Annotated in this window: 42 protein-coding genes (1 of these 42 running past the window's edge); 27 read left to right on the top strand and 15 right to left on the bottom strand. The window is 67.8% G+C overall.

The window, feature by feature from the left end; translation table 11 throughout:
• The 4 genes from ACF8LI_RS17030 to ACF8LI_RS17015 form a co-directional block, all read right to left on the bottom strand.
• Positions 1-542 carry the 5' portion of a PhoX family phosphatase gene (locus ACF8LI_RS17030; protein ID WP_047326594.1) on the bottom strand. It extends 1411 nt beyond the left edge of the window, so 542 of the gene's 1953 nt are visible here — the first part of the coding sequence; the start codon lies at positions 540-542; its stop codon lies beyond the left edge, outside the window.
• Positions 543-788: 246 nt separating this feature from the next.
• The gene (locus ACF8LI_RS17025) at positions 789-1622 is read right to left on the bottom strand and encodes a BPSS1780 family membrane protein (protein WP_016445799.1); all 834 of its coding nucleotides are present in this window, start codon (positions 1620-1622) and stop codon (positions 789-791) included.
• Positions 1623-1768: 146 nt separating this feature from the next.
• Positions 1769-2725: a homoserine kinase gene (locus ACF8LI_RS17020; RefSeq protein WP_016445800.1), complete on the bottom strand. Its 957-nt coding sequence runs from the start codon at positions 2723-2725 to the stop codon at positions 1769-1771.
• Between the two features lie 126 nt (positions 2726-2851).
• The gene (locus tag ACF8LI_RS17015) at positions 2852-3226 is read right to left on the bottom strand and encodes a hypothetical protein (protein WP_016451118.1); all 375 of its coding nucleotides are present in this window, start codon (positions 3224-3226) and stop codon (positions 2852-2854) included.
• 72 nt (positions 3227-3298) lie between these two features.
• Here ACF8LI_RS17015 and polA point away from each other — a divergent pair, with 72 nt between their 5' ends.
• The 3 genes from polA (at position 3299) to ACF8LI_RS17000 (ending at position 8233) form a co-directional block, all read left to right on the top strand.
• Positions 3299-6142 carry a DNA polymerase I gene (gene polA / locus ACF8LI_RS17010; protein WP_016445802.1) on the top strand — a complete coding sequence of 948 codons (2844 nt, stop codon included), beginning with the start codon at positions 3299-3301 and terminating at the stop codon, positions 6140-6142.
• Between the two features lie 57 nt (positions 6143-6199).
• Positions 6200-7096 carry a dienelactone hydrolase family protein gene (locus ACF8LI_RS17005; RefSeq protein ID WP_016451120.1) on the top strand — a complete coding sequence of 299 codons (897 nt, stop codon included), beginning with the start codon at positions 6200-6202 and terminating at the stop codon, positions 7094-7096.
• 303 nt (positions 7097-7399) lie between these two features.
• The gene (locus ACF8LI_RS17000) at positions 7400-8233 is read left to right on the top strand and encodes a ZIP family metal transporter (RefSeq protein ID WP_016445804.1); all 834 of its coding nucleotides are present in this window, start codon (positions 7400-7402) and stop codon (positions 8231-8233) included.
• A 17-nt stretch (positions 8234-8250) separates the two neighbouring features.
• On the opposite strand, the gene ACF8LI_RS16995 is transcribed toward ACF8LI_RS17000, so the two are convergent.
• Positions 8251-8913 carry a response regulator transcription factor gene (locus ACF8LI_RS16995; protein ID WP_017405417.1) on the bottom strand — a complete coding sequence of 221 codons (663 nt, stop codon included), beginning with the start codon at positions 8911-8913 and terminating at the stop codon, positions 8251-8253.
• Positions 8910-10322, bottom strand: a complete 1413-nt coding sequence (locus ACF8LI_RS16990) for a cache domain-containing protein (protein ID WP_392413429.1) — start codon at positions 10320-10322, stop codon at positions 8910-8912. Before ACF8LI_RS16990 ends, ACF8LI_RS16995 begins: the two co-directional genes overlap by 4 nt.
• Before the next feature lie 638 nt (positions 10323-10960).
• Here ACF8LI_RS16990 and ACF8LI_RS16985 point away from each other — a divergent pair.
• Both ACF8LI_RS16985 and ACF8LI_RS16980 read left to right on the top strand, forming a co-directional pair.
• Entirely contained in the window at positions 10961-11431 is a 471-nt protein-coding gene (locus ACF8LI_RS16985; protein ID WP_016445807.1) for a Rid family detoxifying hydrolase, read from the top strand.
• Between the two features lie 27 nt (positions 11432-11458).
• Positions 11459-12943 carry an aminotransferase class V-fold PLP-dependent enzyme gene (locus ACF8LI_RS16980; protein ID WP_016445808.1) on the top strand — a complete coding sequence of 495 codons (1485 nt, stop codon included), beginning with the start codon at positions 11459-11461 and terminating at the stop codon, positions 12941-12943.
• 172 nt (positions 12944-13115) lie between these two features.
• Here ACF8LI_RS16980 and ACF8LI_RS16975 read toward each other — a convergent pair whose 3' ends face one another.
• Together ACF8LI_RS16975 and ACF8LI_RS16970 are read right to left on the bottom strand one after the other, a co-directional pair.
• On the bottom strand, positions 13116-13877 hold the full coding sequence (locus tag ACF8LI_RS16975) for a LytTR family DNA-binding domain-containing protein (RefSeq protein WP_047217424.1): 762 nt from the start codon (positions 13875-13877) through the stop codon (positions 13116-13118).
• Positions 13858-15012, bottom strand: a complete 1155-nt coding sequence (locus ACF8LI_RS16970; protein WP_392413428.1) for a sensor histidine kinase — start codon at positions 15010-15012, stop codon at positions 13858-13860. Before ACF8LI_RS16970 ends, ACF8LI_RS16975 begins: the two co-directional genes overlap by 20 nt.
• A gap of 191 nt (positions 15013-15203) precedes the next feature.
• Here ACF8LI_RS16970 and argH point away from each other — a divergent pair, with 191 nt between their 5' ends.
• The 15 genes from argH (at position 15204) to pbpC (ending at position 38315) form a co-directional block, all read left to right on the top strand.
• A complete protein-coding gene (argH, locus tag ACF8LI_RS16965; RefSeq protein ID WP_016445811.1) occupies positions 15204-16685 on the top strand; it encodes an argininosuccinate lyase in 1482 nt (493 codons plus the stop codon).
• Between the two features lie 25 nt (positions 16686-16710).
• Positions 16711-17709, top strand: a complete 999-nt coding sequence (locus ACF8LI_RS16960) for a Bug family tripartite tricarboxylate transporter substrate binding protein (RefSeq protein ID WP_016451125.1) — start codon at positions 16711-16713, stop codon at positions 17707-17709.
• A gap of 440 nt (positions 17710-18149) precedes the next feature.
• A complete protein-coding gene (locus tag ACF8LI_RS16955) occupies positions 18150-24212 on the top strand; it encodes an alpha-2-macroglobulin (RefSeq protein ID WP_392413426.1) in 6063 nt (2020 codons plus the stop codon).
• Positions 24213-24301: 89 nt separating this feature from the next.
• A complete protein-coding gene (locus ACF8LI_RS16950; RefSeq protein ID WP_016445816.1) occupies positions 24302-24829 on the top strand; it encodes a DUF2867 domain-containing protein in 528 nt (175 codons plus the stop codon).
• Positions 24830-25035: 206 nt separating this feature from the next.
• The gene (locus ACF8LI_RS16945; RefSeq protein ID WP_392413424.1) at positions 25036-27123 is read left to right on the top strand and encodes a BCCT family transporter; all 2088 of its coding nucleotides are present in this window, start codon (positions 25036-25038) and stop codon (positions 27121-27123) included.
• A 95-nt stretch (positions 27124-27218) separates the two neighbouring features.
• Positions 27219-28163 carry a helix-turn-helix domain-containing protein gene (locus tag ACF8LI_RS16940; RefSeq protein ID WP_016445818.1) on the top strand — a complete coding sequence of 315 codons (945 nt, stop codon included), beginning with the start codon at positions 27219-27221 and terminating at the stop codon, positions 28161-28163.
• A gap of 131 nt (positions 28164-28294) precedes the next feature.
• Entirely contained in the window at positions 28295-29695 is a 1401-nt protein-coding gene (locus tag ACF8LI_RS16935) for an amidase (RefSeq protein ID WP_034396725.1), read from the top strand.
• 85 nt (positions 29696-29780) lie between these two features.
• Positions 29781-30848, top strand: a complete 1068-nt coding sequence (locus tag ACF8LI_RS16930; RefSeq protein WP_046985879.1) for an ABC transporter ATP-binding protein — start codon at positions 29781-29783, stop codon at positions 30846-30848.
• A gap of 91 nt (positions 30849-30939) precedes the next feature.
• Positions 30940-32235, top strand: coding sequence for an ABC transporter substrate-binding protein (locus ACF8LI_RS16925; RefSeq protein ID WP_160855509.1), 1296 nt, complete (start codon positions 30940-30942; stop codon positions 32233-32235).
• 21 nt (positions 32236-32256) lie between these two features.
• Positions 32257-33153, top strand: coding sequence for a carbohydrate ABC transporter permease (locus ACF8LI_RS16920; protein ID WP_034366340.1), 897 nt, complete (start codon positions 32257-32259; stop codon positions 33151-33153).
• Entirely contained in the window at positions 33150-33998 is an 849-nt protein-coding gene (locus ACF8LI_RS16915) for a carbohydrate ABC transporter permease (protein ID WP_267177886.1), read from the top strand. Before ACF8LI_RS16920 ends, ACF8LI_RS16915 begins: the two co-directional genes overlap by 4 nt.
• 48 nt (positions 33999-34046) lie before the next feature.
• The gene (locus ACF8LI_RS16910) at positions 34047-34436 is read left to right on the top strand and encodes a glyoxalase/bleomycin resistance/dioxygenase family protein (RefSeq protein ID WP_016447842.1); all 390 of its coding nucleotides are present in this window, start codon (positions 34047-34049) and stop codon (positions 34434-34436) included.
• Entirely contained in the window at positions 34433-35302 is an 870-nt protein-coding gene (locus tag ACF8LI_RS16905; protein ID WP_212644961.1) for an endonuclease/exonuclease/phosphatase family protein, read from the top strand. Before ACF8LI_RS16910 ends, ACF8LI_RS16905 begins: the two co-directional genes overlap by 4 nt.
• Positions 35303-35396: 94 nt before the next feature.
• A complete protein-coding gene (locus tag ACF8LI_RS16900; RefSeq protein ID WP_012207099.1) occupies positions 35397-35957 on the top strand; it encodes an HdeD family acid-resistance protein in 561 nt (186 codons plus the stop codon).
• A gap of 33 nt (positions 35958-35990) precedes the next feature.
• Positions 35991-38315: a penicillin-binding protein 1C gene (gene pbpC / locus ACF8LI_RS16895; protein WP_392413422.1), complete on the top strand. Its 2325-nt coding sequence runs from the start codon at positions 35991-35993 to the stop codon at positions 38313-38315.
• A gap of 38 nt (positions 38316-38353) precedes the next feature.
• Here pbpC and ACF8LI_RS16890 read toward each other — a convergent pair whose 3' ends face one another.
• Both ACF8LI_RS16890 and ACF8LI_RS16885 read right to left on the bottom strand, forming a co-directional pair.
• Entirely contained in the window at positions 38354-39325 is a 972-nt protein-coding gene (locus ACF8LI_RS16890; protein ID WP_392413420.1) for a GNAT family N-acetyltransferase, read from the bottom strand.
• A gap of 155 nt (positions 39326-39480) precedes the next feature.
• Positions 39481-41139, bottom strand: a complete 1659-nt coding sequence (locus ACF8LI_RS16885; protein ID WP_046985630.1) for an L-lactate permease — start codon at positions 41137-41139, stop codon at positions 39481-39483.
• A gap of 219 nt (positions 41140-41358) precedes the next feature.
• Between ACF8LI_RS16885 and ACF8LI_RS16880 the strand changes: the two genes are divergently transcribed.
• Positions 41359-42534 (top strand): alpha-hydroxy acid oxidase, encoded by a 1176-nt coding sequence (locus ACF8LI_RS16880; RefSeq protein WP_016447837.1) that lies wholly within the window; start codon positions 41359-41361, stop codon positions 42532-42534.
• Between the two features lie 64 nt (positions 42535-42598).
• On the opposite strand, the gene ACF8LI_RS16875 is transcribed toward ACF8LI_RS16880, so the two are convergent.
• A complete protein-coding gene (locus ACF8LI_RS16875) occupies positions 42599-44299 on the bottom strand; it encodes a 2-isopropylmalate synthase (protein WP_392413417.1) in 1701 nt (566 codons plus the stop codon).
• A 296-nt stretch (positions 44300-44595) separates the two neighbouring features.
• On the opposite strand from ACF8LI_RS16875, the gene ACF8LI_RS16870 reads away from it, so the two are divergent.
• Complete coding sequence (locus ACF8LI_RS16870; RefSeq protein ID WP_017404188.1) at positions 44596-45453, top strand: helix-turn-helix transcriptional regulator; 858 nt, start codon at positions 44596-44598, stop codon at positions 45451-45453.
• 19 nt (positions 45454-45472) lie between these two features.
• On the opposite strand, the gene ACF8LI_RS16865 is transcribed toward ACF8LI_RS16870, so the two are convergent.
• Complete coding sequence (locus ACF8LI_RS16865; protein ID WP_016447834.1) at positions 45473-46021, bottom strand: DUF3455 domain-containing protein; 549 nt, start codon at positions 46019-46021, stop codon at positions 45473-45475.
• A 304-nt stretch (positions 46022-46325) separates the two neighbouring features.
• Here ACF8LI_RS16865 and ACF8LI_RS16860 point away from each other — a divergent pair, with 304 nt between their 5' ends.
• The 5 genes from ACF8LI_RS16860 to ACF8LI_RS16840 all read left to right on the top strand — a co-directional run bounded on the left by ACF8LI_RS16860 (position 46326) and on the right by ACF8LI_RS16840 (position 52053).
• Positions 46326-46910 (top strand): RNA polymerase sigma factor, encoded by a 585-nt coding sequence (locus ACF8LI_RS16860; RefSeq protein WP_016447833.1) that lies wholly within the window; start codon positions 46326-46328, stop codon positions 46908-46910.
• A 37-nt stretch (positions 46911-46947) separates the two neighbouring features.
• The gene (locus ACF8LI_RS16855; protein ID WP_016451141.1) at positions 46948-47775 is read left to right on the top strand and encodes an anti-sigma factor domain-containing protein; all 828 of its coding nucleotides are present in this window, start codon (positions 46948-46950) and stop codon (positions 47773-47775) included.
• Between the two features lie 232 nt (positions 47776-48007).
• Positions 48008-48946: an EamA family transporter gene (locus tag ACF8LI_RS16850; RefSeq protein ID WP_392413415.1), complete on the top strand. Its 939-nt coding sequence runs from the start codon at positions 48008-48010 to the stop codon at positions 48944-48946.
• 42 nt (positions 48947-48988) lie between these two features.
• Positions 48989-50302 (top strand): DNA polymerase IV, encoded by a 1314-nt coding sequence (locus ACF8LI_RS16845; protein WP_016447830.1) that lies wholly within the window; start codon positions 48989-48991, stop codon positions 50300-50302.
• Between the two features lie 191 nt (positions 50303-50493).
• Complete coding sequence (locus ACF8LI_RS16840) at positions 50494-52053, top strand: PAS domain-containing methyl-accepting chemotaxis protein (RefSeq protein ID WP_017404185.1); 1560 nt, start codon at positions 50494-50496, stop codon at positions 52051-52053.
• Between the two features lie 85 nt (positions 52054-52138).
• On the opposite strand, the gene ACF8LI_RS16835 is transcribed toward ACF8LI_RS16840, so the two are convergent.
• From ACF8LI_RS16835 to ACF8LI_RS16825, 3 genes are all read right to left on the bottom strand, one after another.
• Entirely contained in the window at positions 52139-53236 is a 1098-nt protein-coding gene (locus ACF8LI_RS16835; protein ID WP_392413413.1) for a hypothetical protein, read from the bottom strand.
• Positions 53237-53438: 202 nt separating this feature from the next.
• On the bottom strand, positions 53439-53984 hold the full coding sequence (locus ACF8LI_RS16830) for a hypothetical protein (RefSeq protein ID WP_392413411.1): 546 nt from the start codon (positions 53982-53984) through the stop codon (positions 53439-53441).
• Positions 53942-57671, bottom strand: a 3730-nt coding sequence (locus ACF8LI_RS16825; RefSeq protein WP_392413409.1) for an RHS repeat-associated core domain-containing protein, incomplete at its 5' end; no start/stop codon positions are given. The genes ACF8LI_RS16830 and ACF8LI_RS16825, both read right to left, overlap by 43 nt.

The raw sequence follows: 57671 nt of genomic DNA, 5'->3' as shown, positions 1-57671 counted from the left end.
TACATGTCGGTCTTGCCATCCTGCGCCCAGGTCGTGTATTCGAACTGCACCACGGCGAACACGGGCTTGCCCTTGACGCCATCCACCTTGGCATTGGGCACGGTCAGCAGCGAGGTGCCGTCGGGCGCATCGGAGAAGAAGTGGCGCTCGCTGCCGGCCACGGTGCGGTCGATGATCTTGTTGTTGTTGATGTCGTAGTAGCCGCCGGCCAGGATCTTGCCGCCCTTGCCGTCCGGCACTTCGTCGCCGGTCACGAAGAAGGGCTGGTAGCCCAGGTCGAAGCTCTGCTCGCTGTTGTCGCTGTACTGCACCTTGAGCTGCGAGGCCACGGTCATCCGGGCCATGGCCTGGGGGTTGGCCAGCGTGGGCGCGGCCATGGAGGTGAAGCTGGCCGCCACATAGTTCTTCGCGGGACCGTCATCGCCACCGCCGCAGGCGGTCAGCAGGCCGGCGGCGGACACGGCGGAGCCGAGCGGCAGCAGGGGGGCGCCGGTCAGGAATTGCAGCGCCTTGCGGCGGGAGAGCATCGTGGATTGGGACATGGGGCTTCCGTTGTGGGGTTGTCTGCATCAGCCCATCGGGGGCGGGATGGGCCGGGATGCCGCTGCGCACTCGCTGGCTATGCATCCGCACGGCATGCTAGGCAGGCACTGTGACAAAGCGATGGCATCCGTATGACACAACAGTGACTGCGTCATGTGGACGCCCGGGTGGCCGCTGGCACGACAGAGAAACGGCAAAGAAAAAGCCCCTCGAAAGGGGCCTGGTGATCTGGTGCCGTGCAGGCGTCAGCCGGACAGTCCGGGCGGCTGCGGCGGTTCGGTGCCGATGGCGTCGCTGCCATCGCTTTCATCGGGCGCCGCAAAGCAGTCACGGAAGGTGAAGACGATGGAGGTGAAGAACATGGCGGCCAGCAGCATGGCCGTGGCAATCATCAGGCCGTTGGCAATGCCGCCCAGCACCTGGGCCAGCACGGCCGAGATCAGTGCCATCACGATGCCGGCCACGATGAACACGCCCATCCAGCTCAGGCCGAAGACCACCAGTGCGCCGATGTTGCGCACGCACGCCACCAGGCTGAAGAACACGGCCTTGACCGGCGGCACGTTGTGCCAGTGCACCAGGCCCGGCGCATGCCAGAACAGCAGCGAAAGCGGCAGGTACAGGCCCATGCTCAGCCACATGGCGGCCTGGAAGTCGGGCGATTCGGCGATCTCGCGCGTCAGCGGCTCGCCGCCCAGGTAGACGTTGGCGAACTGGCCATCGTCCACCAGCATGGACAGGCCCATGATCAGCAAAAAGCCTGCCGCATACATGGCGCCCAGCGTGAGCATGGAATTCAGGCGCTGGCGCCCGGTGCGAAAGGCCACCAGCAGCAGGGCCGGCGTGGGCGCGCGCCCGTGCGAGGCTTCGGCCGCCGCCACCATCATGGCCAGCGATGTGGCCGGCAGCAGGCCCAGCGCGATCACGGGGCCGATCAGCGGCAGCACCGTGACCAGCGACATGGCCGCCATCGACAGAAAGAACAGTGCCGCCAGCGCCAGCGGCTGCTGGCGGAAGGTGCGGATGCCCTGCTGCACCCATTGCAGGCCGGTACGGGCGGGAACGATGAGAAGTTTCATGGGGTGAGGAAGTCGGGGCGCCTGGATGGGGCATGGCCTCTGGCATGGGCCGCGCCGCTGGCGCCCGAACGGGGACTGTACCCGAGGAAGCGCGGCCCGTGGACCGCAAAGCCCTCCGGCAGCCGCGTCGTGGCCGGCCTGGGACGTCAGTCCAGCGCCACGGGGCGGGCCAGGCGCTGGCGCAGCACGCGCTCGAAATGCGTGGGATCGTGGGGAACGAGCATGGAGGCCTCGCGCGGCAGGTGGAAATCCCACAGGCGGGAGATCCAAAAGCGCAGCGCGCCCGCGCGCAGCATGGGGTTGAACAGTTCTCGCTCGGCGGCGGTCAGGGGGCGCACGGACTGGTAGGCATCGATCATGGCCTTGGCCTTGGCCGCGTCATGGGCGCCTGTGGCGTGTTCGATGCACCAGTCGTTGAGGCACACCGCCAGGTCGAACAGCCAGCTGTCCACGCCTGCGAAGTAGAAATCGAAGAAGCCGGTCAGGCGCTCGCCATCGAACATCACGTTGTCGCGGAACAGGTCGGCATGCACGGGGCCGCGCGGCAGCGCCGCATAGGCGGGCGAGGCGGCCACATGGTTCTGGAAGGCCAGTTCGGAGCGCAGCAGGTCGGCGGTGGGTGCGTCGATGTGCGGGATCACCGTGGGCACGGTCTCGTTCCACCAGGGCAGGCCGCGCAGATTGGGCTGCTGGCGATCGTAGTCTCGGCCGGCCAGGTGCATGCGCGCCAGCATCTCGCCCACGGCGGCGCAGTGTGCGGGCTGGGGGGTCAGCTCGCTCCTGCCGGGAAGGCGGTTGACGATGGAGGCGGGCTTGCCGCACACGCGCAGCAGGATGTCGCCGCTGCGCGTCTCGGCCTGCGGGTCGGGCACGGGAATGCCGGCCTGCGCCAGATGCTTCATCAGGTACAGGTAGAAGGGCAGTTGCTCGGCCGTCAGGCGCTCGAACAGCGTCAGCACCCACTCGCCCTGCTCGGTGGTGAGAAAGTAGTTGGTGTTCTCTATGCCGCCCTGGATGCCGCGCAGCTCCTTGAAGGAACCCAGGGACATGCGGCGCAGCAGCTCGCGCGCATCTTTGTCGGAGACTTCGGTGAAAACGGCCATGTTTGCATTGCCGGCCAGCGCGGCTCGGCGGAAATCGTTGTCGTCAGATATGGAAAGAGGGCAGCGCCGTCAGGTGCTGCCCCCTGGGATGCCGCCGGGCCCGGGGCCCGGACAGTCCGGTGAGGATCAGAACTTCTTGAGGTTCCAGACGCGCGTGCCGTTGGTGCCGTCGCCATCGCCGCGGTTGCGGGAGGAGCGGGCGCCGTCGTTGGACTGCACCTCATAGGAGGGCATGTCGCCGACCTTGGGCTGCACGGTGATGCTTCGGGTCTGGCCGCCCACGCGCAGTTCGTCAACGCGGCTGCCTTCGTCTTCCACATGGATGCGTTCCACGCGCTGGTTGCTTCGGTCGCGGGCCTCGGGCCTGGCCGTGTCCGGCGCGGTCTGCCCGGCGGTCGCCGCCGCGGGGGCGGTGGAGGCAGCCGGGGCAGGCGTGGGGTTCTGGGCCAGCACGGGGCTGGCGGCCAGGCTCAGGAGGATGAGAAGTGGAGCGGCGCGCATGGGCTCCATTGTAGGTCTTGCGGCGGGCCCTGTCCCGCCCTGTCCCCCTGCCGGCGCGTGCACAATCGGCGCATGAGCAATTCCAAGACCCTGGTGCTGATCGACGGCTCCAGCTACCTCTACCGCGCCTACCACGCCATGCCGGATCTGCGCGCCGAGCCCGGCAACCCGGAAAGCCCCGCCACAGGCGCCATCCGCGGCATGATCAACATGCTCCAGGCGATCCGCAAGGAAGTGGCGGCCGACTACGCGGTCTGCGTGTTCGACGCCAGCGGCCCCACCTTCCGCGATGCGCTCTATCCCGAATACAAGGCGCACCGCTCGCCCATGCCCGACGATCTGCGCTCGCAGATCGAGCCCATCCACGAAGTGGTCCGCCTGATGGGCTGGCCCGTGCTGGCCATCCAGGGCGTGGAGGCCGACGACGTGATCGGCACCCTGGCCAAGACGGCCGCCGCCCAGGGCGTGAACGTGGTCATCTCCAGTGGAGACAAGGACCTGTCCCAGCTGGTGGATCCCCACATCATGGTGATGGACACCATGAGCGGCAAGCGCCGCGACGTGGCCGGCGTGACGGCCGAGTTCGGCGTGCCGCCTGCGCAGATGATCGACTACCAGGCGCTGGTCGGCGATGCCGTGGACAACGTGCCTGGCGTTGCCAAGGTCGGCCCCAAGACGGCCGTCAAGTGGCTGGCCGAGCACGGCTCGCTCGACGGCCTGATCGCTGCGGCCGACGGCATCAAGGGCGTGGCTGGCCAGAACCTGCGCGATGCCATCGCCTCGGGCCAGCTGGCACTGAGCCGCCAGCTGGTCACCATGAAGACCGACTGCGACCTGAGCGCCGAAGTGCCCACCCTGCCCGTGCTCGACGCGCTGGCGCCGCGCGAGCCCGACACCGCGCCGCTGCGCGAGTTCTATGAGCGCTACGGCTTCAAGGGGCTGGCACGCATGCTCGGCGGTGCCGCGCCCGAGCCCGATGCGCTGCAAGCCGTCAAGGCCGGCCGCAAGCCAGCGGCCAAGCCGCGTGCCGACCAGTCCACGGGCGACATGTTTGCCCAGGAGCAGGCCGAATCCGACGACGCCACCGCCGAGGCCGAGACCGCCCAGCAGCGTGCGCTGGACTACGACGTGGTGCTGACCTGGGAAGCGTTCGACCAGTGGCTGGCCAAGATCAACGCCGCCGAACTCACGGCCCTGGATACCGAAACCACCTCGCTGGACGAGATGCGTGCCGAGATCGTCGGCATCTCGCTGAGCGTGGAGCCCGGCGCCGCTGCCTACATCCCCCTGCGCCATGCCGGCCCCGACGCGCCCGAGCAACTGCCGGCCGACGAAGTGCTGCAGCGCCTCAAGCCCTGGCTGGAGGATGCGGCCCGGCCCAAGCTGGGCCAGCATGTCAAGTACGACCGCCATGTCTTCGCCAATGCCGGCATCGAGGTGCACGGCTATGTGCACGACACCATGCTGCAAAGCTATGTGCTGGAAGTGCACCGCCCGCACGGCCTGGCCAGCCTGGCGCTGCGCCACACCAACCGCACGGGCATCAGCTACGAAGACCTGTGCGGCAAGGGCGCCCACCAGATCCCCTTTGCCCAGGTGCCCGTGGACAAGGCTGCCGCCTACGCCTGCGAGGATGCGGACCAGACCCTGGACGTGCACCGCGTGCTGTGGCCGCAGCTGCAGGCGCACGACGGCCTGCGCGGCATCTACGAGCTGGAGATCGCCACCAGCGAGGCCCTGTTCCGCATAGAGCGCAACGGCGTGCTCATCGACGCCGCCACGCTGGCCAGGCAGAGCAACGATCTGGGCCAGCGCATCGTGCAGCTGGAGCAGGAGGCCTACGACATCGCGGGCCAGCCCTTCAACCTGGCCAGCCCCAAGCAGCTGGGCGAGATCTTCTTCGACAAGCTGGGCATGCCCGTGGTCAAGAAGACGGCCACCGGCGCACGCAGCACCGATGAAGAGGTGCTGGAGAAGCTGGCCGAGGACTATCCGCTGCCCGCCAAGCTGCTGGAGCACCGCAGCCTGTCCAAGCTCAAGGGCACCTATACCGACAAGCTGGCCCAGCTGGCGCTGCCGCGCACGGGCCGGGTGCACACGCACTACGCCCAGGCCGTGGCCGTGACGGGGCGCCTGTCCAGCAACGACCCCAACCTGCAGAACATCCCTATCCGCACGCCCGAAGGCCGGCGCGTGCGCGAGGCCTTCATTGCCGCGCCCGGCCATGTGATCGCCAGCGCCGACTACTCGCAGATCGAGCTGCGCATCATGGCCCACCTGTCGGGCGACGAGTCGCTGCTGCGCGCCTTCCACGAAGGCCGCGACGTGCACCGGGCCACGGCATCGGAAGTCTTCAACGTGGAGCTGGAGCAGGTCAGCAGCGAGCAGCGCCGCTATGCCAAGGTCATCAACTTCGGGCTGATCTACGGCATGAGCAGCTTTGGCCTGGCCAAGAACCTGGGCATAGAGACCAAGGCTGCCGCCGCCTACATCGACCGCTATTTCCAGCGCTATCCAGGCGTCAAGCGCTACATGGACGAGACGGTGGAATTCGCGCGCGACCACGGCTACGTGGAAACCGTCTTCGGCCGCCGCCTGTACCTGGTGGACATCAACGGCGGCAGCGGCCCGCGCAAGAAGGCGGCCGAACGGCAGGCCATCAACGCGCCCATGCAGGGCACGGCGGCCGACCTGATCAAGAAGGCCATGGTGGCGGTGCAGGCCGAGCTCGATGCCAGGCAGTCCGAGGTCCGCGTCATCATGCAGGTGCACGACGAACTGGTGTTCGAGCTGCCCGAAGGCGAGTCGGACTGGGTGCGCACCGAGATCCCGCGCCTGATGGCCGGCGTGGCCGACCTGAAGGTGCCGCTGCTCGCCGAGGTGGGCCTGGGACCCAACTGGGACAAGGCACATTGAGCTTCACGCAGGCATCGTAGACTTGGCCGGTTCTCAACCACCACCAAGGAGAGATGCATGCGTGACGATCAGCAGCAAGACCTGAAGGCCCTGGTTCCGGGGCGCAGCAGCGAAGAGGGGCCCACGCGGCGCCTGGCATTGCAGACGGCCCTGGGCCTGGGCTATGCCGCCGCGGCCACGCCGCTCATGGCGCAGACCGCCATCTCCACGCCGGCCGACGGCCTGACGGCCGGCGAGGTGCATTTCACCGTGAACGGCTTCAAGGTGCCGGCCTACCGCGCCGCACCCGCCGGCAAGAAGAATGTGCCCGTGGTGCTGGTGATCTCCGAGATCTTCGGCGTGCACGAATACATTGCCGACACCTGCCGCCGCCTGGCGCGTGCCGGCTACCTGGCCATCGCCCCCGATCTGTATGCGCGCCAGGGCGATCCCAAGACCTATACCGAGATCGCCAAGCTCATGAGCGAGCTGGTCTCCAAGGTGCCCGACGAACAGGTCATGGCCGACCTGGACGGCGCCGTGCAATGGGCGGGCACGCAGGGCGGCGATACGGCGCGCGTGGCCATCACGGGCTTTTGCTGGGGCGGGCGCATCACCTGGCTGTATGCGGCCCATGGCCCGGTCAAGGCCGGCGTGGCCTGGTACGGCCGGCTGGAAGGCGCCAAGACCGCGCTGCAGCCACGCCATCCGCTGGAGCTGGTCTCCAGCCTCAAGGCGCCGGTGCTGGGCCTGTATGGCGGGCAGGACACGGGCATTCCGCTGGAATCCGTGGAGCGCATGCGCGAGGCGCTCAAGCAGGGCTCGGCAGCGGCCAAGGCCTCGGAGTTTGTGATCTACCCGGAGGCGCCACACGCCTTCCATGCCGACTACCGGCCCAGCTACCGCGAGCAGGCTGCGCGCGACGGTTGGCAAAAAATGCTGGCCTGGTTCAATAAGCATGGGGTGACCCCCTGAGCGGCTGCGCCGCTTCCCCCTCTCTCGCTTCGCGGGAGGGGGACGACACCCTCGGTGCGGGGCGGCCCTTCCTCGGTGTCCCTGGTGTGAGGACGCGCCAGTTTTTAAGGTATTGCTGACTAGCTTTCAACTTTATTCGCGCAGGGGGGGCTTGACAGCTTCTGTAGGCTGAAACCGAGGGCACCCGACACCGTGGCCTGCTTCCTTCATGGGATCGCAGGCCACGGCTGCGATGGGGCCGGTCTTTCTGCGAGAATTCGCGGGTTTCGCCTGCAAGGGCATACGGTTGAAGCACAAATCGCTATGACATTGGTAGCAATCATTCTGGCCACCCTGGCCGCCGGTATTGGCAGCGTCTGGGTGGCCGCGTTGTTGATGGGGCTGGGAGGCAACCGCTCGCCGGGCATGATGCCGCAGCGGCTGTTGAGCCTGGCGGCGGGCGCGCTGCTGGCCACGGCCTTCATGCACCTCTTGCCCGAAGCCTTCGAGAGCGAGGCCGGCGCGCACGACCTGTTCGTCACGCTGCTGGTGGGCCTGGTGTTCTTTTTCCTGCTGTCCAAGGCCGAGCTGTGGCACCACGGGCATGAGCACGGCGCGCCGCCGGCCCATGAGCACGATCACCACGAGCATCACGATCACCAGGGCCACGCCCATGACCATTCCCATGGCCACCATCATGGCCACCGCCACGGCGGCTGGGCGGTGCTGACCGGCGACAGCGTGCACTGCTTCGGCGATGGCGTGCTGATCGCCTCCGCCTTCATGGCCGACATGCGCCTGGGGCTGATCGCGGCGGTGTCGGTGCTGGCCCACGAGGTGCCGCACCACATGGGCGACATCGTGGTGCTGCGCCAGTCCAGCTCCAACCGGCGCGTGGCCCTGATCAAGGTGTCCATGGCCGGGGCCGTGACCACGCTGGGCGGCATTGGCGGCTATTTCCTGGTCGGCCAGCTGCAGGAGCTGCTGCCGTACTTCCTGGCCGTGGCCTCCAGCAGCTTCATCTACGTGGCGCTGGCCGACCTGATTCCCCAGCTGCAAAAGCGCCTGAGCGCGCGCGAGACCGTGGCCCAGGTGGGCTGGCTGATGCTGGGCATCGTGCTGGTCACCGTGGTCAGCCGCGCGGCGCACGCGCACTGAGGGGGCGGCGTTTCAGGCTATCCCGCACCGGCCTGCACGGGCGTGCTGCCCAGCAGGTCGGCATAGTCCACGGCGTACTTGATGAAGGCCGCATGGCCGTCGATGCGCAGCTTGCGGCGCAGGTGCAGCCGGTGGGTTTCCACGGTACGCACCGAGGTGCCCATCAGCGCTGCAATCTCCTTGTTGGAGCGGCCCTCCGAGATCCACTGCAGCACGCTGGCCTCGCGCGGCGTGAGGGCGCGCCGGGGGCCGGCACCGGCGCCGTCGTCCTCGACCACGGGCTGCAGGCCGGGGCTGAAATACAGGCCGCCCGCGTAGACCCGGTCTATGGCCTCGATGAGCTGCTGCGCCGGTGCATCCTTGAGCACATAGCCGCGTGCGCCCAGTGCCACGGCGCGCCGCACGTATTCGGGGTCCTCGTGCATGGACAGCACCAGCACGCGCACCAGGGGGAACTGATCGCGGAACAGCGCGGCCAGGTCGATGCCGCTGGCGCCCGGCATGCGGATGTCGGTCACCACCAGGTCGGGCGACAGCTCGCGCGCCAGCGGCAGGGCCTGGTCCATGCTGGCGGCCTCGCCCACGACACGGATATGGTCGGTGGCCTGCAGGCGCATGGACACGCCGTCGCGCACAAGAGGGTGGTCGTCCACCAGGAGGATGCGGATCATGGGGTTCATGCAGCGGCCTGTGGGAGTTCGAATTCCGGTGAGGGAGACAGCGGCATGCCGCCGCTGCGGTAGAGCACGGCGACCAGCCGGGTGCCCCGGGCGCCCGAGCTGATGCTCAGATGGCCGCCCAGGCCCTCGATGCGCTCGCGCATGTTGCGCAGGCCGATGCCGCCCTGGCGGTCGCGCTGCACGCGGCGCATGTCGAAGCCCTGGCCGTCGTCGCTGACCTGCAGCACCACGCGGCGGCGCTGAAAGTGCAGGCTGACGTCGATGCGCGTGGCCTGCGCATGGTTTTGCGCATTCGTCACGGCCTCCTGGGCCACGCGGAACAGGGCCGTGGCGTGGCTGGGCGGCAGAAAGCGGGTCTCGCCCCGGCAGCCGAACTGCATGCGCAGGCCGTCCTCGGCCTGCATCTGCTGGCTCATCAGTGCCAGGGCCGGGGCCAGGCCCAGGTCGTCCAGCAGGGCGGGGCGCAGGCCGTGGGAGACGCGCCGTATCTCCACCAGCGCGTGGTTGAGCTGCTCCAGTCCCTGGTCCACCATGCGCTGGGCCGTGGCCGGGTCCTGTGCGGCCAGGCGCCTGAGCTGGGCCTGGGCCGTCTCCAGCAGGAACTTGGACGAGACCAGCACCTGGACCACGCCGTCATGCAGGTCGCGCGCCACGCGCGTGCGTTCTTCCTCCTGCGAATGCACCACGCGCTGGGCCAGGCGCTGCAGCTTGGTGCTGGACACGCGGTGGTCGCTGAGATTGAACGCCAGCCCCGCCACGCCGATGAGCACGATGCACAGCGCCGCAATGCCGAAGATGCGCCAGCGCGTGGCCGCGATATTGGCCTGGGCGCTTTCGTCGATCTGGCGCAGCGCCTGCTCCACATCGTCCAGGTACAGGCCCGTGCCCAGCGACCAGCCCCATTCGGGGATCGTGGCCACGTAGGCGAGCTTGGCCTCGGTACGCAGCGAGGACGGCTTTTGCCACTGGTAGCGCACCAGGCCGCCGCCGCTGCGCGCGGCATCCAGGATGATCCTGGCGGGCCCTGCGCCGCCCGGGCTGTTGGGATCGCACAGGTCCACGCCCGACAGGCCCATCTGCCGCGCATCCAGCAGCACGTTGCCGTGTTCGTCGTAGACAAAGAAGTAGCCGTCCTCGCCGAACTGCATGCGCGCCAGCGTATCCAGCGCCTGGCGCCGCTGCACGGATGGCTCCTCGCCGCTGGACTGGATGCGCGCCAGCGCCGTGGTCGCCAGCTGCACGTAGTGCCGCAGCTCGGTCTCCTTGCTGTGCAGGTAGGCGGTCTCGACCAGCTCTCGTTCCTGGCGGGCCAGCTCCAGTGTCTGGTGTTGCACGGTCACCGCGACCAGGCCCAGGGCCAGCGCGATGGCGGCAATCGACAGAAGCGCAAGTTTCAGCGGAAGTTGCATGGGAGCCTGTGTGGGGTGCACCGACGATCTTTTCCGCCCAGTGCACGGACCTTGTCAACAGGGCTTGCGCGCATGGCGCCGGGGCCCGGCAGCGGACCTTGAATGGCGGGCGTCGTATCTGCCAATGGCCTGTGCGCGCTGCATATCCACGCGCGCAGGAAAAGGAATTTGAATATCCCAAGGAAAATGCCATGGATAATATATTTCGCGCACGAAAGAATATCCCATTGACATAGGGAATCCGATATGCATTTTCTTGGTGCGTTGTCCCCTTTTTGGGGTCTTGAATAATGGTTTTGCCGTATTGTGGTGCGCCGTCCCTCATCTGTCTGACATGCCTGGCTACGGTTGAGCAGGTTCCGTGCCAAGCCGTTGTTTCAGAAGAGAGTTATCCTGCTGCGTAGCACTGCGCAAGCGGTCCTGCGTAGTGGTGCGTAGGGGAAAATTCATTATCGAATGCTCCAGATCCCTGCCTAGAATTTCTCCGTGAAATCACTGATTCGAATCATTTTGTGTCAATGATTCATGTCGCCTTCGATGACCCAATTAAATGGTGACGAAGTGTTTCCGGGGCGCCGTTGCAGTAATGCGCGGCACGGCAGTGGCAGTTTGTATTCTTGTTTCAGAAAGGCAATACCATGGATATTCGATCGAACCTGCGGCGCGTGGCGCTGGCATGCGGTGTGGCGGCGGCGGTAGCGACGCTGGCGGGCTGCGCCGCGCCCCACAAGCGCGAGGTGCTGTCCACCACGCAGATCTATCCGGCCATCGGCCCGTATTCGCAGATGGTGGCGCATGGCAACACGATCTACTTCTCGGGCGTGCTGCCGCTGAACGCGCAGGGCACGGCCATCCAGGGCACGACCATCGAGGAGCAGACGCGCGCCGTGCTGGACCACATCGGCGCCAAGCTCAAGTCCCAGGGACTGGGCTATGAGGATGTGCTGTCCACCTCGGTCTTCATGAAGGACCTCAACGAGTTCGCCGCCATGAACAAGGTCTATGGCGAGTACTTCAAGACCGGCGCCCCCGCTCGGGCCACGGTGGAGGTGGCGCGCCTGCCGCGCGATGTGAAGATCGAAATCTCGGCCATCGTCGGCCGCCGCTGACCGCTTGCGCAACGACAGGAGGACCGCATGAACGCACGACACCCCCAGATCGCGGCCGAGCAGGCCACATCCCTGACCGCCACTGCGGCCGCCGGCGAATCCGGCTATCCCGCGCGCTGGACTTCCAAGCGCCGCGACTTCCTGCGCATGCTGGGCTACGGCACCGGCGCAGCCACGCTGGGCCCGCTGCTGGCTGCCTGCGGCAGCGGCAATGCCCAGACCTCGGCCGCTGCGCTGCGCGAGCAGCTCATGCGTGACGAGGCCTTCTGGACCGACGTGCAGAGCATGTTCATCCTCAAGCCCGAGAAGACCTACATGAACATCGGCACGGCGGGCTCTATGCCCAAGCTGGTGCTCGATGTGTTCGATACCGAAAACCGCAAGAAGGCCGCCGACTCGGGCAACGGCTACAGCAACCTGCTGGACCTGCGCAAGCAGGTGGCGCCGGGCTTTGGCGTGGATGCCGACGAGCTGGCCTTCTCGGCCAACACCTCCTCGGGCATGTGCCACGCCATCCTGGGCATCGACTGGCAGCGTGGCGACGTGGTGGTGACCACCAACCACGAGCACGGCGGCGGCGACACGCCGCTGAAGATCGCCCAGGACCGCTACGGCATCGAGGTCTCGCGCATTGCGCTGCCCGTGGGCAACAACCAGACGGCCGCCACCTACGTGAACCTGTTCGACGAGCGCATCCGCGCGCTCAAGGCCCAGGGCAAGCGCGTGCGCGCCATGATGTGGTCCTCTCCCACCTACAAGACCGGCACCATGCTGCCCATTGCCGACCTGATGGGCGTGGTCAAGGCGCACGGCCTGATCAGCATCGTGGACGGCGCCCACCTGCCGGGCATGATGGCCTACAACTATGCGGAGCTGGGCATGGACTTCATGTCGGGCGCGGGCCACAAGTGGCAGTGCGGCCCGGGCTCCACGGGCATCCTCATCATCCGCAACAAGATCCGCGCCTCCAACCCGCTGCCCCTGCCCAAGTGGTACCCGGTGCACACCAGCGCCTACCCGGCGCTGGAGCGCACGACCACGGCCAAGGAGACCTACGACATCGCCGCCTCGGTCACCTCCTGCGGCAGCGTGCACACGCCCATGTTCATGGCGCTGGCCCAGGCCTGCGCGCAGTGGGACAGCATCGGCCGCAAGAAGATCGAGACCTATGACCTGACGCTGTCGTCCTACCTCAAGGAAAAGATCGTCGAGCGCTGGGGCGTGGACTCGCTGTACTCGCCCAAGGACGATCCCAAGCTGCTGTCGGCGCTGACCTGCTTCAACCCGTTCCAGAACAAGGACGACGTGATGAACGGGACCAAGTCCTCGACCTTCGTGGCGCGCATGCTCAGCGACTATCCGCAGGGCTTCGTGATCCGCAACTCCAACTTCCCCGTGATCGGCGCGGCGGCAGACCACTACGGCGTGCGCGTGTCCACGCACCTGTGGCATGACGCGCGGGACATCGATCTGCTGGTGGATGCGATGTGGGATCTGTCTAGAAAAATGTAGCCCCCTGAGGCGCTGCGCGCCTTCCCCCCGAGGGGGACGACACCCTCGCTGCGGGGCGGCGCGGCCGGCATAGGCCCTTGCTCGGTGTCCCTCGCGTTGGGCCATGCTTGTGTTGCGGGCGTGCTTTCTGACGCGGGGGGGGTCTTGGGCCGGGCTCCTTGAGCCCTGCGCCTCAGCCGGGCTGTCCTTCGTCGCGGATGGCGGCGCGGACCTGGGGGAGCTGGCGGCGCGAGACCATGAGCAGTTCGGGGATGCCGTGCAGGCGCAGGGCCCAGCCTTCGCCTTCGGTGGGGTCGTCGTGGCGTTCCAGGGCGCGCAGGGCGCTGCGGGCCACCAGCGCGTTGCGGTGCACGCGCAGCAGGTGATCGGCGTGGCGGGCCTCCAGGTCGGCCAGTGCACCGTCGAGGATGTAGCTGCGGCCCACGGTGCGCACGGTCACGTATTTCTGTTCGGCCTTGAGGTAGAGCACCTCCGACAGGGGCAGGCGCACGGTGGCGCCCCGGTCCTGTATCAGCAGCACGGGGCCGCCGTCGCGTTCGGCCGTCTGGTGCGCGGCCGTGCGCGCGGCCTTGGCCAGGGCCTGCTGCAGGCGTTCGCGGCGCACGGGCTTGGTCAGGTAGTCGGCAGCATCCAGGTCGAAGGCCTCGACCGCGTGGCCGGCATGGGCGGTGACGAAGACCACGGCAGGCGGCAGCGGCAGGCGGCGCAGCATATGGGCCAGGGCCAGGCCGTCCTGGCCGGGCATGTGGATGTCCAGCAGTGCCAGCTCCACGGGGCGCGGGCCCGGCGCCTGCAGCACGGCCATGGCCTGGCGGGCGTCCGCCGCCTCGCTGACCTGGTGCGGGCCGCTGCCCGTGCATGCCTGCACGTCGGCCAGCAGGGTGCGCAGCCGCGCGCGGGCCAGGGCTTCGTCGTCAACGATCAGGATGTGCATGGTGCTTCTTCTTCGATAAAGCCTTCGTGGGTTGGCTGGCAGGCGGTGCCAGCGGCAGGCTGATGCGCACCACGAAATGCCCGTTGAGCGTGCGCGCCGTGAGGTGGGCCTGCAGGTCGTGCAGCAGCGACAGCCGGGCGCGCACATTGGCCAGCGCAATGCCGTTGCCGCGCGTGCCGGCTGCGCTGGCGGAATCGATCTCGGAGGGCAGGGTGTTGGTGATGCGCACCTCCACCAGATCGCCACGGCGCTCGGTGCGCACCTGCAGCTTGCCGCCGCGTGCGCTGGGCTCCACGCCATGGCGTATGGCGTTTTCCACCAGCGGCTGCAGCAGCAGCGGCGGCAGAAGGGCGCCGTGGGCGGCAGGGTCCAGTTGCCAGCGCACCTGCAGCCGTTCGCCAAAGCGCACCTGCTCGATGGCCAGGTAGCGCTGGGCCAGCTCGATCTCCTCGGCCAGCGTGGTCGTGCTGTGCGGCTCGGCCAGCGCATAGCGGAACAGGTCGCTGAGGTCCTCCAGCAGGGCCTCGGCCTTGGCGGGCTCGGCGCGCACCAGGGCGATGGCGCTGTTGAGCGTGTTGAACAGGAAATGCGGGCGTATGCGCGACTGCAGCTCGGCCAGCCGCGCCTGCGTGTCGGCGGGTGCGTGGCCGCGTGCGCGCAGCACCAGGGCTGCGACCAGCAGGGCTGCCAGCAGTCCGCCGGACACGGCGCTGGCCAGCCAGGGGGCGCTGGTGCCGCCGGCCAGGTGCAGCATGGCGCAGGCATACAGCCCGGCCGCCATGCCCAGCAGCACACCGGCCGCGTACTGGCCGTAGGCGGGCAGCCGCTGCAGCGGGTGCTTGAGCAGGCAGGCGGCCACCAGCCAGACCAGCGTGCCGGGCAGGCAGGCGCCGGTCAGCAGGGCCATGCCCTGCAGCCACTGCAGGGGCGAGTCGGCGCCGAACATCGAAGCCGTTGCCACCACGGCCTGCACAAACAGCACGGCGCGCAGCACCACGCCTACGTTGCAGGCGTCAAAGACCAGCGCCGCGGGCAGGGGCGGGGGGGCAGTGGTGGGGGTCGACTGGGTCGGCAAGGGGCGGCAGGTAGTGTTTCGGCGGGTGGGGTTCGCGCCGCATGCCCGGATTATGGTCATGCCGGGCGGGCCTGCACAGCGGTCACACCGCCCATGCACACCCATGCACGCCCATGCAGGCCCGTGTAGGCCCCTGCACGGGCGTGGCGCCGCCCAGGTCGATAGAATCTTCGCTTCCTGCCTGCGCCGGGGGGCGATGCCGCCCGCCGCCTGCGCTGCCTGCACAGCCCCATCGAAGATCGCGTCCTCACATGTCTGCCAATCAACCAACGTCCGCCTCGCACAACCAGCTCGATACCAAGGCCCAGGCCTGGTCCGCTCTCTTCGAAGAGCCGATGAGCGATCTGGTCAAGCGCTATACCTCCAGCGTGTTCTTCGACAAGCGCCTGTGGCAGGCCGACATCACGGGCAGCTTGGCGCATGCCGAGATGCTGGCGGCCCAGGGCATCATCGCCGCCGCCGACCATGAAGCCATCCGCAAGGGCATGGCGCAGATCACGCAGGAAATCGAATCCGGCCAGTTCGAGTGGAAGCTCGACCTGGAAGACGTGCACCTGAACATCGAGGCCCGCCTGACCCAGCTGGTCGGCGACGCCGGCAAGCGCCTGCACACGGGCCGCAGCCGCAATGACCAGGTGGCCACCGACGTGCGCCTGTGGCTGCGCGGCGAGATCGACCTGATCGAAGGACTGCTGGGCGAGCTGCAGCTGTCCCTGGTCGAAGTGGCCGAGAAGAACGTGGACGTGATCCTGCCCGGCTTCACCCACCTGCAGGTGGCCCAGCCCGTGAGCTTTGCCCACCACCTGCTGGCCTATGTGGAAATGTTCAAGCGCGATGCCGAGCGCATGCTGGACCTGCGCCGCCGCGTCAACGTGCTGCCGCTGGGCAGTGCCGCCCTGGCCGGCACCACCTACCCGCTGGACCGCGAGCGCGTGGCCCGCACGCTGGGCATGGAAGGCGTCTGCCAGAACTCGCTGGACGGCGTCAGCGACCGCGACTTCGCCATCGAATTCACCTCGGCCGCCAGCCTGTGCATGGTGCACGTGAGCCGCCTGTCCGAAGAGCTGATCATCTGGATGAGCCAGAACTTCGGCTTCATCCGCATCGCCGACCGCTTCACCACCGGCTCGTCGATCATGCCGCAGAAGAAGAACCCCGACGTGCCCGAGCTGGCACGCGGCAAGACCGGCCGCGTGGTCGGCCACCTGATGGGCCTGATCACCCTGATGAAGGGCCAGCCCCTGGCCTACAACAAGGACAACCAGGAAGACAAGGAGCCGCTGTTCGACACGGTGGACACCCTGAAGGACACGCTGCGCATCTTCGCCGAGATGATCGGCGGCCAGGCCGACCCGGCCACGGGCGGCAAGAAGGGCGGCATCACCGTCAACGCCGAAGCCATGCGCGCCGCCGCGCTCAAGGGCTACGCCACGGCCACCGACCTGGCCGACTACCTGGTCAAGAAGGGCCTGCCCTTCCGCGACGCGCACGAGACCGTGGCCCATGCCGTCAAGCTGGCCTCGCAAAAGGGCGTGGACCTGACCGAGCTGCCGCTGGCCGAACTGCAGGCCTTCAATCCCGGCATCGAGGCCGATGTCTTCGAGGCACTCAGCCTGGAAGGCTCGCTCAATGCGCGCAACACCCTGGGCGGCACGGCGCCGGCCCAGGTGCGCAAGCAGCTGGCAGGCCACCAGGCGCGCTTGAACGCACGCCTGAACGCGCGCCTGGGCTGATCCCCCCGTTCGCCGGAGCCACGCCATGACATCCTCCCGCCGCCAACTGCTGACGGGGGCGCTGCGCGCCGCCGGCGCAGTGACCGCCGTTGCCGCCTCGTCCGCCCTGGCCCCGCTGGCCTGGGCCCAGCCGGGGCAGGCCATTCGCATCCTCGTGGGCTTTCCGCCGGGCGGCGGCACGGATGCCATCGCACGCCTGCTGGCCGACCGGCTCAAGGACGTGCTGGGCACCACGGTGCTGGTGGACAACCGCCCCGGCGCGGGCGGGCAGATCGCGGCGCAGCAGCTCAAGGCGGCTGCGGCCGATGGCCACACGCTGTTCCTCACGCATGACCACACCATCTCCATCCTGCCCCAGGTGGTGAAGAAGCCGGGCTTCGACCCGGCCCATGACTTCGTTCCCGTGGCCGGCTTTGCCACCTTCGTGAACGCGCTGGCGGTCTCCGCCAGCACGCCGGCGCGCAACCTCGCCGAGTATGTGGAGTGGGTGCGCCAGGGCGCAAAGCGCGGCAGCATCGGCATACCCGCGCCCGCGTCCACGCCGGAATTCCTGGTCAGGCTGCTGGGCGAGCACTACAGGCTGGACCTGGTGGCCGCGCCCTACCGGGGCAGCGCGCCCATGCTGGCCGACATGCTGGGCAACCAGATCCCGGCCGGCATCGCCTCGGTGCAGGACTTCATGGAAAACCACAAGGCCGGCAAGCTGCGCGTGATCGGCGTGCTGGGCACGCGCCGCCAGGCCACCATGCCCGAAGTGCCCACGCTGGCCGAGCAGGGCGTCAAGGGCTTCGAGGACACGCCCTACTACGGCATCTACGCGCCGCGCGGCACGCCCCAGGCCTTCATCGACCGCTTCTCCGCCGCCGTGGCCACCGTGCTCAAGCAGCCCGATGTGCACGAGCAGCTCACCGCCCTGGGCCTGACCGTGGGCCACATGCCGCCCGCGCAACTGGCCGAGCGCGAGCAGGCCTATACCCAGGTCTGGAAACGCATCATCCAGACCAGCGGCTTCCAGCCGCAGTAAGACAGGCGGACTGCGGGGCGACAGCCTCCGCAACCGGCAAGCGCTGTGTTTTGGTACGGCCATCGCCGGAGCTGACGGTGCAGTGGGTGGCGCGAATCCTTGTGATCAGACATATATGACGCCCTTGTGCGCCGATGTCTTACAGATGGATACACCGCAGACCCGGTTCCGGGCACCCGCAGCAGGGCCTGCAGCGGATGCGGCCCGGTATCATCCCGCGCAGTGGTTTTCAGCCGCAGCGGATGCGGCCCTGCATTCGGCGCATGCGGGCGGCGGGCATCTGCCTCGTTGCAGCCCTTGCCGCCGAGCCCTGCCGCAGCGCAGGGCTTTTCATTTGCAGCCTGTGCACCGTGCACCGTGCACGGCGCGCGCCGCAGCGCTGAAAGCCTGCTCATTCCAAGAAAACACCGGGCCATCTGAGCCCGACAGAAGGGATTGCCATGGGGGTGCTTCGCACGACAGCGATCAAGGGGTTCCAGAGTCCGCCGGCGCACGGCCGGGCCTGGGGCCGGTGGGGTTTGGGCCTGCTGCTGGGATCGGCGGCGCTGGCGGCGCAGGCCGTGGGCGTGCGCCAGTTCAGCCCGCAGGGAGAGGTGGCCAAGGTCGAGCAGGTGGTGGTGCAGTTCGATGGCACGGCCGTGCGCTTTGGCGACCCCAAGGCGGCCGCGCCGGTCACGCTCAGCTGCAGCGATGCGGCGGCCACCCAGGGCACGGGCCGCTGGAACAGCGACCGCGAATGGGTGTTCGACTTCAAGCAGGCCCTGCCGCCCGGCGTGCGCTGCACGGCCCAGCTCGTGGCCGGCTACAAGTCGCCTGCGGGCACGGCCGTGACGGGCGCTGCCAGCTACCAGTTCCAGACCGGCGGCCCGGCCGTGCTGGACATGGCACCCGACACCTATGAACAGATCGACGAGGAGCAGTACTTCGCGCTGCGCCTGTCGGGCCCGGCCACCGTGCAAAGCCTGCAGCAGCACATGTGGTGCACGGCCGAAGGCGTGGGCGAGCGCATTCCCGTGCGCCTGATCGAAGGCAAGGAGCGCGACGAGCTGCTCAAGCACCGCGGCTGGGACAAGGCCGCTGCCAAGAACCCGCTGCAGTACGCCACGCTGGCCTGCAACCGCCGCCTGACGGCGGGCACGACCATGAAGCTGGTCTTCGGCGCCGGCATTGCCACGCCCAACGGCGTGGCCAGCCGCCAGGACAAGCGCTTCGAGTACCGCGTGCGCGAGCCCTTCGCCGCCGAGTTCAGCTGCGAGCGCGAGAACGCCCAGGCCGCCTGCCTGCCGATCCGTCCCATGCGCCTGCGCTTCAATGCCCCCGTGCCGCGCAAGCTGGCCGAGGGCATCCGCCTGAGCAGCGGCGCCTCCAAGGTGGCGCCCGTGATCGACAGCGAATACGGCGAAAAGCTCAGCGAGGATTCGCTGGTGCAGAACCTGAGCTTCCCGGCCACCATGCAGGCCCAGGCGCGCTACACGGTGGAGCTGCCTCCGCAGTTCAAGGACGCGGCAGGCCGCAGCCTGAGCAATGCCGACATGTTCCCGCTGCAGGTGGCCACGGGCGCGCTGCCGCCGCTGGCCAAGTTCGCGGCCTCGCCCTTCGGCATCGTCGAGCGCTACGCCGAAGGCCCGGACGGCCCGGCCCTGCTGCCCGTGACGCTGCGCAATGTGGAGTCCGAGCTGGCCACCAAGTCCCTGGACGCCAGCCGCGTGAGCACCAAGCAGCCCGGCAGCGATGCCGAGATCATCGCCTGGATGCGCCGCGTGGCCGACTACGAGTCCTCCGACATGGACCGCAAGCGCGCCTCGCGCGACATCAAGGGCCCGCTGCCGCCCGTGATCGACAACGAAAACCGCGACTATGTGCAGACGCGCATGCTGTCGCTGCTGGCCGGCCAGGGCGACGTCAAGACGCTGGAGCTGCCCAAGCCCGCCAAGGGCGATCCGCGCCCGTTCGAGGTGGTGGGCATTCCGCTCACGCCGGGCTTTCATGTGGTCGAGATCGCCTCGCCGCTGCTGGGGCAGTCGCTGCTCGACGAGCGCTACGGCTCGGCGCGCAGCATGTATGTGCGCACCTCGGCCCTGGTGACCAACCTGTCCGTGCACTTCAAGCTTGGCCGCGAGAACGCGGCCGCCTGGGTGACCACGCTGGACAAGGGCCAGGCCGTGGCCAATGCCAGGGTCCAGGTCTCCGACTGCAATGGCAAGGTGCTGACCTCGGCCACCACCGACGCCAGCGGCGTGGCCCGCCTGGACGGCCTGTCGCCCGAGCCGCCCCAGTGCACGGGCGGTGTCGGCTACCGCTCGCCGGCCTACTTCGTCAGCGCGCGCGCCCAGGGCAAGGACGGCCAGCAGGAGCTGGCCTTCACCTGGAGCGACTGGCAGCGCGGCATCGAGTCCTGGCGCTTCAACGTGCCCACCAGCCGCAGCGCCCAGCGCGACGAAGTGGCCCACACCATCTTCGACCGCACGCTGCTGCGCGCCGGCGAGACCGTGTCCATGAAGCACCTGATGCGCACCCAGACCGGCATCGGCCAGGGGCAGGGCGGCTTTGCGCTGCCCGAGCAGCGGCCCACGCAACTGGTCATCACCCATGAAGGCAGCGGCCAGCAGTACACGCAGCCGCTGCAGTGGCGTTCCACGGGCACGGGCGGCCTGAGTGCGGAAAACAGCTTCTCCGTGCCCAAGGGCGCCAAGCTGGGTTCGTATTCGGTGGAGCTGCGCGGCGAGGGCAACGGCTCGCGCGGGCGCAACAACCGCTTCGGCACGGGCAGCTTCCGTGTCGAGGAATTCCGCCTGCCCGTGCTCGAAGGCCGTGTGGGCCCCGAGGGCAAGCAGGCCCTGGTCGGCGTCTCCAGCCTGCCGGTGCAGGTGCAGGTGAACTACGTCTCCGGCGGCCCGGCCGCCAATTTGCCGGTGCGTGTGTCCGCCCTGGTGCGCTCCACCTGGATGGACCGCAGCGACTGGCAGGGCTTCAGCTTCTCGGCACCGCGCAGCGCCCAGGACACGGGCCAGAGCGATGACGAGGAGGCCACGGCCTCCCAGGACAGCAAGGTGGTGGCCGACAAGCTGCCCGTGACACTGGACCGTGAAGGACTGGGCAAGCTCAAGATCGAGAACCTGCCCAAGCTGCGCGAGCCGCGCGAGCTGCTGATCGAGGCCACCTATGCCGACCCCAATGGCGAGGTGCAGACCCTGCGCAGCACGCAGATGCTGTGGCCCGCGGCCATCGTGGCCGGCGTGCGCGCCGAAAGCTGGATCACCACGGGCCGCAAGCTGCAGTTCCAGGCGCTGGCGCTGGGGGTGGACGGCAAGCCCCAGGCCGGCGTCCCGGTCAAGGTGGAGGCCATCTCCCGCGTCACCACCAGCAGCCGCAAGCGCCTGGTGGGGGGCTTTTACAGCTACGACAACCAGACCGCGCTCCAATCCATGGGCACGGTGTGCACGGGCAACAGCGATGCCCAGGGCATGGTGCAGTGCGAGGCCCAGCTGTCGCAGCCCGGCGAGGTCGAGCTGATCGTCACCGCCTCCGACAAGGACGGCCGGCCCGCCCAGGCCGCCTCCAGCGTCTGGGTCACGCGCCAGGGCGAGCTGTGGTTCGGCGGCGAGGACCATGACCGCATGGACGTGCTGCCCGAAAAGCGCAGCTACGAGCCCGGCGAGACCGCGCGCTTCCAGGTGCGCATGCCCTTCCGCTATGCGACGGCCCTGGTCGCCGTGGAGCGCGAAGGCATCGTCAGCACCCAGGTCATGCAGCTCAATGGCCAGAACCCCACCGTGGAGCTGAAGGTCCAGCCCGACTGGGGGCCCAACGTCTACGTGAGCGTGCTGGCCCTGCGCGGGCGGCTGCGCGAGGTGCCCTGGTACAGCTTCTTCACCTGGGGCTTCAAGGCGCCGCGCGAATGGTGGAATGCCTTCTGGCACGAGGGCAAGGAATACATCGCGCCCACGGCCCTGGTCGATCTGTCCAAGCCCGCCTACCGCCTGGGCATGGCCGAGATCCGCGTGGGCACCAAGGCCCATCGCATCGACGTCAAGGTCACGGCCGACCAGGCCAGCTACCAGGTGCGCGGCACCGCCAAGGTCACCATCAGCGCCACGCTGCCCGACGGCAAGCCCGCCGCTGGCGCCGAGGTGGCCCTGGCGGTCGTGGACCAGGCCCTGCTGGAGCTCATGCCCAACACCAGCTGGCAGCTGGCCGACGCCATGCTGCGCCGCCGCGAGTGGGGCGTGCAGACCTCGACCGCGCAGATGGAGGTGATCGGCAGGCGCCACTACGGCCGCAAGGCCGTGGCCGCTGGCGGCGGCGGTGGCCGCAGCCAGACGCGCGAGCTGTTCGAGACGCTGCTGCTGTGGAATCCGAGCGTGGTGTTGGACGCCCAGGGCAAGGCCCAGGTCAGCGTGCCGCTCAACGACTCGCTGACCACCTTCCAGGTGGTGGCGGTGGCCGACCATGGCGTGTCGATGTTCGGCACGGGCCAGGCGCCCATCCGCACGGCCCAGGACCTGCAGATCATCAGCGGCCTGCCGCCGCTGGTGCGCGAGGAGGACCAGTTCCGTGCCATGGTCACGCTGCGCAACACCTCGGCCAAGGCCATGAAGGTGCAGGTCACGCCGCGCGCCACGCTGCTGGAGCTGGCAGCGCAGACCGTGGAGATTCCCGCGGGCGAGGCGCGCGAGGTGGGCTGGAACGTCACCGCCCCGGCCCAGCTGGGCCAGACCCGCGCCGAGTCGCTGATCTGGGAGATCGAGGCCCGTGACACCGCAGGTGGCGACAAGCCCGCCAGCGACAGGCTGAAAGTCAGCCAGCGCATCATCCCGGCCGTGCCGCTGACGGTGCAGCAGGGCACGCTGATGCAGGTCGATGGCAGCATCAACCTGCCCGTGCAGCTGCCGGCCGACGCGCTGGCCGGCCGCGGCGGCCTGCGCATGTCGCTGGCGCCCAAGCTGGCCGAAGGCCTGCCGGGCGTGCGCGACTGGTGGGCGCGCTATCCCTACAGCTGCCTGGAGCAGGTCACCAGCAAGGCCGTGGGCATGAGCGACGCCACGCTGTGGCAGTCCACCATGGGCCAGCTGCCCAGCTACCTGGACAGCGACGGCCTGGCCAGCTACTTCCCGCTGGCAGGCGACGGGTCGGGCCGTGCGGCCCGCGGCAGCGATACGCTGACGGCCCACCTGCTCAACCTCTCGGCACTGGCACAGGGCGTGGACAAGCGCTTCGTGCTGCCGGCGGCCGAGCGCGAGCGCATGGAAAACGGCCTGATCGCCTTCGTCGAAGGCCGCATCCAGCGCAGCTTCTGGAGCCCGCGCAAGGACCTGGACATGCGCAAGCTGGCCGCCATCCAGGCGCTGGCGCTGACGGGCCGCGCCAATCCGCGCATGCTCGACAGCATCACCATCGCGCCCAACGACTGGCCCACGCATGCCGTCATCGACTGGGTGGCCCTGCTCAAGCACATGCGCGAGCTGCCCCAGCGCGAACAGCAGCTGGCCCAGGCCCAGCAGATCCTGCGCGCCCGCCTGAGCTACCAAGGCACGCGCGTGGCCTTCAGCAACGAGCAGGACGACCAGTGGTGGTGGCTGATGCAGGGCCCCGAGGTCAACCTGGCCCGCCTGATGCTGGTCAACATGGACGACCCGACGTGGAAGGAAGAGCTGCCGCGCCTGGCCAACGGCTTCATCTCGCGCCAGAGCAACGGTGCCTGGGGCACGACCACGGCCAACCTGTGGGGGGCGCTGGCACTGCAGCGCTTCTCGCAGCAGTTCGAGGCCACGCCCGTGACGGGCGCCACCCAGGCGGCTTTGGGCGCGTCCCAGGCCCGCGTGGAGTGGAGCCAGGTCACGCGCATGCGCGCCAGCGACAGCGAGGGCGCGGCGCACCAGGCGTCCAGCTTCGGCGCGACCACGGTGGTCGGCGGCCTGCGCAACAACACCATGTTCCTGCCCTGGAGCGCGGTGGGCGAGGCCCGCAAGGGCCAGCTTACGGTGACCCAGCAGGGCACGGGCAAGCCCTGGCTCACGCTGCAGTCTGTGGCGGCCGTGCAGTTGAAGGCGCCATTCAGCGCCGGCTACACCGTCACGCGCACGGTCAAGCCCGTGGAGCAGGCCGACAAGAGCCTGCCCGCAGGCCAGTACTCGCGCGGCGACGTGCTGCGCGTCACGCTGGAGGTGCAGGCCCGCACCGACATGACCTGGGTGGCCATCACCGACCCCGTGCCCACGGGCGCCACCATCCTGGGCGGCGGCCTGGGGCGCGACTCGGAGATCGCCTCGGGCGGCGAGCGCGCAGAAGGCGCGGGCTGGCTGGCTTATGAAGAGCGCAGCTTCGAGGCCTACCGCGCCTACTACCAGTACCTGCCCAAGGGCAATACGCGCGTGGAGTACACCGTGCGGCTGAACAATGCCGGCGACTTCGCGCTGCCGCCCACGCGGGTGGAGGCACTGTATGCGCCCGAGATGTTCGGCGAGGTTCCCAACGCCCGCATCAAGGTGGGCGACAAGCGCTGATGCAGCGTTGATGGCGCCATGACAAGGGGGCGGCCCTGCGGCCTATGATGGCTGCAGGACCGCCCCCTTTTTTCATCACCCTCCGCTCCATGGCACAAGTCATCCTCTCCCCGGTTCCCGCGGGCAGCGCCCTGCAGGACCGCCTCAAGACCGCCTATTTCCACGACAGCTACCAGCTGCAATTGCCGGACGACGGCAGCAGCCCCATGGCGCTGTACCTGCGCTGCGTGGGCCGCACGCCGGGCTGGATCGACTTTCTGATGCGCCTGCGCAACCGCGTGGTGGCGCCCTTCGGCATCAAGGACCTGGGCACGCTCAGCGGCGTCGATGCGCAGCGCCAGCCATCGAGCTACCGCGTGGGCGACCGCGCCGGCATCTTCCGCATCCATGCGCTGAGCGATGGCGAGGTGGTGCTGGGCGACAGCGACCGGCACCTGGACGTGCAGGTCTCCCTCATGCGGCTGCCCGGCCCCGAGGGCGCGCCGTCCGCCACCTTCACCGCCGCCATGTCCACCGTGGTCCATGTGCACAATGCCCTGGGCCGCATCTACATGCTGGGCGTGGCGCCGGCCCACCGCGTCATCGCCCCGGCCGTGGTGGCCAGGCTGGCCGGCTGACCTGGCCTGAAGGCATCACGTCAGCAAAACGGAAGCCTTCAGGGCCTGCGTCCGACGCGGGCAGACGCGAAGAGTCACGATACTTGCGGCCTTTGCCCGGCGGACATACCCCGAGCAGGGAACGCGGCCCGCCCCACAAGGGCAAGGCTGCCACCATTGCGAATCGGTTCCCGGGCACACCATTGATCACAAGAGAGAGAGGGTCTATGCCAGACATGAACACCGATCCCCGCACGGCGCCACCGGCAGCTCCGCCACCGGATGCGCCGCAGGCGGCCACGCCATCGCCTGCAGAGCCTGCACCGCGCATCACGTTCTCGGGCCCCGTCGTCATTCCTTCCCTGCTGGTGCTGGGCATGCTGCTGCTGTACTGCGGCTTCATGCCCGACAGTGCCGACCGGCTGTTCTCCAGCGCCCAGGCCTGGGTGGTGGGGCACATGGACTGGTTCTATGCCGTCTCGGTCACGCTGTTCCTGGTCTTTCTGATCTTCGTCGCGTCCAGCCGCTTCGGCGACATCCGCCTGGGTCCCGATGATGCGGAGCCCGAGTTCAGCTTCATCTCCTGGACCGCCATGCTGTTCGCCGCCGGCATGGGCATCGGCCTGATGTACTTCGGCGTGGGCGAGCCGCTGCAGCACTTCCTCAAGCCGCCCACGGCCGTGCCTTCCACGCCGGCCGCCGCACGCGAGGCCCTGCAGTCCACCTTCTTCCACTGGGGCTTCCATGCCTGGGCCGTCTACGGGACCATGGGCCTGGTGCTGGCCTACTTCGGCTTTCGCTACAACCTGCCGCTGACCATGCGCTCGGGCCTGTACCCGCTGCTGGGCAAGCGCATCAACGGCCCCATCGGCCACAGCGTGGATGCCTTCGCGCTGGTGGGCACCATCGCGGGTATCGCCACCACGCTGGGCTACGGCGCGCTGCAGCTGGCCGCCGGCCTGCACACCCTCACGGGCTGGGACACCTCTGCGGCGGCTTTCCGCATCGCGGTCATCGTCATCGTGGTCTGCCTGGCCGGGCTGTCGGCCGTCTCGGGCCTGGACAAAGGGGTGCGGCGCCTGAGCGAGTTCAACCTCATGCTGGCCTTCATCCTGCTGGCCTTCGTCATCGTCGCCGGGCCCACGGTCTTCCTGTTCGAGGCGCTGAGCGAGAACATCGGCAACTACGTGTCTGGCCTGGTGCAGCTGTCGTTCCGCACCTTTGCCTACGAGCCGCCCAGCCAGGAAGGCTGGTTCGGCGGCTGGACCATCCTCTACTGGGCCTGGTGGATCTCCTGGTCGCCCTTCGTGGGCATGTTCATCGCACGCATCTCGCGCGGGCGCACCATCCGCCAGTTCGTGACCGGCGTGCTGCTGGTGCCCACGGCCTTCAACCTGCTGTGGATGACGGCCTTCGGCAACAGCGCCATCTGGATAGACACCCACGTGGCCATGGGCGCGTTGGGGCAGACGGCCTCGAACGTGGATGCGCTGCTGTTCCGCTTCTTCGAGTACCTGCCCTGGTTCAAGCCCGTGGCCTGGCTCACCATCGTGCTCATCGCGGTGTTCTTCGTCACCTCGGCGGACTCCGGGGCCTTCGTGGTGGACAACATCGCCTCGCGCGGCCATGCGCGTTCGCCGGTCTGGCAGCGGCTGTTCTGGGCTGCCGTGCTGGGCGCGACGGCCATGGTGCTGATGCTGGCCGGCGGCCTGAAGGCACTGCAGGCCATGACCCTGGTGGCGGCCCTGCCGGTGGCCGTCATCATGCTGGCGCTGTGCTACGGGCTGTGGCGCGGCCTGCTGGCCGACCGCGCGCACTTCTCGCCCGACCTGGCTCCGGCCACCAGCTTCTGGAGCGGCCAGCACTGGCGCAAGCGCCTGGAGCAGATCGTGCACCAGCCCTCGCGCGCCGATGTGCGCAGGTTCCTGGCCGGCGTGGTGCTGCCCGCCATGAACGAGGTGGCAGCCGAAATGCACAAGCGCGGCGTCGAGGCGGTGGTCACCGAGGACCTGGACGGCGAGGGCGCCGTGCGCCTGACCGTGCCCGATCCCTCGCTGCGCGACTTCGTCTACGGCGTACGCGCCACGCGCCGCACGGTGCCCACCTTCCTGGTGAGCGAGGCGGCTAACGAGCAGGAGCGCCGCCATGTCTACGAGCCCATCACGTTCTTCGAGGACGGACGCCTGGGTCACGACATCCAGTACCTGCGCAGCGAGGAAGTCATCGCCGACATCCTGCGCCACTACGAGCGCTACCTGTCGCTGAGCGCCGACCAGCGCACGCATCTGCTGAACCGGGCGCCGGGCCACAGCTGAGCCGTGCCTGGCAGCGCCACCGTCGCGGCACCCCGGGCCTTTGGGTAAACACCGGGGTGCCAGCCGGCGGCCGCCTGCGGATACTGGGCGCTGCCATGCAGCTCGAATACTCCACCCATTCGCAGGAGCCACGCCATCGTTTCGACTACTGGCACGAGGTGGTCTGCCGCCACTGCATCCCGGCCGACAGCCACCGCGCGCAGGGGGATGGTGCCGGTCCCGGCGGCTTCGGGGCCACGCTGTCCGTGCGGTCCCTGGGACTGCTGGAGATCAGTGCCATGTCGGCGCCCAGCCACCGCTGGGTGCGCAACGCAGCCCACCTGCGCCTGCATGCCCGCGACGAGCTGTGGCTGGGCTATCTGCTCCAGGGCCAGGCCGAGGTGCGCCAGGGCGGGCAAGTGGCCCGGCTGAGTGCGGGCAATCTGGTGCTTTATGACGCTGCGCAGCCTTTCGAATTCTCGGTGGCGCCCCGCGATATCCTGCTGATGCGCATTCCGCGCAGCGAATTGTTGAATCGCTTTGCCCGTGCACCCTTGCACGCGGGACGGGCGCTGCATGGCCATGCCCCGGCCGTGGCGCCGCTGCGGGCCATGCTCGGCGAGGCCATGGCCATGCCGCCTGCGCCGCACGGTGATGCCTTGGCGCAGCGCTTTGGCATGGCGCTGCTCGACGTGCTGGCCCTGGCGCTGGAGATGCAGGAAATGGCCGTGCAGCCCCGCGCGGAAAGGGACCTGCATGGCCGCATCCAGGCGTTCATCCAGGACAACCTGGGCTCGCCCGAGCTGTCGCTGCAATGGCTGGCGCAGCAGCACAACGTCTCGCCCCGTACCGTGACGCGGGCCTTTGCGCGGCACAACCAGACGCCCATGGGCCTGGTATGGCAGCTGCGGTTGCAGGCCAGCCGCCAGGCCCTGATGCAGGGGCGCTGCTCCAGCGTGACCGAGGCGGCCTTCGCGCATGGGTTCTCCGATGCGGCGCACTTCAGCCGAGCCTTTCGCAAGGCGTTCGGCTGCACGCCCCGCAGCCTGCTGGCCGCCTGAGCAAGGTCGCTGACCCTCCCGAACAAGCGTGGGTGCCGCCGGCTCCCTAGCATGGGGCTGCCGCGCGTCCCGTGCGGCTTTTCCAGTGCAACAACGGTGGCGCCCCGGAGCCGGGCGCCGGGAGACATGCCATGAACGACAGCGAACTGCACCATCTCGAACTGCTGGAGGTGGGGCGCGAGATCCAGTCCCGCCGCATTTCGTCGGAAGAGGTGACCCGCCACATGCTGGCGCGCATCGAGGCCGTGGACGCGCGGCTGCACAGCTACGTGACGGTGATGGCGCAGCAGGCGCTGGAGGACGCCCGCCGCGCCGACGCCGAGATCGCGCAGGGCCGCCGCCGCGGTGCGCTGCACGGCGTGCCGCTGGCGCTCAAGGACCTGCTGTGGACCCGGGGCGTCCCCACCACGCATGGAATGACGCTGCACCGCGACCATCGCCCCACGGAAGATGCCACCGTGGTGCGCAGGCTGCGCGAGGCCGGCGCCGTCATCCTGGGCAAGCTGCAGCAGACTGAAGGCGCCTTCGCCGACCACCATCCCGAGATCACTGCCCCCGTCAACCCCTGGGGCGCCCAGCTATGGCCCGGGGCCTCGTCCAGCGGCTCGGGCGTGGCCACGGCGGCGGGGCTGTGCTTCGGATCGCTGGGCACGGACACCGGGGGCTCCATCCGCTTTCCATCGGCCGCCAACGGCATCACGGGGCTCAAGCCCACCTGGGGCAGGGTGAGCCGCCACGGCGCCTTCGAATTGGCCGCGTCCCTGGACCACATAGGCCCGATGGCGCGCAGTGCCGCCGATGCCGCAGCCATGCTCGCGGCCATCGCCGGGGCGGACCCGCTGGACCCTACGGCCAGCCAGTGCAGCGTGCCCGACTATCTGGCCATGATGACGCGCGGATTCTCCGGCTTGCGCCTGGGCATGGACCGGCAATGGGCACTGGACGGCGTGGATGCCCCTTCCCGCCAGGCGGTGGAGCAGGCCCTGGCGGTGGCGCAGCGCCTGGGGGCCAGCGTGCAGGAAGTCCGCTTTCCCGATGCCACCCAGGCGGTGGAGGACTGGCCGGCGCTGTGCGCGGTGGAGACCGCCGTGGCGCACGGCGCCACGTTCCCTGCACGGCGCGAGGCCTATGGCCCCGGGCTCGCCGGGCTGATCGACCTGGGGCTGGGCCTGTCTGCCACCGACTACCAGCGGCTGCTGCTGCGCCGCGCGGACTTCACGGGCCGGGTACGCGCACTCTTCGCGCAGGTGGACCTGCTGCTGGTCCCCGCCACGGCCTTTGCGGCCCCCACGCTGCAGCGCATGGCGCATTTCGGCTCCGATGCCGAGCTGTTCTCGGGCATGCTGCGCTACACCTGCCCCTTCGACCTCACGGGCAGCCCCACGATCACGCTGCCCGGCGGACGCACTCCCGAGGGCGCGCCCGTGGCCTTCCAGTTCGTGGCCCCCGACTTCCGCGAAGACCTGCTGGTGCGCGCGGGCTGGGCGTTCCAGCAGGCCACGGACTGGCACAGACGGCACCCTGCTGCCTGAGCTGCCTGAGCTGCCTGAGCTGCGCGGGGGCGCCAGTCCGGTGGCGCGACACGGGCCTGTCACACAGCCTTCCTAGACTGGCGTGATGTCCTTGATCGAGATGGAAGGTGTTGCCAAGTCCTGGGGCGGCACCACGGCACTGCAGGCGCTGGATCTGCGCATTGAACCCGGATCCTTTTGCGTGCTGCTCGGTCCCTCGGGCTGCGGCAAGTCCACCACGCTGCGCATCATCGCGGGCCTGGAAAGCGCCACCTCGGGCCGTGTGCGCATCGATGGGCAGGACGTCACCCAACTGCCGCCCGCTCGGCGCGGCATTGCCATGGTGTTCCAGAACTACGCGCTGTTCCCGCACCTGACGGTGGCGCAGAACATCGGCTTCGGCCTGTCCGTGCGCAAGGTCCCGGCGGCCGAGGCACGCCGGCGCATCGACGAGGCCGCCGCGCTGCTGGGCCTGGACGCGCTGCTGGCGCGCCGGCCCGGCCAGCTGTCGGGCGGCCAGCAGCAGCGCGTGGCGCTGGGCCGCGCCCTGGTGGCCCGCGCCCGGGTCTGCCTGATGGATGAGCCGCTGTCCAACCTCGACGCCCAGCTGCGCCAGGAAATGCGCACCGAGCTGCGCGAGCTGCAGCGGCGCCTGGGCCTGACCGTGGTCTATGTCACGCACGACCAGGCCGAGGCCATGGGCATGGCCGACCAGGTGGTGCTGCTCAGCCAGGGGCGCGTGGAGCAATGCGCCGCGCCCCAGGAGATCTACCGCCGGCCCGCCACCACCTTTGCCGCGCGCTTCATCGGCACGCCGGCCATGAACATCGCGCGCCTAGACGGCCTGCACATCGCGGGCAGCCATGCCAGCGCCGCGCCCGCCGGCCTGCAGCAGCCGGGCCAGGCGCGCTGGCTGGGCGTCAGGCCCGAGGACATGCGCCTGTCGCTCCATGGCGATGTCGGCAGCGGCCCCGTGGTGGCTGCCGACATCGAGAGCCTCGAATACCTGGGCGCCGACCTGGTGCTGCGCTGCCGCGTGGGCAGCGAACAACTGATGGTGCGCACCGCTGGCAGCCAACTCGGCGGCCTGCAGCCGGGCCAGCTCGTGGGCCTGCGCTGGGCGCGCGAGGCCACGCATTTCTTTGACGAACAGGGGCGACGCTGCGCGGCCTGAGGCCGTGGCACCGCTCCTATCTTCCTCCGCAGTTCCACCGTTTCAGCCGTTCCGGCTTTCGCACCCGAAGCACCTTCCAGGAGAGTCCGCCATGCAACGCCATGCCTTCCTCAAAACCCTCGCAGCCGCTGCCGCCCTGGCCGCCACGGGCCTGCTGCACACCGCCAGCGCGCAAACGCCGCTGGAGGTGCCGTTCTACTTTCCCGTGGCCGTGGGCGGCCCCATCACCAAGGTGATCGACGGCTATGCGGCCGAGTTCAACAAGGCCCATCCGCAGTACCGGATCACGCCCGTCTATGCGGGCACCTACCAGGAGACCATCGTCAAGGCGCTGACGGCCCACAAGTCGGGCAAGCCGCCGGCCACCTCGGTGCTGCTGTCCACCGACATGTTCACGCTGATCGACGAGGACGCCATCGCCCCCATCGACGACTTCGTGAAGACCGATGCCGACCGGGCCTGGCTCAAGGGCTTCTACCCGGCCTTCATGGCCAACAGTCAGGCGGGCGGCAAGACCTGGGGCGTGCCCTTCCAGCGTTCCACCGTGGTCATGTACTACAACAAGGAAGCCTTCAAGGAAGCCGGCCTGGACCCGAACAAGGCGCCGCAGAACTGGAAGGAGCTCAAGGAAGCCGCCCACAGGCTGACGAAGAAGGACGCCAGCGGCAAGGTCGTGCAGTACGGCATCCAGATCCCGTCCACCGGCTTTGCCTACTGGATGCTGCAGACGCTGACCACGCCCAATGACGTGCTGCTGGCCAACGAGGCAGGCACCCAGGTCACGCTGGACAGCCCCAAGGTAGTGGAGGCGCTGGACTTCTGGGTGGGCCTGGTCAAGGAAGGCGTGCACCCTGCCGGCGTGGTGGAGTGGGGCACGACGCCCAAGGACTTCATGGAAAGGAAGGCCGCCATCATCGTCACCACCACGGGCAACCTGACCAATATCCGTGCCAATGCCAAATTCGACTTCGGCGTGGGCCAGATCGCAGGCAACGTGCGCAAGGGCTCGCCCACGGGCGGCGGCAACTTCTACCTGTTCAAGAAGGCGCCCAGGGAGCAGCAGGAGGCGGCCTTCCAGTTCATGAAGTGGGTCACCCAGCCCCCGCTGGCCGCGCAGTGGAGCATGGACAGCGGCTACGTGGCCGTCTCGCCCGCCGCCTATGACACGCCCGCGCTCAAGAAGTACGGCCAGGACTTCCCGCAGGCCCTGGTGGCACGCGACCAGCTGCCGGTATCGGTGGCCGAGTTCTCCACGCATGAGAACCAGCGCGTGACCAAGGTGCTCAACGACGCCGTGCAGGCCGCCCTCAACGGCAGCAAGACCTCGGCCCAGGCCCTGCAGGATGCGCAAAGGGAGGCCGACCGCATCCTGCGCCGCTACAAGTGATGGCGCAGTGCCGCTGACCGCATGAGCTCCGCCCCCGCCTCCCTTGTCCGCGGCCGCCAGGCCGTCCATGCCTGGCTGATGCTTCTGCCGGCGCTGGTGCTGCTGGTGGCCTTCACGCACTGGCCGGCCGTGGCCACGCTGATCGACAGCCTGCATGCCACGCCGCGCGGCGGCCAGCCGGGGCCATGGGTGGGGCTGGAGAACTACGCCGTCATGTTGGACGACCCGGTGTTCTGGCAGGCCGTGCGCAACAACCTGTGGTTCGCGGCGGCCACGATTCCGCTGTCCATGGCGCTGGCGCTGGCCATGGCGCTGTGGGTCAACGAGAGGCTGGCCGGCCGCGCCTTCGTGCGCATGGCGTACTTCACGCCCACGGTGCTGCCCATGATTGCCGTGGCCAACATCTGGCTGTTCTTCTACACGCCGCAGTACGGGCTGCTGGAGCAGTTGCGCGGCGCACTGGGCCTTCCCGCGCACAACTGGCTGGGCGACCCGTCCACGGCGCTGGCCTGCGTGACCGTGGTGGCGGTGTGGAAGGAGGCGGGCTTTTTCATGATCTTCTACCTGGCCGCGCTGCAGACGCTCAACCCCAGCCTCAGGGAAGCTGCGGCCATCGAGGGCGCCTCGCGCTGGTACTTCCTGCGCCGCGTGCAGTGGCCGCTGCTGATGCCGACCACGCTGTTCGTGCTGGTCAACGCGGTGATCAATGCCTTCCGCCTGGTGGACCATCTCTTCATCCTCACACGCGGCGGGCCGGACAACGCCTCCACGCTGCTGCTCTACCACCTGTACGAAGTGGGCTTCAAGTTCTGGGACACGGGCTATGCGGCGGCCATCACCGTGGTGCTGGTCGTGGTGCTGGCGGCCGTGGCGCTGCTGCAGTTCTTCGTGCTCGACAAGAAGGTGCACTACCAATGAGCGCCGCACCCGTTGCCCCGCGCCATGCGCCGCCCGCGCTGTACGGCGCCCCCTGGCTGGACACGCTGGCCGCCTGGCTGCTGGCCCTGCTGTGGATACTGCCGCTGGCCTATGCGTTCTGGACGGCCTTCCATCCGCCCGAATACTCGGCACGCTTCGACCTGGCCGCGCCCTGGACGCTGGAGAACTTTCGCCGTGCCTGGCAGGCCGCGCCCTTTGCGCGCTATTTCCTGAACACGGCCGTGCTGGTGGCCATGATCCTGGCGGCCCAGCTGGTGCTGGGCACGCTGGCGGCCTATGCCTTTGCACGCTACCGCTTTCGCGGCCAGGGCCTGGCCTTTGCGCTGGTGCTGGTGCAGCTGATGATCATGCCGGACATCCTGCTGGTGGCGAACTACCAGACCGTGTCGCGACTGGGCGCCGTCGATACGCTGCTGGGCATAGGCCTGCCGTACTTCGCATCGGCCTTTGCGATCTTTTTGCTGCGCCAGACCTTCCTGGGCATTCCCCGGGAACTGGACGAGGCCGCGCGGGTGGAGGGTGCCAGCACCCTGCAGATCCTGTGGCGCGTCTACGTGCCGCTGGCGCGGCCCGTGTACCTGGCGTTTGCGCTGGTGTCTGTGAGCTTTCACTGGAACAACTTCCTGTGGCCGCTGATCATCACCAACAGCGTGCAGGCGCGTCCGCTAACTGTGGGCCTGCAGGTGTTCTCCAGCGTGGAGTCTGGCGTGGAATGGGCCACCATCACGGCCGCCACGCTGATGAGTTCGGGCCCGCTGCTGGTGGCCTTCGTGCTGTTCCAGCGCCAGTTCGTGCAGAGCTTCATGCGTGCGGGGATCAAGTGACGGCGGTGCTAAAGTCACTCTTCCCTGCTTTCAATGCCGAGGTTCACCATGTCCGGACCCGCTAGCGCCGGCCTGTTCATCTACGCCAAGCAGCCTGACAGGCTGGCGCTGTTCTACATGGAGGTGCTGGCCATGCGCATGCTGCACCACACGAGCGAGCTCATGGTGCTGCAGTCGCCGGACCTGCAACTGGTGCTGCACGCCATTCCCGAGGCGATTGCGCGGCACATCACCATCACCGAGCCACCCCAGCCGCGCGAGAACGTGGCCATCAAGTTCTTTGCCACCGTGAAAAGCTTTGCGGCCGTGCGCCCCCTGGTCATCGCGCATGGCGGCCAGCTGTGGGAGCAGTCCTGGCTGGGCCCGGGCTTTCGCGTCTGCAACGCCATGGACCCCGAAGGCAACCTGTTCCAGCTGCGCGAGCCGCTGTCCGCATGATGCAGATCCTCACCTGGAACACCCAATGGTGCCTGGGCCTGGACGGCCGCATGGACCCGGAGCGCATCGTGGCGCATGCACTGTCCATGGCCGATATCGACGTGCTGTGCCTGCAGGAAATCGCCGTCCACTATCCGGGCCTGCAGGGCGCGCCCGGCGACCAGGTGGAGCAGGTGCGCGCGGCCCTTCCCGAAGGCTGGAAGGTCTTCTTCGGCGCGGCCGTGGACGAATTCACGGCCGTGGGCCGGCAGCGCTTCGGCAACCTGGTGGCCACGCGCCTGCCTGCTCTGCAGGTGGCCCATCACCGCCTGCCGTATCCGCACGATGGCGGCGTGCGCAGCATGCCGCGCTGCTGCACGGCAGTGACCGTGATGGATGCCGCACTGGGCCCCGTGCGCGTGATGAGCACCCACCTCGAATATTTCTCGCGCCGCCAGCGCATGGCCCAGGCGCTGGCGCTGCGTTCCCTGCAGATCGAGGCCCTGGGCCAGGCCGAGGCGCCGCCCCAGCCAGCCAGCGACGGCTCGCCCCAGCAGACCAAGCCGCACACGCCGCATGCCGTGCTCTGCGGCGACTTCAACTTCGAGCCGCACGAGGATGAATACGCCGGCCTGTCCGCCCCCTGGGCGGCCGGCGAGCAGGGCGCCCTGAGCGCAGGCCAATGGCACAACAGCTGGAGCGTGCTGCACCCGGACCAGCCCCAGCCGCCCACCTTCCGGTTGTTCGACCGCCAGTGGGGCCCCGAGCCCGGCGCCTGCGACTTCGCCTGGGTCAGCGACAGCCTGCGCGGCCATGTGCGCGGCTGGGCCGTGGACAGCGACACAAGGCTCTCCGACCACCAGCCCGTGCTGCTGCAGCTGGATTGATCCAGGTCACGGACCGCCGCCAAGCCGGCCTTGGCCTACAGACAGTGCCGCAGGCCTGCTCCAAGGTCATGGGGACTGTTTTGAAGGAGCATCCATGAGCCCCAATCCGCTGTCCACGATTCTTCACCGCACCTGGTGGGTGCTGCTGCTGCGCGGCCTGGTCGCCATCGCCTTCGGCGTGCTGACCTGGGCGCAGCCGGCGGTATCGCTGGCGGCGCTGGTGCTGACCTTCGGCGCCTTCACCTTCGTCGATGGCCTGCTGGGCGTGTATTCGGCCATCCAGGGGCGCGACCAGATGCGCCATTGGTGGGTGCTGCTGCTGTGGGGTCTGGCCGGCGTGGTGGTGGGCGTGCTCACCGTGGTCGCGCCCGGCGTCACGGCCCTGGTGATGACGCTGTACATCGGCGCCTGGGCCCTGGTCACGGGCCTGCTGCAGATCGTGGCGGCCGTGCGGCTGCGCAAGGAGATCACGGGCGAGTGGCTGCTGATCCTGGGCGGCGTGCTGTCTGTGCTGTTCGGCGCCTTCGTGCTGGCCCAGCCGGGCGCGGGCATGATGGCCATGCTCTGGGTGCTGGCCACGTATGCGGTGGTCTTCGGCGTGCTCATGGTGCTGCTGTCCTTCAAGCTCAAGAAGGGCATACGCCATTCTTCCTGAGCCGCTGGCTCAAAGGCGGACAATGCCGGCTCCATGATCGAATCCCGGCGACCTTCCCCCTTCATGCGTCTTCCCCGCGCGGCCCTGGCGGCCGCGCTGCTGTTCGCGGCGGCCGGTGCCGCCCAGGCGCTGCCCAGCTTTTCCGAAGTCCGCGAAGGCCACCGCTCCTCCGAGACCGAACTGCTCTCGCGCGAGGGCGAGGTGCTGCAGCGCCAGCGCACCGACGCCAGCGTGCGCCGTGGCGACTGGGTGGCCCTGGCCGACATCTCTCCCGCGCTGCGCACGGCCCTGGTGCTCAGCGAGGACAAGCGCTTCTACGAGCACAGCGGCGTGGACTGGGCGGCCGTGTCCGCCGCCGCCTGGGGCAACCTCTGGAACCAGCGCACGCGCGGCGCCAGCACCATCACCATGCAGTTGGCGGGCCTGCTGGACGGCGACTGGCGCCAGGGCCCGGGCGGGCGCAGCGTGGTGCAGAAACTGGGCCAGACCGTCTCTGCCCAGGTGCTGGACCGGCGCTGGCGCAAGGACCAGATCCTGGAGGCCTACCTGAACCTGGTGCCCTTCCGGGGCGAGATCGTGGGCATCGATGCGCTGTCGCGCACCCTGTTCGGCAAGGCCGCGCACGGGCTGGACGCGCGAGAGGCCGCCATTGCCGCCGCCCTGGTGCGTGCCCCCAACGCCTCGCCCGAGCGCGTGGGCCGGCGCGCCTGCGGCGTGCTGCAGTCGCTGGCGCCCGAGGATGCGGCGGCGCGCGACTGCACGGCCATGGAACTGCTCACCGCCAGCGTGCTGCTGCGCCGGCAATGGGCGGCCAGCGAAGGCCAGGCCCCCCACCTGGCGCGCCGCCTGCTGGCCGAGCCGCAGTCCAAAGGCCAGGCCCGCGTGCGCTCCACGCTGAGCGCGCCCGTGCAGCGCTTTGCCGTGCAAAGCCTGCAGCAGCAGTTGCGCGAGCTGCAGGGCCGCAACGTGGAGGACGGCGCCATCGTCGTGCTGGACAACGCCACGGGCGAGGTGCTGGCCTGGGTGGGCTCGTCGGGCGAATTGAGCCAGGCGGCCGAGGTGGATGGTGTCACGGCCATGCGCCAGCCCGGCTCCACGCTCAAGCCCTTTCTCTATGCCCAGGCCATTGCCGAGCGGCGGCTGACGGCGGCCTCGCTGATCGAGGATTCATCGGCCCACATTCCCACGCAGAACGGGCTCTACATCCCGCAGAACTACGACCGGCGCTTCAAGGGCTGGGTCTCGGCGCGCACGGCGCTGGCGTCGTCGCTCAACGTGCCGGCCGTGCGCACCCTGGTCATGGTCACGCCCGATGCCTTCTTCTCGCAACTGCAGCGCCTGGGCCTGCCGCTGCGCGAAAGCGGCGGCTACCACGGCTTCAGCCTGGCGCTGGGCAGTGCCGAGGTGCCGCTGCTGCAGCTCACCAACGCCTACCGCGCCCTGGCCAACGGCGGGCAGCTGACGCCCGTGCGCTGGGCGGCGCAGCCCACGGGCGCGGGGTCCGCAGCGCAAAAGCCGGCTGCGCCCGTGCAGGCCATCGACGCACGCGCGGCCTTCATCGTGGGCGACATCCTGTCCGATCCCATGGCGCGCGCGCCCACCTTCGGCACCGACAGCGTGCTGGCCACGCGCTTCTGGACGGCCGTCAAGACCGGCACCAGCAAGGACATGCGCGACAACTGGGCCGTGGGCTGGTCGCAGCGCTACACCGTGGGCGTGTGGGTGGGCAATGCGCGCGGCGAGGCCATGCACTCGGTCAGCGGCACCAGCGGCGCGGCACCTGTCTGGGCCGCCGTGATGGGCTTCCTGCACGCCCACACGCCCAGCCGCGCGCCCAAGGCGCCGGCGGGCGTGCTGCAGCAGGCCGTGCGCTTCGGTCCCGATGCGTCGGGCCTGCCGCTGGAGAGCGCGCGCAGCGAATGGTTCGTGGCGGGCACGCAGCAGAGCCTGTTCGCCATGGCGGGCAGCGGCCTGCCTGCCGCATCCGCATCAACACGCGGGACTTCGGCCGCCTCGCCCGTGCGCATTGCGCGCCCGGCCAACGGCACCATCCTCGCGCTGGACCCCGACATTCCGCCAGACCGCCAGCGCGTGCAGCTGTCGGCCCGCCCGGCAGGCACGGCCGCCACGCAGGAATGGCAGGACGCCAGCCTGCGCTGGCGCATGGTCAGTACTGCCGCGCCCGGCGCGGCCGAGCCGCCGCCCAAGGAGATCGGCCGGGGTGCTGCCGCCGCCTGGATGCCCTGGCCCGGCCGCCACCGGCTGGAACTGGTCGATGCCAAGGGGCAGGTGCTGGACAGCGTGCAGGTGGAGGTGCGCGGCGCCGGCGTGGTGGCTTCGCCCGCGGGCGGGCGCTGAACGCCGCAGTGCGGCCCCAGGGCAGCCTCAGGGCAGCATCAGGGCCGAGCCCGCACGAAGCGCTGCTCGGTCACGGTCTCGCCCCATTGCTGGCCCGGCCATTCCTCGGCCAGGGTGAAGCCTGACGATTCGTAGAGCCGGCGTGCCGCATCCAGGCCGCTGAACGTCCACAGCTGGGTGGCCTCGAAGGCCTGCTGGTCGCAGAACGCCAGGGCCTGCTGCAGCAGCTGGCGCCCCGTGCCGGCGCCGCGCAGGCCGTCGTCCAGGATGAACCAGCGCAGGTGCGCCTGGCGGTCCTCGGGGTGCTTGGCCAGGTCCTCGCCATCGATGGCCACGGAGCCCACGACGCGGTCGCCGTCCAGCGCCGTCCACAGCTGGTTGCAGGGCTTGTCCAGCCGGCTAGCGAACTCGGCCAGGCCGCTGGCCACGCGGCTTTCGAAGAAGACGCCGAAACCTGCGTGGCGTGCATAGAAGCGCGCATGCATTTCCACGATGCGGCCGATGCAGCCGGGCCGGTATCCGGGCAGGACCTGTATCTGCGCGGGTGCGGGCGCGGGCAGGGGCTCCTCCTGCCGATGCGCCTGCAGTGCCTGGGCGTAGAGGGCCAGCCCGCGCGAGACCGCCTGTTGCTGCGGCGGCTGCATGCGGTCCAGCGCGGCCGTCACCTGCTGGCGCCCGAAGGCCTCGATGGCGGCCAGCGTGCGCCGGCCCTTGGCGGTGAGGGCCAGCCGCTTGACGCGGCCGTCCTCGCCATCGGCGGCTTCCTTCAGCTCGCCGGCCTCCACCAGCTTGCGCACCATGCGGCTGACGCTGGATTTCTCCAGCCCCAGCGCCTGGGCCAGCTGCGAGGCCGCCATGGACCCCTGCGCGCCGATCTCCAGGATGGCGTGCACGGCCGAGGGCGGATAGTCCGTGGCCGCCAGCGTGGCCTCCATGAAGCCCAGCTCGCGCACCATCTGGCGCGAGGCGGCGCGGATGTCGTCCACCAGGGAAAGATCGTGCTGCGGCATGGGTGCTCCTTGGGGCCGTGCAGGGTTTGAATATGGTTGCATGGTGCAACCATAAATGCCGCTGCGCATCTGTTGATGCAGCGATGCGTACCCCAGGCGCAAAAAAGCCGCCCGGCGCATGCGGGCGGCTGGGGCCTGACGCAGATGCGCAAGGCTCAATTGACCATCAGGCGGAACGGCCAGACATAGGCCTGCAGCGTCACGAAGATGCCCATCAGGCAGGCCAGGGCGACGGAGTGGAAGAACACGTAGCGCAGGATGTCGCCCTCGTGGTTGAACCAGCGCGTGGCCGTGGAGGCGACGACGATGGACTGCGCATCGATCATCTTGCCCATCACGCCGCCCGAGCTGTTGGCCGCGCCCATGAGGTTGGGCGACAGGCCGAGCTGCTCGGCCGCCACCTTCTGCATGCCGCCGAACAGCACGTTCGATGCCGTGTCCGAACCCGTGAGCGCCACGCCCAGCCAGCCCATCAGCGTGCCGAAGAAGGGGTAGAACACGCCGGTGTTGGCGAAGGCCAGGCCCAGCGTGGTGTCGGTGCCCGAGTAGCGCGTCAGCGTGCCCAGCGCCAGCATCAGCACGATGGTGATGAGCGAATAACGCACCAGCCAGAGGGTGCGCACGAACTGGCTGACCAGTTGCACGGGGTTGTACTTCATGACCAGGCCGCCCACGATGGCCGACAGCAGGATGCCCGTGCCCGTGGCCGACAGCAGGTTCAGCGTGTAGATGGCGCCTTCCTTGGTGGGCTGGCGCACCACGGGCGGCACCTTCTCGACCATGTTGTGCAGGCCTTCCATGGGAAAGGCCGGTGCGAACAGGCCATTGAGCGCCGCCTTGACCGAGGGCAGGCCCCAGATGAAGACGAAGACCGTGAGGATGGCCCAGGGCGTCCAGGCGCGGATCACGTCGGCGCGCGGGTGCTGGGTCACGGCGCGGGGCGCCTGGGCTTCGCCGCCGCTGTTCTCATGGCCCTTGAGCGAGGTCGAGCGCCAGATGGTCCTGGGCTGCCATACGCGCAGGAAGCCGACCGTGCAGACCATGGAGACGATGGCCGCGATGATGTCCACCAGCTCGGGGCCGATGAAGTTGGACACCAGGTACTGCGGAATGGCGAAGGACACGCCGGTCACCAGGATGATGGGCCAGATCTCCATCATGGCCTTGCGCCCGGCAAAGGCCCAGATCAGCCAGAACGGCACCAGCACCGAGAAGAACGGCAGCTGGCGGCCGACCATGGCCGTGACCTCCATCAGGTCGTAGCCATGGACCTTGGCCAGCGTGATCACCGGCGTGCCCAGCGCGCCGAAGGCCACGGGCGCGGTATTGGCGATCAGCGACAGGCCCGAGGCGGCCAGCGGCGAAAAGCCCAGGCCGATGAGGATGGCCGCCGTCACGGCCACGGGCGTGCCGAAGCCGGCCGCGCCCTCGAAGAAGGCGCCGAAGGCGAAGGCGATCAGCAGCAGCTGGATGCGCCTGTCCTCGGTGATGCCGGCAATGGAGTCCTGCAGGATCTTGAAGCTGCCGTTCTTCTCGGTCAGCTGGTGCAGGAAGATGATGTTCAGAACGATCCAGCCGATGGGCAGCAGCCCCGTGAAGCCGCCGAACAGCGCCGCGCGCCCGGCCATGCCGGCCGGCATGTTGTAGACGAAGACCGCGATCACCAGCGCGGCAACCAGCCCGGCGCCGGCCGCCAGATGGGCCTTCATGTGCAAAAAGCCCAGTCCCACCAGCATGACCACGACCGGAATGGCCGCAAGCAGTGTGGACAGCCACATGTTGGAAAGAGGGTCGTAGACCTGTTGCCAAACCATAGGAGCTTCTCCTGAAGAGTTTTTAGGATGTTGTGCGGGGCGGATCGTTACTCCCATGGCGGTTTGGCGCACTAGCGTTAGCCCTGGGTTGGGCTGCGAGAGAGAAAATTTCAATCGGCGCACAAATCACTTCAAACCCGAACGGGTGGCCGGAGCCCGCGCACGGCACTACCATGCTCGGCAGTCCCGCGGCATGCGGGTTCCAGAAAGCCAGCAAACGTGTCCACCGACCTTTCCAAAATCACCTGCATCGAAGACCTGCGCGTCGTGGCCCAGCGCCGCGTGCCGCGCATGTTCTATGACTACGCCGATTCGGGTTCCTACACCCAGGGCACCTACCGCGCCAACGAGGACGACTTCCACCGGATCAAGCTGCGCCAGCGCGTGGCCGTGAACATGGAGGGGCGCAGCACGCGCACCACCATGATCGGCGAGCAGGTCGCCATGCCCGTGGCCATCGCGCCCACGGGCCTGACCGGCATGCAGCATGCCGACGGCGAGATCCTGGGCGCGCGCGCGGCCAAGGCCTTCGGCATTCCGTTCACGCTGTCCACCATGAGCATCTGCTCCATCGAGGACATTGCCGAGCACACGGGCCGCCATCCGTTCTGGTTCCAGCTCTATGTGATGCGCGACCGCCGGTTCATGGAGCGCCTGATCGAGCGTGCCCGCGCGGCCAACTGCTCGGCCCTGGTGCTGACGCTGGACCTGCAGATCCTGGGCCAGCGCCACAAGGACATCAAGAACGGCCTGTCCACGCCACCGAAGCCCACGCTGCGCAACCTGGCCAACCTGGCGACCAAACCGCACTGGTGCCTGGGCATGCTGGGCACCAAGCGCCGCACCTTCGGCAACATCGTCGGACATGTGGATGGCGTGGCCGACATGAGTTCGCTGTCGTCATGGACCGCCAGCCAGTTCGATCCCAGCCTGAACTGGGGCGACGTGGAGCGCATCAAGAAGCTCTGGGGCGGCAAGCTCATCCTCAAGGGCATCATGGACGCCGAGGACGCGCGCCTGGCGGCCGACAGCGGCGCCGACGCGCTCGTCGTCAGCAACCACGGCGGGCGCCAGCTCGACGGCGCACCCTCGTCCATCGAGGCGCTGCCGGGCATTGCCGAGGCGGCGGGCAAGGACATCGAGGTCTGGATGGACGGCGGCATCCGCAGCGGGCAGGACGTGCTCAAGGCGCGTGCCCTGGGCGCCCAGGGCACCATGATCGGCCGCAGCTTCCTCTACGGCCTGGGTGCCTACGGCGAGCATGGCGTGACGCGCGCCCTGCAGATCATCCAGAAGGAGCTGGAGACCACCATGGCCTTCTGCGGCCACACGCAGATCGATACCGTGGACCGCAGCATCCTGCTGCCCGGAACCTATCCGGGCGCCGTGCGCTGAACCGGCAAAAGCTGCACGAGAAAAGGACCGCCTCGGCGGTCCTTTTTTCCTTTCAGGCTGCGCCTCAGGCTTGGGCAGGTACGCGCCGGTTTTCCGGCTGCGCCGCCACCAGCCGGCCCACCGCATGCAGCACCGCCAGGATGGACGCGGTCACGATGTTGGCATGGCGCCCCGCACCGAAGCGCGTGCCCGCCACGCCGGGCAGGGCGGCCTCGACGATGGCCAGCGCCGTGGCGCCGGCGCCCTGGCCCAGGCTGCGCTCCTCGTAGTGGTCTATGCGCAGCGCCACGCCCAGGTGCTGGCCGATGGCAGCGGCCACGGCGTCGATGGGACCGCTGCCCTCGCCATGCAGCTGCATTCGAAGCCCGTCCGTCCGCACCACTTCCAGCGCAATGCCCTGGCCCTTGGCGCTGTCGAACAGATGGTGGCTGTGGTAGCGCCAGGGAAGCTGCCGGGGTGCGAGGTAGGTGGACTCGAACAGCTCCCACAGGTCTTCACTGGCCAGCTCGGCCTCGCTGGCGTCGGCCTGGCGCTGCACCACGGCGCTGAATTCCACCTGCATGCGCCGGGGCATGGTCACGCCATGGTCGCGCTGCAGCAGGAAGGCGATGCCGCCCTTGCCTGACTGGCTGTTGACGCGCACGATGCTGTCGTAGGTGCGGCCCAGGTCCTGCGGGTCGATGGGCAGGTAGGGGACGCGCCAGGGCGCATCGGGCCGTTGCACCGCAAAGCCCTTGGCGATGGCGTCCTGGTGCGAGCCCGAGAACGCCGTGAACACCAGGTCGCCCACATAGGGGTGGCGCGGGTGGATGGGCAGGGCCGTGCATTCCTCCGCAATGCGCGCCACGGCGGCGATGTCCGAGAAGTCCAGTCCCGGCGCGATGCCCTGCGTGTACAGGTTGAGCGCCAGCGTCACCACATCGAGGTTGCCGCTGCGCTCGCCATTGCCGAACAGGCAGCCTTCCACGCGCTGGGCGCCGGCCAGCAGCGCCTGCTCGGCGCAGGCCACGCCCGTGCCCCGGTCGTTGTGCGGGTGCACGGACAGCACGATGTGCTCGCGCCGCTCCAGGCGGCGGTGCATCCACTCGATCTGGTCGGCGAAGACATTGGCCGTGCTCACCTCCACCGTGGTCGGCAGGTTGATGATCATGGGCCGCGCGGGGCCTGCATCCCAGGCGCGGATGGCCGCGTTGCACACGGCCAGCGACACGTCGAGCTCGGCCATGCAGAAGGTCTCGGGCGAGTACTGCAGAACCCATTCGGTCTCGGGGTGGGCATCGGTCAGTTCGCGCAGCAGGGCGATGTGGTGCTCCACCATGGCGATGATCTCGGGCACCTGCATGCCGAAGACGATCTCGCGCCAGGCCGGTGCCACGGCGTTGTAGAAGTGCACGATGGCGCGCCGCGCGCCGGCCACGCTGTCCACCGTGGCGCGGATCAGGTCCTCGCGCAGCTGGGTGATGACCATGGGCGTCACGTCGGCGGGGATCAGCCCTTCGTCGATCAGGTGGCGCACGATGGCGTAGTCGGTCTGCGAGGCAGAGGGAAAGCCCACCTCGATCTCCTTGAAGCCTATGCGCACCAGCTCGTGGAACAGGCGCAGCTTGCGCTCGCGGTTCATGGGCTCGAACAGGGCTTGGTTGCCGTCGCGCAGGTCGGTGGACAGCCACACGGGCGCCTGGCTCAGCTGGCGCGAAGGCCATTGGCGGTCGGGCAGGTCGACGGCGGGGAAGGGAAGGTATCTGGACGCGGGATTCTTCAGCATGCGGGCCTCGCAGGAAACGCTGGGTATGCAGCCACCGGATCGGCCGGCAGCCCCGCTCTCCTGGCTTCCCGGTGTGGGGAAGCTGCGCCAGGCCGGGATCAGGGAGAGTCGGTGCGAAATGCGGCGCCTGCGCAGGCGCCCGGACCCCGGCCATGGGCCAGGGATGGTAGGGAGGGCGAGGGCAGGCGGTGCATGGTGCGATGGCGGTGAATCACAGGGAACGGGTGCCAGTTTGCGGGCAGGGCGTTTGTCTGTCTTTATAGAATTTCTCATTTTCTCCATGGATCTGGACAAACATGCGCACTGCCGCCGACCTGCCCGCCGTGCCCTGTGGCCATGCCGGCCTGCCTGAGCTGCAGGCTGCCGCGCCCTTGCCCGTCACGGGCGTGGCCGGTGACTATCCGGCCGGGATGGAAGTGCAGGAGCACTCCCACGAATGCTGCCAACTGCTCTATGCCGTTCAGGGCGTGCTGGAGGTGCGCGCGCGCAGCGGGCGCTGGGTGGTGCCGCCCACGCGCGGCGTCTGGCTGTGCTCGGGCGTGCCGCACAGCCTGCGCATGCGTGGTGCCGTGCAGGTGCGCAGCCTGTTCGTGGATGCCCAGGCGGCGCAGGGGCTGCCGGTGGCGGACTGCGTGATCGAGGTCTCGCCGCTATTGCGCGAGCTGATCAGCGAGGTCGCGCGCTGGCCGGCGGCGCCGCAGCGTGGACAGGATGAAACGAGGAACCGGCTGGTCGTCGAACTGCTGCTGCAGGAATTGCGCCAGCCGCCTGTCGTGCCATTTCACCTGCCCTGGCCGCAGGATGCGCGCATGGCGGCTGTCTGCCGCGCGCTGGCCGAAGGCGGCCAGGCCGTGGGCCAGGGCGGTGAACGGGCTGAAAACCTGGCCGCCACGGCCGCCGACTGGGCCGCACGGCTGGCCATGGGCGAGAAGACTTTCCACCGCCATTTCCTGCAGGCCACCGGCCTGAGTTTCGGCCGCTGGCGGCAGCGCGCGCGGCTGCTGTCGTCCATGCAGGCCCTGCTGGCCGGCCGGCCCATCGTGCAGGTGGCGCTGGAGGCCGGCTATGAAAGCCACAGCGCCTATTCGCTGGCCTTCAGGCGCCAGTTCGGCATGCCGCCCTCGGCCTTCGGGGCAGGGGGCGGGCAGCCGTAGCGGCACCGGTGGCGGCGGATCAGGAAGCCTTCCAGATGATGTAGTCGGCCTGGTACTGCACCACCTGCTTTTGGCCCAGCGTGGAGCTGTTGCAGGCCATGGCCGGCGCCACGCCGCCGCGCGTGGCCACGCGCTGGATATAGGTCACGCCCTGCATGGCGCCCATGCCGGTGGCAGGTTCGGCCTTGACCAGTTGCAGGGGGATGTTGCCTGCGCTGGACGGCGCCACCGCGACCTGGGTGGCCGTGACCTTGGAGCCGTCCTGGTGCGCCCAGGTGGCGGGCGGGCCGAAGTAGCGGCCGATGACGCGGCCCTGGCGGTCCGTCAGGCGGGCATCGGGGCCGACGAAGGCCCACTCCTGCTCCATCGCCTGGTCCTTCTTGGCGCGGCACTCGTAGGTGATCTGACCGATGCCGACGGTTTCCATGGCGACCTTGTGGCCTGCGGGCACCTGCACGGCGGCCGGCAGGCCGGACTGGGAATAGCTCTTGCTCATGTCCATGGAGGAGCAGGCGCCAAGCGTCAGTGCAGCCATGGTGGCCAGGCCGAGGGGGAGGATGTAGCTCATGAGGTTCTCCAGGTCGAGGGGTTGAGGGATGTCGCCTTGGACCGCTGTCCGGGGCGCGACACACGGAATACGCAGCATGGGTGAGGTTGGATTCACCTGGGTGCAAAAAAAATTTATCCGCATCCGGTTCGCAATGTGCTGCGTATTGCCCAGTGAGAGCCGGCGCAGGCCGGCAGACCGGTACCAGACCCCCTGCAGGCCACCGATATGACCCCTGCAGCCGATTGAAGGACACGACAAGCCCCCCGGGGCGGCGACGCAACAGTGCGGGCCACGGGGCCGCCCGCTCGCCCACAATGCGTGCATGGGCACTACACCAACCGACCAAGAGCTGATGGACCTTCTGGACCGCATCGCAGCGCAGGACGAGCCCGCGCTCCGCAGCCTGTACGAGGCCACCTCGTCCCGGCTGTACGGGCTTGCGCTGCGCATCCTGCGGCACAAGGACTGGGCCGAAGACGTGCTGCAGGACAGCTACCTGCACATCTGGCGCAGCGCCTCGGGCTACCGGGGCTCGCTGAGCCCGCCGCTGGCCTGGATGGGCCTGGTGGTGCGCAGCAGGGCGCTGGACTTCCTGCGCCGGCGCCGCGCCGAACGCCTGCACCTGAACGAGGAGTTCGATGAGGCGCAACTGGCAGCCCATGGCGGCGGTAGCGATGAAAGCCAGGGCCCGCTGCAACTGGCCGAGGCCAGCGAGCAGGCGGTGGCGCTGTACCAGTGCCTGGAGCGGCTGGAAGGCCGCCAGCGCGAGGTGGTCAGCCTGGCCTACCTGCGTGACCTCAGCCACGGCGAACTGGCCGGCCAGCTGCAGTTGCCGCTGGGCACGGTCAAAACCTGGATCCGGCGCGGCCTGGAGCAGTTGCGCCGCTGCCTCTCGCGCCATGCGTGATGCAGATGACATGCTCTGAGCGGCCCAAGGATTTGCCATGAATATTTCCCGACACCCCGAACTGCTGGACCGGCTGGCCGCCGCATACGCCCTGGGCACGCTGCGCGGTGCGGCACGCCGCCGCTTCGAGCAACTGGCCCGTGACCAGGCCCCGGTGCGCGCCGCCGCCCTGCTGTGGCAGGGCCGCTGGTCGGCCCTGTCCGAAATGCAGGCTCCCGTGCGCCCCGACGATGCGGTCTGGGTCCGCATCGACAACCTGCTGCAGGCCGAAAAAGCCCGCGCCGCCCAGCCGCACCGGCGGCGCGCCGTTGATGGGCAAGGCCTGGACGAACGCGCGAAATCCGGCGTGGGCCGTGCCCTGGCCTGGTGGCGCGGCGCGGCCCTGCTGGGCGCCTGCGCCACCGTGGCGGCCGTGGCCGTGGGGCTGTGGTCGCACCAGGACCTGCGCCAAAGCGGTGAGCGCCAGCTGGCCGTGCTGCGCAACCAGCTGCAGGCCGCCCAGGTCGCGCTGCAGGCAACGCCCCAGATCCAGTACGTGGCCGTGCTGGCCGACGACAAGGCCGATGCCTCCATGCTCGTGACCTTCGACCCCGGCAAGAACAGCCTGGTGCTGCAGCGCGTGGGCGACTTCCACGAGGCCGCAGACAAATCGCTGCAGCTGTGGGCCCTGCCGCCCCAGGGCGGCCCGCAATCGCTGGGCGTGCTGGGACGCGACAAGCTCGTGAAGCTGACGGCAGCGGCCGCCGAAGTCCAGGGCGTGCCTGCCCTGGCCATCAGCCTGGAGCCCAAGGGCGGCGTGCCCAGCCAGACCGGGCCCACGGGACCGGTGCTGTTCAAGGGCGCGCTGATCCGGCGCGACCTGTAGCGCGCCGCGCAGGCCCGCTCGCCATTGGCGACGGCCGTGCTGCTGCACAACGCAGCCTGCTTGACCTGGCCAGAGCAGGGCGCGCGTGCAGCGTTGGCTGGCCGGCCTCTGTTTCGCTGCCGGGCGCGGCAGCCTTCTCCAAGTGCGTGCGCCTGGTGCCCGACCGGCGGCTATGCTGGCCGGCACTCAGTCGCCCGCGCCATGCCGGCGGTGCCTTCCCTTTTTTGCCGACATGCTTTTCTCCCTTCAAGACCTGACCTGGCTGTGGGTGCCCGTGGTGCTGTTCGCCGCAGCCGCCCAGACTGTGCGCAATACGGCCCAGCGCTCGCTGACCTCCGAACTCGGCACCCTGCCGGCCACCCTGGTGCGCTTTCTCTACGGCCTGCCGTTTGCCGGCATCTACCTGCTGGCGCTGTACCTGGGAGGGGACGGGGCCTGGGCGCTGCCCCGGTTCTCCTGGGCCTACCTGGGCTGGATCGCGCTGGGCGCCTTCTTCCAGGTAGCGGCCACGGCGGCCTTGCTGCTGGCCATGAAGGAGCGCAACTTCGCCGTGGCCGTCACCCTGTCCAAGACCGAGGTGCTGCAGGTCGCCCTGTTCGCAGGCCTCTTCCTGCACGAGCTGCCCACGGCCGTGGCCCTGCTGGCCATGGCGCTGGCCACCTTGGGCGTGCTCATCCTGTCGCTGCCGCCGCGCGGCCAGATGCTGTCGCTGTCGGCCTGGGCCAGCCGCTCGGCGCTCTACGGCCTGGCCTGCGGTGCCTGCTTTGCCATCGCCACCGTGGGCTACCGGGGCGGCGCCGTGGAACTGGCGCGCCTGGGCGAGATATCTCCCTGGCTGTCGGGCGCCTGGGGCGTGCTGATTGCCCAGCTCATGCAGACCCTGGGCCTGGGCGCCTGGATTGCGCGCACCCACGCGCAGGGCCTGCGCCCCATCTTCCGCGCCTGGCGCGTGTCGCTGCTGGCCGGCGGCATGGGCGCGGCCGCCTCGCTGGCCTGGTTCACCGCCTACGCCCTGCAAGGCGCCGCGCCCGTGCGCACGCTGGGCATGGTCGAGGTGGTGTTCAGCTACATCGTCTCGCGCCGCGTGCTCAGCGAAAGCCTGAGCCGCCAGGAGAAGATCGGCATGGCTCTGATGGTGCTGGGACTGGTCCTCATCTGCCTGCAGGGATGAATGGTCCAGGGCCTGTGGGAACAAGCCCTGCAGGCTGTATGAATGCACAGTTGCCGCAATAATGGCGGCGTGCCTGAAACGACACCCACGACACCCGCAAGCCCTGCCGATGCTGCGCCTGCGCGCCGCATCGCCCACCTGGACATGGACGCCTTCTATGCCTCGGTGGAGCTGCTGCGCTATCCGCAGCTCAAGGGGCTGCCCGTGGTCATCGGCGGCGGGCGCCGCGCGCATGACGAGGCGCTGGATGCGCGCTACGCCGGGCGGCTGCACGAGATTCCGGTGGACGAGTTCTCGCGCCTCAAGGACTACGTCGGCCGGGGCGTGATCACCACGGCCACCTACCCGGCGCGCCAGTTCGGCGTGGGGTCGGCCATGGGCATGATGAAGGCCGCGCGCCTGTGCCCCCAGGCCATCATGCTGCCCGTGGACTTTGCCGAGGTGCGGCGCTTCTCGCGCATGTTCAAGGAGATCATTGTCTCCATCGCCCCGCTGATGGAGGACCGCGGCGTGGACGAGGTCTACATCGACTTCACCGACGTGCCTGGCGGCCAGCGCGAAGGCGGGCGCGTGCTGGCTCGGCTGATCCAGAAAACCATCACCGACGCCACGGGCCTGACCTGCTCCATCGGCGTGGCCCCCAACAAGCTGCTGGCCAAGATGGCCAGCGAATTCAACAAGCCCAACGGCATCTCCATCGTCCAGCCCGAGGACCTGCAGACCGTCATCTGGCCGCTGGCCTGCCGCAAGATCAATGGCATAGGCCCCAAGGCCGACGCCAAGCTGCAGGCGCTGGGCATACGGACCATCGGCGAGCTGGCCGCGCAAAGCCTGCCCCAGCTCGTGCAATGGTTTGGCCGCGCCTACGGCAACTGGCTGCATGGTGCCTCCTGGGGCCGTGACGACCGGCCCGTGGTCACGCACAGCGAGCCCGTCTCCATGAGCCGCGAGACCACCTTCGAGCGCGACCTGCACGCCGTGCGCGACCGGGCCGAACTGAGCGCCATCTTCACCGACCTGTGCGAACGCCTGGCCCAGGACCTGCAGCGCAAGGGCTACATGGGCCGCACCGTGGGCATCAAGCTGCGCTACGACGACTTCAAGACCGCCACGCGCGACCACACGCTGGAGCTGCCCATGGCCGATGCCGCCACCCTGCGCCGCGCCGCAGGCCAATGCCTCAAGCGCGTGCCCCTGGCCAAGCGGCTGCGCCTGCTGGGCGTGCGCGTGGGCAACCTCGTTCGCACGGCCGACTGGAACGCCACCGCCCACGACCCGCTGGCGCGCGAGCAACTGCTCAGGGGACCGGCTCAGCCCGCGCCGGACAGCGATCCCTTTACACCTCAACTGTTCTGAATCATCACCACAAATCTGGCGCACACGCTGTAAAACCATGCACCAGTTCCGAGCATGGGACTGAGGTTGCCGTGCTGTGAGATGATTTGGAAATGTGAATTTGTGTTTCCGTTTGATGGATTCCGGTGGCTTCAGAGCGCTTCGCCTTGCCATTTCACAAGAACAAGAGACATCCCAAAGGAGTGGTACCCATGCGCGTGAATTTGCCCGTCAGCCAGCTCAACTACGACTTTCCGGGCGATGAGCTGCTGGTATCCGTCACCAACACCAAGGGCGAGATCACCCATTGCAACCCTGCCTTCGTGCGGGTCAGCGGCTATACCTACGAGGAACTGATCGACCAGCCGCACAACCTCATCCGCCACCCGGACATGCCGGCCGCCGCCTTCAAGGACATGTGGCGCACCATCGCCCACGGCTACCCGTGGACTGCCCTGGTCAAGAACCGGCGCAAGAACGGCGACCACTACTGGGTGCGCGCCAACGTCACGCCCATCATGGAAGGCGGCAGGCCGCGCGGCTACCTGTCGGTGCGAACCAAGCCCCGGCCGGACGAGATCGAGGCCGCCGAAGCCCTCTATGCCCGCATGCGCGCCGAAGCCGATGCCGGCCAGGAAACCCTGCGACTGCGCGGCGGCGAATTGCGCCGCCTGGGCCTGGCCGGGCTGTGGGACCGCCGCGGCGACCTGGGCCTGACCGCGCGCATGGCGCTGATGCTGGGCGGCGTGGGCCTGGCGGCCATGCTGCCCGACCTGCTGGGCTGGCAGGGAGCCGCAGCCTGGGGCACGCGCCTGGCCGCCTTGCTGGCGGGTGGCAGCTTTGTGCTGTGGCGCTTCCAGCAGCGCTGCGTGGCGGGCCTGGAGCAGGCCAGCGGCTTTGCCGCCGACATTGCCAGCTGCCAGCTGGGCACCAACATGCAGCACGACTACAGCGGCCCCATGGGCGCCCTGATGCAGCGGCTGCAGCAGATCCAGATCAACCTGCGCGCCGTGGTCGGCGACGTGCGCACCGAAATGCGCGGCTTTGCCACGACGGCCCACGAGATCGCCCAGGGCAGCTTCGACCTCGCGCAGCGCACAGAATCCCAGGCCACCAGCCTGCAGCAGACGGCGGCCTCGATGGAAGAGATATCGGGCACCGTCGCACAGACCGCCGACACGGCCCAGCTCATGGCCCATGAAAGCGACCAGAGCCGCCAGGTCGCCGGCAAGAGCGGCGCCGCCATCCAGGAAGTGGGCGCTGCCATGGAGCACATCCGCGGCTCCTCGCGCCGCATGGGCGAGATCATCGGCGTGATCGAAAGCATTGCCTTCCAGACCAACCTGCTGGCCCTGAATGCCGCCGTCGAAGCGGCACGCGCAGGCGAGCAGGGCCGCGGCTTTGCCGTCGTGGCCGGCGAAGTGCGGGCCCTCGCCCAGCGCAGCGCCTCGGCCGCCAAGGAAATCAGCGGCCTCATCAACCGCACCGTGGACGGCATCAACGATGGCAACGCCCGCATGGACGCCGCAGGCCGCACCATCGACGGCATGGTCGACGCCGTGGGCCGCGTCAGCGACCTGGTCCACCAGATCAGCATCGCCACGCGCGAACAATCCGTAGGCATCGCCCAGGTCAACGACGCCGTGGCCCAGCTCGACTCCGTCACCCAGCAAAACGCCGCCCTGGTCGAGCAATCGGCCGGCGCGGCGGGCTCGCTGCGCGCCAGCGCCCAGTCGCTGGAGCGGTCGCTGGAGGTGTTTACGTTGAGGTGAGGGGAAGGGCCGGTTGGAGGGGGTCTGCTTGGGGCAGGCCACAGTCAGGCCATGGGCTCTGACTGCCTTGAAATGCCGGGACAGTTCAGAAATCCCGGCTTTCGATAAAACAGAATTCGGTGCGGTTCGCGCCTGAGTCGGTTTTGAGGCGAGAGTCCGCGCTGACGATATGCAGCTCGTTGCCATAAGCATGCACGTAGTTGAAATCATTGCCGGATGCCACTACACCTGATTCTGTATCTATGCTTGTATGGACTGATTGGTCTTGCTGACTGATGCGGTGCACTAGGAGCTTCCTATCATTTACGCCAACCCAGGCAATGTCTTTGCCCACCTCTACCATCTTCCCAAAAATGGAAGCGATGTTCTGGCGTTGATGAAGCTTGGTTCTCCATAGAAATCCAAAATTCTCCGAACGTTTTTCTACATAGAGCTGCTCGCCGATCCAGTAGCTGATGGCCAGGCCTCCATCTTTGAGTGCAATGCCTGTGGTTGCAGTTGAATTCAAAGGGATTTCAATCAACAGATTTCCTGTGGCACCATAGACTCTCAGTGCCGATCCGATAGATTGCTGAGAGATTTTTTCTACGTAATAGTTGATGATTCCGATGATGCGCCCCTGGCTTTCGAACAGCGCCGTTATCTCCCCTTGGCGATTGCCTTGTATTTTTAGTGGCTTGCTTTTCTGTAGGTCATGGCTGAGATGTTGTAGGAATGGCATATCTTTTTCTGTTATTCCTCCTATGAAATAGCCCTTGGCACTTGCGGCGATGCTGCGGACAAGTGTCATTTCGCTCAATGGTCTGGTGCGCGATACCATTGACAAGTCTTTCTTCAATTGCAGAATTGTCGAATCGCCTTTGCGGCCCATGTGAACTAGTAATGGACGGTATTGGGTGGTTTGTGCAAATGACGGGAGAATATAGAGGCTGATCGGTGAATTTATTATCTCGGTGGATTTTTCTGAGCCACATCTCATCTCCTGGGTATATAGAGATGGGGTGTTTTCAGATGAGTGTGTTTTTAATATTGACTTGACTAGATGCGAGGTGCCATTTCGTGAGATTAATTGTACATACGGAGGATGTGCTGGCTTTGTATTTGTAGTGGATAAATTTAACTTTGCGTACGCTTGAGTGATGCTGGTCGCAAAATATATGATCAATAATTGGAATATTTTCATGAAATATTCCGAATGGTTTGATGAATGATTGTCTGGCGTACGACATTTTGTGGAATGTGTTCTGGATTGTTCATGCATAGGCATAAAGTACAACATGAAAGAACACAGGCCTACGGGGTTTGCATCCATATCGTCATGGATGGGCTGGAGTTTATTTTCCTGCATATACCCCTTATTGAATGTCCTGAGTAATTGCTTCTGTCTAGCGCCACTTATAAGGTTCAGCGGTGACTTCCACTTTGTCATCTCGAAATATGACAATCATCTTCAATTGGGTAGTTGGGCGGTCTGCTCGGATTTTTGAAATAAGCTCTGGAGTCAGTATGGGAGTCAGGTCCACACGCTGTACGTAATGGGGGTTGGTGGCCCAGAGTTTCTCATAAATTTCATCGCTTTTGCTCGAGTACTTTATTTCTTGCGGAGTGTTTTTTGACCAATCGAGAAATTCATTGCTATAAATAAACCACTCTATTTCTACAGATCTTGGTATTCCTCCTTGTGTATCTCCTGGCATAAAACTCATATGTGATCCTCCTCCTCCTGGGCCAAGTGGACCAGGAAATGGTCCTCGTCGTCCGTCAAAATCAAAACGCTTTGCTAATAATGAGCTTATTCCTTTGTTGTAAAAAGACAATGACAAGCCAATGCCTTGCTTTCTATTTGCGCAACTGGCTAATGGTAATAAAAATGATGAGGAAAAATAAACTATCGCAGTGCGACGGTTAGTCCATAATTTTCTTGTAGCCATTTTGCATATTCCCTTATATCTATATCTCCAGTAATAGCTGATACACCATCCCTATCAAATCCCGGCCTGTCTCTATATTTGATGAATTTTTGGCTCTCGGCGTGCGTTAGTCCTTCTATCTCTGCAACACGTCGATAGATACAATCACCTTTCTTTTCATTGTTCTTTTTTAAACAAAAAAGGCTGTCTTCTGGAATTCCGCCGGGAGGTGTAGTGCTTTTGTCGTGAAGAACGGGCTCGGTTACTGTGCCCCATTTTTTGTCACCAGCCTCCTCCCAGCTTCTCATTGCTAAACCACTCTCCTTTGCCTTCTCTGTAATCCAGTTCAGCGCCACATTGGACAAGTCGCCCGTCCCAAAGCTGCCGCCAATATCGGAATGGCTTCCAATAAAGCCTAACTGGATGCCTCGATCAATAGCTTCACCAGGGAATATTGAGCGATGCTCATTCAGCGCCACGGCCTGGAATACATGTTGAATTTCAGCAGGAATAGCGAGTTGCCATTCGTCATTGCTGGCTCCAAGGGCACCAAACTGTGCTACGGTATCCCACAGCCCCAGGAAACGCATTTCCACACAGTCGGATTTTTCCTTCCATCGACGCTCCTTGGTGCGAGTGATCACCCGGTTTGCAAAGTCCCTGGCCATGGCGGCACCACGGCTGAAACCTACAATATCTATACTTACTCTCTTTCCGTCCGCAAACTGATGAGACTCCATGTACTTATCCAGCTGTCCCAGCATGTAGTCCACACGTTCGCGGGCTGTGACACCCCTGGAATAGTCTCCCATTCGTGTGCGGATACCTTTATCCAAGTCATCACGGCCCACACCATTGATATGCAGGCGCGGTCCATTCGCTGTCTCGTCATACGCTAGAAAAAACTTGTAGACATTGGATAACGTGTCATTTCCGGGTGGTGGATTGGAATTACCTGTTCCATCAAACGCAAACAGAATTAACCCCTCCGGATCCACATACCGCAGCGGATTGCCCCGCACATAGCTGTAGGGATTGGGCCCATCCGGCGTGCCCAGCGGGTCGGGTGTGAGGTATTGACCCCGGTCCGGGTCGTAGTAGCGGTGCAGGTTGTAGTGCAGCCCGGTTTCAGCATCGTGGTACTGGCCCGGCAGGCGCAGCGGCATTTCAAAGCCGGGCTCCGATGCCTTGGACAGCACCTGCTGCCGGCCAAACGCCGTGTAGCGGGCGCGCCAGATCAACTGGCCCTGCGTGTCGGTGGCCGCTTCCACGGCGCCCAGGTGGTTGGTGTGCAGCCAGGCCAGGCGTTCGCCGCCGCCCACCCAGCGGCCCGCGATGGTGCCCAGGTCCTGCACGATGCGCCCCAGCGTGCCGGCGCCATCCGCAGGCTTGCGGCCTTGGGGCGTGTCGATGACGGCCAGGGGCCACTGGCCCAGGTGGATGTACTGGCGCGTGATGCGGCCCTGGGCATCGAGTTCGGCGCTGAGTTGGCCAGATTCGTAGAGGTACGCCCGGCTGCCTCCTTGGGCCTTGCCGGTGTGCTTGGCAATGCGCTCGCCCCGGTGGTTGTAGCGGTAGCGGGCCAGCGGGGCGCCCTGTTCGCTGACCTGTTCCAGCCGTCCCAATGCGTCCCAGCGGTAGCTGTGCGGGCCTGCCTGCAGGGGCTGGCCGTTGGCGTTGTACTGGGTGCGCTGGGTGGTTGTGTCTTTCTGGTCCGCTGCACGCTCGGCACTCCAGCGGTGGCTGCCTGGCAGGTAGGCGATGGCCCGCGTGCCCGCCTGCAGATCGCCGGAGGCCACGTTCTGCTGGTCCAGGGTGCGCCTGCCGGCCTCGTCATAGTGGTAGCGGCTGGAGCGCAGTTCCTGGCCAGTGCGCTGGACCTGGACGATCAGGCGGTCGTGCATGTCGTAGGCATGGCTGTCCTGGTGCAAAGTCTGCGGGGCTTGGCTGTAGTGGTCCTGGCGCAGCAGCAGGTTGCCTTGGCTGTCCCACAGGTAGCGCATGTCCAGCAGGGCTTGGGGGTCGGTGGGCTGGCCCAGGGCTCCCGGCTGGTCGGGCGCCGGTTCGGCTGTCGTTTGCGCGGCAGTTGCTGCAGTGGCCTGTGCCTTGGCTTGCATGGGCTCGGCCGCATGGGCCGGGGTCAGGCCTAGCAGTTGCTCTGCAATGTCGGTGGGCCGGGCACCCAGCATCCAGTCATGGGATGTGCCAGAGGCAGTGCGTGTGTTGTTCTTGCCGGTCTGGCGGTAGACGATGCGCGCCAGCAGACCTTCGCGGCTGCGCTGATAGCGGGCCTCGATGCCGTTGCCTGCCTGCCAGCTGCGCAGTCCCACCAGGTCGCGCTCGAATCCGGTGGCAATGGTTTGCGCCGGGCTGAGCCAGCGCAGCCAGGGAGTGCGCACGCGCTGCCGCTGCAGGCCGGTGATCTGGCCATGGCCGTCGCGCAGGTAGTGCAGCCAGCTGCCGTCGGGAAGGCTGGCGGCGGAGAGTCTGCCGTGGCTGTCGTATTCGTAGTGGAGGGTGTGGTGCTGGCTGCTCTCCCCGCTTTCACCGTTTGCACCGCTTTCTTCATGGCGGGTGATGCGCTTGCGCACGCGCAGGCCCCTGTCGTTGTATTCGTAGGCCTCGCTTTGCTCGGGATGCTCCAGCGCCACCAGCCTGGGGCCCAGGTAGCGCCAGCGGGTGGTGGTGGTGCGTGGCCGCGCGCCATCTTGCGGCAGTTGCGTGATGGTTTGGCGCAGGATGCGGCCGCGCAGGTCGTATTCGTAGCGCGCCTGCTGGCCCAGGGCGTCGCGGCCCGAGACCAACCGGTCGGTGGCGTCGTAGCCGCGAATGCTCAGGCCGCTGTCGGGGCTGAGGGTGGCGACGCTGCGGCCGAAGTCGTCGTAGAACTGGCGTGCCTGCGGTGCAGTTTCAGTGCCGGCCTTGTCTGCGGCGGATGGCGGCTGCTCTGGCGCGCCGGGCTGGTAGGTCTGCACCTGGGCCATGAGGCGGCTGCCGTCATCGGCGCGGCCACCGTAGCGACCGGACTGCAGCAGGCGGCTTTCCGTGTCGTAGCGGTGCTGTGTGAAGCTGCCTCGGACATCGGCGCTCCACAGCAGGCGGCCCAGGGCGTCATGGTGCTGGCGGGTCTGGGCCGCATAGGCGGCATTGCCCGTCTTGTCCCCGTTGCCGGGCCAGCCGCCGGTGCCGGTTTCCGTGAGGTGGCCCAGCGCGTCGTAGCGCCAGCTTTGCTCTTGCAGCACGCTGGCGTCGGGGGCCAGGCTGCGCATGGCCACCAGTCGGGCCTGGGCGTCGTGGCGCAGTTCGGTGCGCCAGCCCGTTTCGTCCTCCTTGGCCGAGGGATCCCGGCTGTGCATCTGGATGATGCGCCCGGCCTTGTCATGCTCCAGCGCCACGGCGGTGCCATCGGGCTGCAGCACGCGCGTGACGTGGCTGCCGCTGCGGTCCCAGCGCAGCCGCGTGAGGTCGTTCTGCGCCGGGCTTCCGTCGTCATAGCCTGCCAGCGAGGTGGGCAGCGGCCCGTCGATGTCCACCAGCACGCTGCGGCCGTTGATCTCGGTGTAGCGGTAGTGCGTGCTGCGTTCGATGGGCGTGGCGCCGTCCGCATTGCCTGCGGGCTGGCCCTGGGCATCCAATGGGCTGAAGCCCGTCTCGGTGATCTGCAGCGGCTGGCGGCTGCTGTTGTAGCGGATGCGGATCTGGTGTTCG

This window comes from Delftia sp. WSY_12 (assembly GCF_043104645.1).
Taxonomy (GTDB): domain Bacteria; phylum Pseudomonadota; class Gammaproteobacteria; order Burkholderiales; family Burkholderiaceae_C; genus Comamonas; species Comamonas tsuruhatensis.
Note: the sequence above shows the minus strand (reverse complement) of the source record. Positions and strands in the feature narration are given on the sequence as shown.

Excerpts from the sequence above, each read along its gene's own strand:
- ACF8LI_RS17025 (WP_016445799.1), bottom strand. The coding sequence starts at position 1,622 with ATGAAACTTCTCATCGTTCCCGCCCGTACCGGCCTGCAATGGGTGCAG.
- ACF8LI_RS17020 (WP_016445800.1), bottom strand. The coding sequence starts at position 2,725 with ATGGCCGTTTTCACCGAAGTCTCCGACAAAGATGCGCGCGAGCTGCTG.
- ACF8LI_RS17015 (WP_016451118.1), bottom strand. The coding sequence starts at position 3,226 with ATGCGCGCCGCTCCACTTCTCATCCTCCTGAGCCTGGCCGCCAGCCCC.
- polA (WP_016445802.1), top strand. The coding sequence starts at position 3,299 with ATGAGCAATTCCAAGACCCTGGTGCTGATCGACGGCTCCAGCTACCTC.
- ACF8LI_RS17005 (WP_016451120.1), top strand. The coding sequence starts at position 6,200 with ATGCGTGACGATCAGCAGCAAGACCTGAAGGCCCTGGTTCCGGGGCGC.
- ACF8LI_RS17000 (WP_016445804.1), top strand. The coding sequence starts at position 7,400 with ATGACATTGGTAGCAATCATTCTGGCCACCCTGGCCGCCGGTATTGGC.
- ACF8LI_RS16995 (WP_017405417.1), bottom strand. The coding sequence starts at position 8,913 with ATGAACCCCATGATCCGCATCCTCCTGGTGGACGACCACCCTCTTGTG.
- ACF8LI_RS16990 (WP_392413429.1), bottom strand. The coding sequence starts at position 10,322 with ATGCAACTTCCGCTGAAACTTGCGCTTCTGTCGATTGCCGCCATCGCG.
- ACF8LI_RS16985 (WP_016445807.1), top strand. The coding sequence starts at position 10,961 with ATGGATATTCGATCGAACCTGCGGCGCGTGGCGCTGGCATGCGGTGTG.
- ACF8LI_RS16980 (WP_016445808.1), top strand. The coding sequence starts at position 11,459 with ATGAACGCACGACACCCCCAGATCGCGGCCGAGCAGGCCACATCCCTG.
- ACF8LI_RS16975 (WP_047217424.1), bottom strand. The coding sequence starts at position 13,877 with ATGCACATCCTGATCGTTGACGACGAAGCCCTGGCCCGCGCGCGGCTG.
- ACF8LI_RS16970 (WP_392413428.1), bottom strand. The coding sequence starts at position 15,012 with ATGACCATAATCCGGGCATGCGGCGCGAACCCCACCCGCCGAAACACT.
- argH (WP_016445811.1), top strand. The coding sequence starts at position 15,204 with ATGTCTGCCAATCAACCAACGTCCGCCTCGCACAACCAGCTCGATACC.
- ACF8LI_RS16960 (WP_016451125.1), top strand. The coding sequence starts at position 16,711 with ATGACATCCTCCCGCCGCCAACTGCTGACGGGGGCGCTGCGCGCCGCC.
- ACF8LI_RS16955 (WP_392413426.1), top strand. The coding sequence starts at position 18,150 with ATGGGGGTGCTTCGCACGACAGCGATCAAGGGGTTCCAGAGTCCGCCG.
- ACF8LI_RS16950 (WP_016445816.1), top strand. The coding sequence starts at position 24,302 with ATGGCACAAGTCATCCTCTCCCCGGTTCCCGCGGGCAGCGCCCTGCAG.
- ACF8LI_RS16945 (WP_392413424.1), top strand. The coding sequence starts at position 25,036 with ATGCCAGACATGAACACCGATCCCCGCACGGCGCCACCGGCAGCTCCG.
- ACF8LI_RS16940 (WP_016445818.1), top strand. The coding sequence starts at position 27,219 with ATGCAGCTCGAATACTCCACCCATTCGCAGGAGCCACGCCATCGTTTC.
- ACF8LI_RS16935 (WP_034396725.1), top strand. The coding sequence starts at position 28,295 with ATGAACGACAGCGAACTGCACCATCTCGAACTGCTGGAGGTGGGGCGC.
- ACF8LI_RS16930 (WP_046985879.1), top strand. The coding sequence starts at position 29,781 with ATGTCCTTGATCGAGATGGAAGGTGTTGCCAAGTCCTGGGGCGGCACC.
- ACF8LI_RS16925 (WP_160855509.1), top strand. The coding sequence starts at position 30,940 with ATGCAACGCCATGCCTTCCTCAAAACCCTCGCAGCCGCTGCCGCCCTG.
- ACF8LI_RS16920 (WP_034366340.1), top strand. The coding sequence starts at position 32,257 with ATGAGCTCCGCCCCCGCCTCCCTTGTCCGCGGCCGCCAGGCCGTCCAT.
- ACF8LI_RS16915 (WP_267177886.1), top strand. The coding sequence starts at position 33,150 with ATGAGCGCCGCACCCGTTGCCCCGCGCCATGCGCCGCCCGCGCTGTAC.
- ACF8LI_RS16910 (WP_016447842.1), top strand. The coding sequence starts at position 34,047 with ATGTCCGGACCCGCTAGCGCCGGCCTGTTCATCTACGCCAAGCAGCCT.
- ACF8LI_RS16905 (WP_212644961.1), top strand. The coding sequence starts at position 34,433 with ATGATGCAGATCCTCACCTGGAACACCCAATGGTGCCTGGGCCTGGAC.
- ACF8LI_RS16900 (WP_012207099.1), top strand. The coding sequence starts at position 35,397 with ATGAGCCCCAATCCGCTGTCCACGATTCTTCACCGCACCTGGTGGGTG.
- pbpC (WP_392413422.1), top strand. The coding sequence starts at position 35,991 with ATGATCGAATCCCGGCGACCTTCCCCCTTCATGCGTCTTCCCCGCGCG.
- ACF8LI_RS16890 (WP_392413420.1), bottom strand. The coding sequence starts at position 39,325 with ATGCCGCAGCACGATCTTTCCCTGGTGGACGACATCCGCGCCGCCTCG.
- ACF8LI_RS16885 (WP_046985630.1), bottom strand. The coding sequence starts at position 41,139 with ATGGTTTGGCAACAGGTCTACGACCCTCTTTCCAACATGTGGCTGTCC.
- ACF8LI_RS16875 (WP_392413417.1), bottom strand. The coding sequence starts at position 44,299 with ATGCTGAAGAATCCCGCGTCCAGATACCTTCCCTTCCCCGCCGTCGAC.
- ACF8LI_RS16870 (WP_017404188.1), top strand. The coding sequence starts at position 44,596 with ATGCGCACTGCCGCCGACCTGCCCGCCGTGCCCTGTGGCCATGCCGGC.
- ACF8LI_RS16865 (WP_016447834.1), bottom strand. The coding sequence starts at position 46,021 with ATGAGCTACATCCTCCCCCTCGGCCTGGCCACCATGGCTGCACTGACG.
- ACF8LI_RS16860 (WP_016447833.1), top strand. The coding sequence starts at position 46,326 with ATGGGCACTACACCAACCGACCAAGAGCTGATGGACCTTCTGGACCGC.
- ACF8LI_RS16855 (WP_016451141.1), top strand. The coding sequence starts at position 46,948 with ATGAATATTTCCCGACACCCCGAACTGCTGGACCGGCTGGCCGCCGCA.
- ACF8LI_RS16850 (WP_392413415.1), top strand. The coding sequence starts at position 48,008 with ATGCTTTTCTCCCTTCAAGACCTGACCTGGCTGTGGGTGCCCGTGGTG.
- ACF8LI_RS16845 (WP_016447830.1), top strand. The coding sequence starts at position 48,989 with ATGCACAGTTGCCGCAATAATGGCGGCGTGCCTGAAACGACACCCACG.
- ACF8LI_RS16840 (WP_017404185.1), top strand. The coding sequence starts at position 50,494 with ATGCGCGTGAATTTGCCCGTCAGCCAGCTCAACTACGACTTTCCGGGC.
- ACF8LI_RS16835 (WP_392413413.1), bottom strand. The coding sequence starts at position 53,236 with ATGAAAATATTCCAATTATTGATCATATATTTTGCGACCAGCATCACT.
- ACF8LI_RS16830 (WP_392413411.1), bottom strand. The coding sequence starts at position 53,984 with ATGGCTACAAGAAAATTATGGACTAACCGTCGCACTGCGATAGTTTAT.